The organism is Kitasatospora sp. MAA19, assembly GCF_029894125.1.
Lineage (GTDB): Bacteria > Actinomycetota > Actinomycetes > Streptomycetales > Streptomycetaceae > Kitasatospora.
In genome coordinates, this window is sequence record NZ_JARXYZ010000005.1 from 113,017 (window position 1) to 168,410 (window position 55,394).

The 55,394-nt window shown below is 72.3% G+C and carries 54 protein-coding genes, 3 tRNA genes and 4 pseudogenes (2 of these 61 only partly in view); 27 read left to right on the forward strand and 34 right to left on the reverse strand.

Annotated elements, in window-relative coordinates; genetic code table 11:
* The 3 genes from P3T27_RS10725 to P3T27_RS10735 form a co-directional block, all read left to right on the forward strand.
* Positions 1–132, forward strand: partial view of a hypothetical protein gene (locus P3T27_RS10725; protein ID WP_280676879.1) — the final stretch only. The gene continues 162 nt to the left of window position 1, outside the view; the window shows 132 of its 294 coding nt (coding positions 163–294); its start codon lies off the left edge, out of view; its stop codon occupies positions 130–132.
* A gap of 501 nt (positions 133–633) precedes the next feature.
* Positions 634–1,113, forward strand: coding sequence for a hypothetical protein (locus P3T27_RS10730; protein WP_280676881.1), 480 nt, complete (start codon positions 634–636; stop codon positions 1,111–1,113).
* A 66-nt stretch (positions 1,114–1,179) separates the two neighbouring features.
* Entirely contained in the window at positions 1,180–1,554 is a 375-nt protein-coding gene (locus tag P3T27_RS10735; protein WP_280676883.1) for a hypothetical protein, read from the forward strand.
* Between the two features lie 90 nt (positions 1,555–1,644).
* Here the strand turns inward: P3T27_RS10735 and P3T27_RS10740 are convergent.
* Positions 1,645–1,824, reverse strand: a pseudogene (locus P3T27_RS10740) (NADP-dependent oxidoreductase); the annotation flags it as partial.
* A 103-nt stretch (positions 1,825–1,927) separates the two neighbouring features.
* Between P3T27_RS10740 and P3T27_RS10745 the strand changes: the two are divergent.
* Both P3T27_RS10745 and P3T27_RS10750 read left to right on the forward strand, forming a co-directional pair.
* Positions 1,928–2,392, forward strand: a complete 465-nt coding sequence (locus P3T27_RS10745) for a MarR family transcriptional regulator (RefSeq protein WP_280676885.1) — start codon at positions 1,928–1,930, stop codon at positions 2,390–2,392.
* Positions 2,393–2,512: 120 nt separating this feature from the next.
* Complete coding sequence (locus P3T27_RS10750; RefSeq protein WP_280676887.1) at positions 2,513–4,087, forward strand: LCP family protein; 1,575 nt, start codon at positions 2,513–2,515, stop codon at positions 4,085–4,087.
* 72 nt (positions 4,088–4,159) lie between these two features.
* Here the strand turns inward: P3T27_RS10750 and P3T27_RS10755 are convergent, their stop codons facing one another.
* From P3T27_RS10755 to P3T27_RS10790, 8 genes are all read right to left on the reverse strand, one after another.
* Positions 4,160–5,092 carry a pyridoxal-phosphate dependent enzyme gene (locus P3T27_RS10755; protein WP_280676889.1) on the reverse strand — a complete coding sequence of 311 codons (933 nt, stop codon included), beginning with the start codon at positions 5,090–5,092 and terminating at the stop codon, positions 4,160–4,162.
* 173 nt (positions 5,093–5,265) lie between these two features.
* Complete coding sequence (locus P3T27_RS10760; protein WP_280676891.1) at positions 5,266–5,913, reverse strand: response regulator transcription factor; 648 nt, start codon at positions 5,911–5,913, stop codon at positions 5,266–5,268.
* A gap of 4 nt (positions 5,914–5,917) precedes the next feature.
* Positions 5,918–7,201, reverse strand: a complete 1,284-nt coding sequence (locus P3T27_RS10765) for a sensor histidine kinase (protein ID WP_280677222.1) — start codon at positions 7,199–7,201, stop codon at positions 5,918–5,920.
* A complete protein-coding gene (locus P3T27_RS10770; protein WP_280676893.1) occupies positions 7,198–7,971 on the reverse strand; it encodes an ABC transporter permease in 774 nt (257 codons plus the stop codon). The genes P3T27_RS10765 and P3T27_RS10770 overlap by 4 nt, the downstream gene beginning before the upstream one ends.
* A 48-nt stretch (positions 7,972–8,019) precedes the next feature.
* Positions 8,020–8,922: an ABC transporter ATP-binding protein gene (locus tag P3T27_RS10775; RefSeq protein WP_280676895.1), complete on the reverse strand. Its 903-nt coding sequence runs from the start codon at positions 8,920–8,922 to the stop codon at positions 8,020–8,022.
* Between the two features lie 232 nt (positions 8,923–9,154).
* Positions 9,155–9,799 (reverse strand): GPP34 family phosphoprotein, encoded by a 645-nt coding sequence (locus P3T27_RS10780; protein WP_280676897.1) that lies wholly within the window; start codon positions 9,797–9,799, stop codon positions 9,155–9,157.
* Between the two features lie 38 nt (positions 9,800–9,837).
* A complete protein-coding gene (locus P3T27_RS10785; protein ID WP_280676899.1) occupies positions 9,838–10,065 on the reverse strand; it encodes a hypothetical protein in 228 nt (75 codons plus the stop codon).
* Between the two features lie 10 nt (positions 10,066–10,075).
* Positions 10,076–11,029 (reverse strand): SPFH domain-containing protein, encoded by a 954-nt coding sequence (locus P3T27_RS10790; protein WP_280676900.1) that lies wholly within the window; start codon positions 11,027–11,029, stop codon positions 10,076–10,078.
* 360 nt (positions 11,030–11,389) lie between these two features.
* Here P3T27_RS10790 and P3T27_RS10795 point away from each other — a divergent pair, with 360 nt between their 5' ends.
* Positions 11,390–11,899 (forward strand): AidA/PixA family protein, encoded by a 510-nt coding sequence (locus tag P3T27_RS10795; protein ID WP_280676901.1) that lies wholly within the window; start codon positions 11,390–11,392, stop codon positions 11,897–11,899.
* Positions 11,900–11,973: 74 nt separating this feature from the next.
* Positions 11,974–12,510, forward strand: coding sequence for an AidA/PixA family protein (locus tag P3T27_RS10800; RefSeq protein ID WP_280676902.1), 537 nt, complete (start codon positions 11,974–11,976; stop codon positions 12,508–12,510).
* 229 nt (positions 12,511–12,739) lie between these two features.
* On the opposite strand, the gene P3T27_RS10805 is transcribed toward P3T27_RS10800, so the two are convergent.
* Positions 12,740–12,813, reverse strand: a tRNA-Ile gene (locus P3T27_RS10805).
* 189 nt (positions 12,814–13,002) lie between these two features.
* Between P3T27_RS10805 and P3T27_RS10810 the strand changes: the two genes are divergently transcribed.
* Entirely contained in the window at positions 13,003–13,857 is an 855-nt protein-coding gene (locus P3T27_RS10810) for a hypothetical protein (protein ID WP_280676904.1), read from the forward strand.
* A gap of 118 nt (positions 13,858–13,975) precedes the next feature.
* A complete protein-coding gene (locus tag P3T27_RS10815; RefSeq protein ID WP_280676906.1) occupies positions 13,976–14,722 on the forward strand; it encodes a trypsin-like peptidase domain-containing protein in 747 nt (248 codons plus the stop codon).
* A 112-nt stretch (positions 14,723–14,834) separates the two neighbouring features.
* Here the strand turns inward: P3T27_RS10815 and P3T27_RS10820 are convergent.
* A tRNA-Asn gene (locus P3T27_RS10820) sits at positions 14,835–14,907 on the reverse strand.
* Positions 14,908–14,968: 61 nt separating this feature from the next.
* A tRNA-Asn gene (locus P3T27_RS10825) sits at positions 14,969–15,041 on the reverse strand.
* A gap of 233 nt (positions 15,042–15,274) precedes the next feature.
* Here P3T27_RS10825 and P3T27_RS10830 point away from each other — a divergent pair.
* The 5 genes and pseudogenes from P3T27_RS10830 to P3T27_RS10850 all read left to right on the forward strand — a co-directional run.
* On the forward strand, positions 15,275–15,580 hold the full coding sequence (locus P3T27_RS10830) for a hypothetical protein (RefSeq protein ID WP_280676908.1): 306 nt from the start codon (positions 15,275–15,277) through the stop codon (positions 15,578–15,580).
* Positions 15,581–15,687: 107 nt separating this feature from the next.
* Positions 15,688–17,121: an FGGY family carbohydrate kinase gene (locus P3T27_RS10835; protein WP_280676910.1), complete on the forward strand. Its 1,434-nt coding sequence runs from the start codon at positions 15,688–15,690 to the stop codon at positions 17,119–17,121.
* A 97-nt stretch (positions 17,122–17,218) separates the two neighbouring features.
* Positions 17,219–18,622, forward strand: coding sequence for a glutamate decarboxylase (locus P3T27_RS10840; protein WP_280676912.1), 1,404 nt, complete (start codon positions 17,219–17,221; stop codon positions 18,620–18,622).
* Positions 18,623–19,021: 399 nt separating this feature from the next.
* Positions 19,022–20,083, forward strand: coding sequence for an XRE family transcriptional regulator (locus P3T27_RS10845; RefSeq protein WP_280676914.1), 1,062 nt, complete (start codon positions 19,022–19,024; stop codon positions 20,081–20,083).
* A gap of 22 nt (positions 20,084–20,105) precedes the next feature.
* Positions 20,106–20,384: pseudogene (locus P3T27_RS10850) on the forward strand (transposase); the annotation flags it as partial.
* A 72-nt stretch (positions 20,385–20,456) separates the two neighbouring features.
* Here the strand turns inward: P3T27_RS10850 and P3T27_RS10855 are convergent.
* The 5 genes from P3T27_RS10855 to P3T27_RS10875 all read right to left on the reverse strand — a co-directional run bounded on the left by P3T27_RS10855 (position 20,457) and on the right by P3T27_RS10875 (position 27,427).
* A complete protein-coding gene (locus tag P3T27_RS10855; protein WP_280676916.1) occupies positions 20,457–21,704 on the reverse strand; it encodes an RNA polymerase sigma factor in 1,248 nt (415 codons plus the stop codon).
* Positions 21,705–21,883: 179 nt separating this feature from the next.
* The gene (dnaG, locus tag P3T27_RS10860; protein ID WP_280676918.1) at positions 21,884–23,788 is read right to left on the reverse strand and encodes a DNA primase; all 1,905 of its coding nucleotides are present in this window, start codon (positions 23,786–23,788) and stop codon (positions 21,884–21,886) included.
* Between the two features lie 59 nt (positions 23,789–23,847).
* Entirely contained in the window at positions 23,848–25,161 is a 1,314-nt protein-coding gene (locus tag P3T27_RS10865; protein WP_280676920.1) for a deoxyguanosinetriphosphate triphosphohydrolase, read from the reverse strand.
* Between the two features lie 145 nt (positions 25,162–25,306).
* Entirely contained in the window at positions 25,307–26,302 is a 996-nt protein-coding gene (locus tag P3T27_RS10870) for an SGNH/GDSL hydrolase family protein (protein ID WP_280676922.1), read from the reverse strand.
* 180 nt (positions 26,303–26,482) lie between these two features.
* The gene (locus P3T27_RS10875) at positions 26,483–27,427 is read right to left on the reverse strand and encodes a PAC2 family protein (RefSeq protein ID WP_280676924.1); all 945 of its coding nucleotides are present in this window, start codon (positions 27,425–27,427) and stop codon (positions 26,483–26,485) included.
* Positions 27,428–28,074: 647 nt separating this feature from the next.
* On the opposite strand from P3T27_RS10875, the gene P3T27_RS10880 reads away from it, so the two are divergent.
* On the forward strand, positions 28,075–28,803 hold the full coding sequence (locus tag P3T27_RS10880; protein WP_280676927.1) for a GNAT family protein: 729 nt from the start codon (positions 28,075–28,077) through the stop codon (positions 28,801–28,803).
* Here the strand turns inward: P3T27_RS10880 and P3T27_RS10885 are convergent.
* Entirely contained in the window at positions 28,793–29,740 is a 948-nt protein-coding gene (locus P3T27_RS10885; protein ID WP_348534081.1) for an ADP-ribosylglycohydrolase family protein, read from the reverse strand. The two genes, P3T27_RS10880 and P3T27_RS10885, sit on opposite strands and share 11 nt — an antisense overlap.
* Before the next feature lie 66 nt (positions 29,741–29,806).
* On the opposite strand from P3T27_RS10885, the gene P3T27_RS10890 reads away from it, so the two are divergent.
* Positions 29,807–30,802, forward strand: a complete 996-nt coding sequence (locus tag P3T27_RS10890) for a hypothetical protein (protein ID WP_280676929.1) — start codon at positions 29,807–29,809, stop codon at positions 30,800–30,802.
* Positions 30,803–30,827: 25 nt separating this feature from the next.
* Here P3T27_RS10890 and P3T27_RS10895 read toward each other — a convergent pair whose 3' ends face one another.
* The 6 genes from P3T27_RS10895 to P3T27_RS10920 form a co-directional block, all read right to left on the reverse strand.
* Positions 30,828–31,343, reverse strand: coding sequence for a ribonuclease (locus P3T27_RS10895; protein ID WP_280676931.1), 516 nt, complete (start codon positions 31,341–31,343; stop codon positions 30,828–30,830).
* A gap of 233 nt (positions 31,344–31,576) precedes the next feature.
* Positions 31,577–34,285: a pyruvate, phosphate dikinase gene (gene ppdK / locus P3T27_RS10900; RefSeq protein WP_280676933.1), complete on the reverse strand. Its 2,709-nt coding sequence runs from the start codon at positions 34,283–34,285 to the stop codon at positions 31,577–31,579.
* A gap of 563 nt (positions 34,286–34,848) precedes the next feature.
* Entirely contained in the window at positions 34,849–36,018 is a 1,170-nt protein-coding gene (gene dusB / locus P3T27_RS10905) for a tRNA dihydrouridine synthase DusB (RefSeq protein ID WP_280676935.1), read from the reverse strand.
* Positions 36,019–36,103: 85 nt separating this feature from the next.
* Positions 36,104–36,892, reverse strand: coding sequence for a DUF4097 family beta strand repeat-containing protein (locus P3T27_RS10910; protein WP_280676937.1), 789 nt, complete (start codon positions 36,890–36,892; stop codon positions 36,104–36,106).
* A gap of 2 nt (positions 36,893–36,894) precedes the next feature.
* Positions 36,895–37,539 (reverse strand): response regulator transcription factor, encoded by a 645-nt coding sequence (locus P3T27_RS10915; protein WP_280676939.1) that lies wholly within the window; start codon positions 37,537–37,539, stop codon positions 36,895–36,897.
* A complete protein-coding gene (locus P3T27_RS10920) occupies positions 37,527–38,753 on the reverse strand; it encodes a sensor histidine kinase (RefSeq protein ID WP_280676941.1) in 1,227 nt (408 codons plus the stop codon). The genes P3T27_RS10915 and P3T27_RS10920 overlap by 13 nt, the downstream gene beginning before the upstream one ends.
* A 135-nt stretch (positions 38,754–38,888) precedes the next feature.
* Between P3T27_RS10920 and P3T27_RS10925 the strand changes: the two genes are divergently transcribed.
* Together P3T27_RS10925 and P3T27_RS10930 are read left to right on the forward strand one after the other, a co-directional pair.
* The gene (locus tag P3T27_RS10925) at positions 38,889–39,482 is read left to right on the forward strand and encodes a hypothetical protein (RefSeq protein WP_280676943.1); all 594 of its coding nucleotides are present in this window, start codon (positions 38,889–38,891) and stop codon (positions 39,480–39,482) included.
* On the forward strand, positions 39,479–39,880 hold the full coding sequence (locus P3T27_RS10930) for a hypothetical protein (protein WP_280676945.1): 402 nt from the start codon (positions 39,479–39,481) through the stop codon (positions 39,878–39,880). Before P3T27_RS10925 ends, P3T27_RS10930 begins: the two co-directional genes overlap by 4 nt.
* 9 nt (positions 39,881–39,889) lie before the next feature.
* Here the strand turns inward: P3T27_RS10930 and P3T27_RS10935 are convergent, their stop codons facing one another.
* Positions 39,890–40,753 (reverse strand): helix-turn-helix transcriptional regulator, encoded by an 864-nt coding sequence (locus tag P3T27_RS10935; protein WP_280676947.1) that lies wholly within the window; start codon positions 40,751–40,753, stop codon positions 39,890–39,892.
* Between the two features lie 219 nt (positions 40,754–40,972).
* Here P3T27_RS10935 and P3T27_RS10940 point away from each other — a divergent pair, with 219 nt between their 5' ends.
* On the forward strand, positions 40,973–42,331 hold the full coding sequence (locus P3T27_RS10940; protein WP_280677226.1) for an MFS transporter: 1,359 nt from the start codon (positions 40,973–40,975) through the stop codon (positions 42,329–42,331).
* A gap of 211 nt (positions 42,332–42,542) precedes the next feature.
* Here the strand turns inward: P3T27_RS10940 and P3T27_RS10945 are convergent, their stop codons facing one another.
* From P3T27_RS10945 to P3T27_RS10980, 8 genes and pseudogenes are all read right to left on the reverse strand, one after another.
* Entirely contained in the window at positions 42,543–42,986 is a 444-nt protein-coding gene (locus P3T27_RS10945) for an alpha/beta hydrolase (protein ID WP_280676949.1), read from the reverse strand.
* Between the two features lie 185 nt (positions 42,987–43,171).
* Positions 43,172–44,101, reverse strand: coding sequence for a phosphatidylinositol-specific phospholipase C (locus P3T27_RS10950; RefSeq protein ID WP_280676951.1), 930 nt, complete (start codon positions 44,099–44,101; stop codon positions 43,172–43,174).
* Between the two features lie 37 nt (positions 44,102–44,138).
* On the reverse strand, positions 44,139–44,606 hold the full coding sequence (locus P3T27_RS10955; RefSeq protein ID WP_280676953.1) for a transposase family protein: 468 nt from the start codon (positions 44,604–44,606) through the stop codon (positions 44,139–44,141).
* Positions 44,607–44,767: 161 nt separating this feature from the next.
* Positions 44,768–45,619: a class I SAM-dependent methyltransferase gene (locus tag P3T27_RS10960; RefSeq protein ID WP_280676955.1), complete on the reverse strand. Its 852-nt coding sequence runs from the start codon at positions 45,617–45,619 to the stop codon at positions 44,768–44,770.
* 220 nt (positions 45,620–45,839) lie between these two features.
* A complete protein-coding gene (locus tag P3T27_RS10965) occupies positions 45,840–46,442 on the reverse strand; it encodes an aminoglycoside adenylyltransferase (RefSeq protein ID WP_280677228.1) in 603 nt (200 codons plus the stop codon).
* Positions 46,443–46,576: 134 nt separating this feature from the next.
* A pseudogene (locus tag P3T27_RS10970) lies at positions 46,577–46,660 on the reverse strand (NUDIX hydrolase); the annotation flags it as partial.
* A 56-nt stretch (positions 46,661–46,716) separates the two neighbouring features.
* On the reverse strand, positions 46,717–46,926 hold the full coding sequence (locus P3T27_RS10975) for a DUF397 domain-containing protein (RefSeq protein ID WP_280676957.1): 210 nt from the start codon (positions 46,924–46,926) through the stop codon (positions 46,717–46,719).
* On the reverse strand, positions 46,889–47,725 hold the full coding sequence (locus tag P3T27_RS10980) for a helix-turn-helix transcriptional regulator (protein ID WP_280676959.1): 837 nt from the start codon (positions 47,723–47,725) through the stop codon (positions 46,889–46,891). Before P3T27_RS10980 ends, P3T27_RS10975 begins: the two co-directional genes overlap by 38 nt.
* A gap of 140 nt (positions 47,726–47,865) precedes the next feature.
* Here P3T27_RS10980 and P3T27_RS10985 point away from each other — a divergent pair, with 140 nt between their 5' ends.
* From P3T27_RS10985 to P3T27_RS11005, 5 genes and pseudogenes are all read left to right on the forward strand, one after another.
* The gene (locus P3T27_RS10985; protein ID WP_280676961.1) at positions 47,866–48,243 is read left to right on the forward strand and encodes a hypothetical protein; all 378 of its coding nucleotides are present in this window, start codon (positions 47,866–47,868) and stop codon (positions 48,241–48,243) included.
* Complete coding sequence (locus tag P3T27_RS10990) at positions 48,240–48,362, forward strand: hypothetical protein (RefSeq protein WP_280676964.1); 123 nt, start codon at positions 48,240–48,242, stop codon at positions 48,360–48,362. The genes P3T27_RS10985 and P3T27_RS10990 overlap by 4 nt, the downstream gene beginning before the upstream one ends.
* A 107-nt stretch (positions 48,363–48,469) precedes the next feature.
* A complete protein-coding gene (locus P3T27_RS10995) occupies positions 48,470–49,171 on the forward strand; it encodes a hypothetical protein (protein WP_280676966.1) in 702 nt (233 codons plus the stop codon).
* Positions 49,172–49,240: 69 nt separating this feature from the next.
* Positions 49,241–49,810, forward strand: a pseudogene (locus P3T27_RS11000) (NADAR family protein).
* Positions 49,811–49,982: 172 nt separating this feature from the next.
* Complete coding sequence (locus P3T27_RS11005) at positions 49,983–51,056, forward strand: hypothetical protein (protein ID WP_280676968.1); 1,074 nt, start codon at positions 49,983–49,985, stop codon at positions 51,054–51,056.
* A 104-nt stretch (positions 51,057–51,160) separates the two neighbouring features.
* Here the strand turns inward: P3T27_RS11005 and P3T27_RS11010 are convergent, their stop codons facing one another.
* On the reverse strand, positions 51,161–52,543 hold the full coding sequence (locus P3T27_RS11010) for a glycine--tRNA ligase (RefSeq protein ID WP_030061233.1): 1,383 nt from the start codon (positions 52,541–52,543) through the stop codon (positions 51,161–51,163).
* Positions 52,544–52,737: 194 nt separating this feature from the next.
* Here P3T27_RS11010 and P3T27_RS11015 point away from each other — a divergent pair, with 194 nt between their 5' ends.
* The 3 genes in view from P3T27_RS11015 to P3T27_RS11025 are tightly spaced (at most 17 nt apart) and all read left to right on the forward strand, a layout consistent with a single transcriptional unit that may run on beyond the window.
* Complete coding sequence (locus tag P3T27_RS11015; protein WP_280677230.1) at positions 52,738–53,709, forward strand: metal ABC transporter substrate-binding protein; 972 nt, start codon at positions 52,738–52,740, stop codon at positions 53,707–53,709.
* 17 nt (positions 53,710–53,726) lie between these two features.
* Positions 53,727–54,491 carry a metal ABC transporter ATP-binding protein gene (locus tag P3T27_RS11020; protein ID WP_280676972.1) on the forward strand — a complete coding sequence of 255 codons (765 nt, stop codon included), beginning with the start codon at positions 53,727–53,729 and terminating at the stop codon, positions 54,489–54,491.
* A protein-coding gene (locus P3T27_RS11025) for a metal ABC transporter permease (RefSeq protein ID WP_280676974.1) crosses the window boundary here: on the forward strand, positions 54,488–55,394 show its 5' portion. It continues 62 nt past the right edge of the window; only the first 907 of its 969 coding nucleotides appear in the window; the start codon lies at positions 54,488–54,490; the stop codon falls past the right edge of the window. Before P3T27_RS11020 ends, P3T27_RS11025 begins: the two co-directional genes overlap by 4 nt.

Genomic DNA, 55,394 nt, shown 5'->3' on the forward strand with positions numbered 1-55,394 from the left:
GCCCACTGGGATACCCCCGCTGGCCGAGGCCTGAACAGCCAGGTCGGTGAGATCGTGAGCAGTCTTCGACACGACCACGGTAAGACCCTGGCCGACCTTCGGGCCGCCCTGGACGAGCTCAACGCCTTGTAGCCGTCAGTACGGAGCCCGGTCACTCCCGTCATGGATAGGATGCCCAGGTGCACCGCCCCGCGAGGCCGCCTTGCGGGAGCAGGACGGCTGCCCCCTGGGTCCTGACCCAGGGGGCAGAACCGTTTCCGGGCCATCGAGGCTCAGTGAATGAATTGAGTCGACTAGGCTCAGCTTCGGCAACGTACTAACGACCCGCTGCCATGCGTGGCCACAGGAGCGCCATGCTGAGGCCCCCGTCCTGCGGGGGCCTTCTTTCCCTCAGGCGATAGCAGTCGCGGCACTTCTGTTCATGCCCACCTAGATCTCCCCAGGTCAGCGGCGCTTTCGAGGTGTTGTCAAGTAACCAATATTGGGCCGCCTGCAACTGGTGCGAATGCTTGTCATGAGTTTGACATTTGGTCCCGGCTGCCAGGCCGTTCCACTCCTGATCACGTCCCGCCGCAGGATGACGGCAAGCCAACGTATAGAAACGGTGGTGAGGGTGGCGGTACGGTGCCGATCATGTTGACGCACAGGCCCATACGCGCCGTCGGCCTCGTGGCCGTCGGGCTGGCGTTGGTGACGACTGCTGCATGCAGCAGTAGCGAAAGGCCGGGCGCCGGGCCGGTGCCTACAGAGAGCTTCACACCCAAGGCACTGGCACCAGAGGTGCCGGCAGCCAGGATGGTGAACTCGTCGGCGGGCGCCAAGGGATTCGCCAGTGCGGTCGACGCGTACAAGCCGCAGGGCTGTACGGACCCGGCCTCGTGCGGCGGCCAGGCGTTGAGCCTTGGGCGCATGGTCGGACAGATCAACTTCAGCCTGAAGGCCGAGTACCTGGGTGACCCGTACTATCAACCGTTGATCACAGAGTCCGACCAGCTCTCGGACATACTGGGCCGGGACTTCAGGCCGGTGGCTCCAGAGACGATGCAAACGCAGGTCTGGCCTGCGCTGGAGAAGTTCAAGGCCGATCTGACTTCGCGCGGCCTGATTCAGTAGAAGCTCAACGTACCAAGAGTCCTGATCTCGATCCGTTGAAGCGGCCAGCCGCTCTAGGCTCGCCCCATGCCTGAAACACCCGAAGACTCCGCTCTCGCCGCGATCGCAGAGCAGGAGCGCATGTACCGCGCACTCCGGGAATCGCTGGACAGCGACTCCGGCGAATCGCTGACCCATGGTGACGTCTCCGGTCTACTTCAAATCGGCGGGGCAGTAGTACCCATGGCAACAGCAGCCAGCGTCATCGCGAAGGCCAAGATCGAAGCCAAGACCGAGCGGCAGCGGATCGCAGCGGAGACACAGCGGGCCGAGACGCACGAGAGGGAGGAGACACGGCGCGCGGAGACGCGCGAGACGGCCGAGGTGGTCCGCGAGGCCATCCGGGCACAGGTGGCACCGCCAGCAGTCCAGCAAGGGCCGACGCAGCCGCCTACAACCTGACGAGACGCCGAGGGGCCACAGTCAGCAGCGACGCCATCTCGGCAGCACACTAGCCCTGACCTGCGGGCATGGCGTTTGCTAACTGCACTACATCCGGCCCCGCATGTACGGGTCCACCGAGAGGTAGGCGTTGCGGACCAGGATCTCGCCCGGGCCCGGGGTCCGGACCGGGGCCTCGACCAGGGCGAAGTCGGTCGGCACCGGCCAGCCCTGGGGACGGGCGGCGAGGTGCCATTCACGGGCGGTCGCGGGCGCGGCCTGCTCTGCCATGGGGACGCTCCTTAGTGGTTCTGGTACATGAAAGGTTGAGCTACTGAAGTAACGATGGACATGAAAGGTTCATGTTGTCAACTTTTCAGGTAGACTGTGACGTATGGACACCCAGTCGACCCTGGCCGCCACGCCGCAGTCCGACGAGATCACCCTTGAGGTCGTCGACCTGATGGCCAACCTGGTCGCGCTGTTCCACCGCGAGTACGAAGAGGCCGCCGCCGCCCGCTCGCTCACCGGCGCCCAGGCCAAGGTGCTCGCCCTGCTGCGGCGCGGACCGATGCCGATGCGCCAGATCGCCCAGACGCTCAGCTGCGAGCCGTCCAACATCACCGGGATCGTCGACCGGCTCGAAGCCCGCGGCTTCGTGACCCGGGAGGCCGACCGGCAGGACCGCCGGGTGAAGCTGGTCGCCGCCACCGAGACCGGCTCCGCCGCCTCCGCGGAGCTGCGCGAGTCGCTCAACTTCGCCCGCGAGCCGCTGGCCGCCCTCGGCCACGAGGAGCGGACGGTCCTGCGCGACCTGCTCCGCCGCATGCTCACCGGAGCCGCAACCCCCGGGGCGTGAGCAGCATCACAGCCCCGGAGCGAAATCCGCACCGCTGCCGGAGGTAACCGAACCGTCCGTCGAAACGTCTAACGTTCGAACATCGAACACGAGAGACGGAAAGACGGGGGGACACGGAGGATGGGCAGCAGCACGCGCAGACGCCGCTACCTGCGGACCGCCATCGGCCTGGCCGCCGTCCTGGTGCTGTCCGTCGTGGGCGCCGGGGCCTGGTTCTACCACCGGCTGGACAACAACATCACCACCTTCGACGCGGGCGGCGTCGCCACCGAGCGTCCGCCGGCGCCCGTCCCGACCACCCCCGGCGCCTCGGTGCCGGTCAACATCCTGGTGCTCGGCTCGGACACCCGCGACGACGGCAACAACGCGATCGGCGGCGGCGAGGAGGGCGTCGGCCACTCCGACACCGCGATGCTGGTGCACGTCTACGCCGACCACAAGCACGCCGTCGGCGTCTCCATACCCCGGGACACCCTGGTCACCATCCCGTCCTGCAAGCTGCCGAACGGCACCTGGACCTCGCCCCGGACCAGCCAGATGTTCAATTCGGCCTTCACCGTCGGTGACTTCCCCAAGGGCAACCCGGCCTGCACGCAGAACACCGTCGAGACGCTCACCGGCCTGCGGATCGACCACACCGTCGTGGTCGACTTCAAGGGCGCCGCCGCGATGACCGAGGCCATCAACGGCGTGGACGTCTGCGTCCCCAACGACGTCGACTCGCACGGCATACACCTCAAGAAGGGCATGCAGAAGCTCTCCGGACAGCCCGCCGTGGACTACCTGAGAGCCCGGTACGGCTTCGGCGACAACTCCGACATCGGGCGGATGAAGCGCCAGCAGGCCTTCGTCTCCTCGATGATCAAGAAGGTGCAGGGCCAGGGCTTCTCCCTGCCCACCCTGCTCCCGCTGGCCGACGCGGCCACCCGCTCGCTCACCGTGGACGAGGGGCTCGGCACCGCGATGAAGCTGGTCGACTTCACCCGCTCGCTGCAGGACATCAAGCTGTCCGACATCACCTTCGTGACCGCGCCCTGGCGCTTCGCCGGGGAGCGCGTCCAGCTGGTGCAGCCCGACGCCAACACGCTGTGGCGGCTGCTGCGCGAGGACCGCACGCTGGACGGGCAGAGCACCGCCGGCACCGGCACCCCGGCCCCCTCCCCCACCGTGCCCGGCCCCGGCGGCGCGGCCGGCACCGCGGGGCCGCTCGCGCCCGAGCAGGCTGCCGCACCGGTGCTCGTGGTCAACGGCGTCGGTACCTCCGGCCTGTCGAACTCCGGCGCGGAGGTGCTGCGGGCCCGGGGCTTCCAGAACGTCGCGCTCGGCAAGCCCATCGGCGGCCGGCTGCAGACCGAGATCAGCTACGACCCGACCCTGAAGGCCGCCGCCGACCAGGTGGCCGCGCTCTTCCCGGGGGCGCGCGCGGTCGAGGAGCCGGGCTCCGAGGCGATCACCGTGACGCTGGGCCGCGACTTCCGGCCGAGCCCCGCCACCAAGCTGGACGCGGTCGAGAGCGGTCCGGGCGTGTCGCCCTCCCCCGCCGCGCCGGGCGACCCGGGCGGCAGCCCGAGCGGTGCCCCCGGCACGGCCCCGAGCGGTACCCCGAGCGGCGTGCCCAGCGGGGTGCCCACCGGCATAGCCGAGAACTCCCGCGGCGCCGACACCGACCCGTGCGCCGACCTGACCTTCGGGTGAGCCCGGCCGGCGCGCCCCGCCGGGCCGCCGCGTCTCCTGGCCGGGCGGCCGCTCCGCTCGGTCTGCCCGGCCCTACTCCGGGTCGGGCAGGCCGGTGACGACGGCGGTGAGGCGGGTGCCGCGGGGGAAGGCGCCGGCCGCGGCCAGGTCGGTCAGCGCGGCGAGCAGCTTGGCCACGTAGCGGCGTTCCAGCGGGATGCCGTGGCGGCGTTCGAACCGCTCGGCGAAGACGGCCAGTTCGGCCGGGACCTTGCCGTAGCCGCCGCCGTGGTGCGCGTGGTCGATCCGCCAGTTGCCGAACTCCCGGCCGTAGGCGGCCCGGTGGAGCCGGGTGACCTCGCCCTCCAGGTAGCTCTCGCCGCCGCGCAGCACGGCCACGCCGAGTGCCCGCGCGCCCGGCGGCAGGCCGGCCGCGATGCCCGCCAGGGTGCCGCCGGTGCCGACCGGGCAGCAGAGCACGTCGTGCCCGCCCAGGTCGGGCAGTTCGGCCGGGATCGCCGCCGCGCCGGTCACGGCCAGCGCGTTGGAGCCGCCCTCCGGGAGCACCAGGCAGGGGCCCCACCGCCGGTGCGGGCCGACCGCCGTGCCGGCGTCGGCGTCGGCGTCGATACCGTCCTCGGCGCGGCCGGTGGCCTCCCGGTACTCGGTGCGGGTCAGGAACTCCAGCCGCATCCCGGCCCGTTCGGCCGCCCGCAGCGACCAGTTGCGCGGCCGGTCGGCCAGTTCCTCGCCGCGGACCAGCCCGACGCTCTCCAGGCCGAGCGCCCCGGCCGCCGCCGCGACCGCCCGCAGGTGGGTGGAGTACGCCCCGCCGAAGGTCAGCAGCCGGGTGTGGCCCTGCGCGACGGCGGCCGACAGGTTGGGCCCGAGCTTGCGCCACTTGTTGCCCGGGACGCTCGGGTGCAGCAGGTCGTCGCGTTTGAGCCGCAGTTCCACCCCGGCCCGCGCGAAGGTCTCGTCGGTGCAGTCCACCAGCGGGGTCGGCAGCAGGGCGGGTTCGAGCATCCGGCCAGCTTAGACCGACCGGCACATGGTGGGTGGATGAAGGAGCGGCGTCCGGGCCGAGTCTGGGCGGTGCCGACGAGGGAGTAGCAGCGGAGCTGCGGCGACTGAGGAGAAGCCGTCCAGGCGACAGCCTGGGCGTCGCGACGCCGCCCACCATGTGCCGGTCGGTCTTACTACCGGCCGGTCGGGGTGAGCAGGCCCAGGTTGTAGGCGGCGGCGACGGCGGAGGCGCGGTCCTTGACGTCGAGCTTGGCGTAGACGTGGATCAGATGGGTCTTCACGGTGGCCTCGCTGATGAACAGCCGGACGGCGGCCTCCCGGTTGGTGACGCCGGAGGCGACCAGTTCCAGCACCTCCAGCTCGCGCGGGCTGAGCGGTTCCCGGGCGGGCGCGCGGACCTGGCCGAGCAGCTTGGCGGCGACGGTCGGCGCGATCACCGAGGCGCCGCGGGCGGCCTCCCGGACGGCGTGGAACAGCTCCTCCCGGGCGGCGTCCTTCAGCAGGTAGCCGGTGGCGCCGGCCCGGACGGCGGGTAGCACGTCGGCGTCGGTGTCGTAGGTGGTGAGCACCAGGACCCGCCCGGGCAGGCCGCGTTCAGCCATCTCGCGGATCGCGGTGACGCCGTCCATCCGCGGCATCCGCAGGTCCATCAGCACCACGTCCGGGCACAGCGCGGCGACCAGGACCAGCGCCTCGGCGCCGTCCCCGGCCTCGCCGACCACCTCGAAGCCGGGGGCGGCGGTGAACATCCCGCGCAGCCCGTCCCGGACCACCGGATGGTCGTCCACCAACAGCAGTCTGATCGTCGTTCCGTCGCTCACGGCTCTACTCCTCCACGCTGATCGCCGGCAGGGTCGCGGACACCGTCGTGCCGGCGCCCGGTTCGGTCTCCAGGTCGAGCCGCCCGGCCAGGCGCTGTACCCGGCGGCGCATCACGTCCAGACCGTAGCCGCCACCGGTGGCCCGGGAGGCGGGCTCGGCGGCCGGGTCGAAGCCGACGCCGTCGTCCCGGACGTCCAGGGTGACCAGGCCCGCCATGTACGAGAGGGTGACGCCGACCCGGGAGGCCTGGGCGTACTTGGCGGCGTTGGCCAGCGACTCCTGGGCGATCCGCAGCAGGGTCACCTCGACCTCGGGGTGCAGCGGGCGGGCCTCGCCGGTGACGGTCAGCCCGGCGGCGGCGCCGTTGCGCTCGCGCCACTGCTCGACCAGCTCCGCCAGCGCCTCCGGCAGGGCGGCCCGCTCCAGCTCGATCGGGCGCAGCGCGTGGACGGCCCGGCGGGCCTGGGTCAGGCTCTCCCGGGCGAGGGCCGCCGCGTTCGTCTGGTGGCGGTCGGCGGCCGCGGCGTCCTGGGCGCGGCTCTGCTCGGCGGCCTGGAGCTGGGTGACGATCCCGGCCAGGCCCTGGGCGACGGTGTCGTGGATCTCCCGGGCGAGCCGGCGGCGCTCGTCCGCGGCCCCGGCCTCCCGGGCCTGGACGAGGAGTTGGGCATGCAGGCCGGCGTTCTCGGCGAGCATCTCGGTGAGCAGCCGGTTGGCCTCGGCGAGTTCGGCGTTGGCGGCCTTGCGGCGGGCGCTCAGCCGGTCGGCGACCTCGCGGAGCGCGAACATCAACCCGACCACCATCAGGTTGAAGGCGACGACGGTCAGCAGTCCGCCCAACTTCGCCAGGCTGTCGGGCAGGACCCCACCGACCTGGGAGAGCGAGGTGGGGACGGTGGCCGCGGCCGCGCCCGCCATCCGGCCCCGGCCCCGCAGGTACTGGGCGGCGTGCAGGTAGCCGGCGAAGGCGAAGAAGCCGAAGAGCGGATTGTCCAGCACCAGCACGGTGGTCAGCGCCAGCAGGACGGCGAAGTGGGCGCCGGGGTACCGGGCGCGGCCGTCCGGGCCCGGCCTGCGGTCCAGGACCGAGCGCAGGAGCAGCCACAGCAGCGTGGCGGCCGCCACCGGGAGGGTGGCGGCCGCGGAGTGCGCGGTCGGGACGGGGACCAGCAGGGCCAGGGCGGTGGCGATCAGCAGGGCGACGTAGCAGAGCGGCCCGATCAGCTGGTCCAGCCGGTCCAGCCAGTCGCCGAGCGCGTCCTCGTCGGCCGGTGGCCGCTTGATCATTCCCACCGGAACAGCCTGGCAGCCGCGGCCCCCGCGAGCACCGCGTACGCCGCGAGTGTGAGCAGGCCCACGGCGTGCGGGAAGTGCCCGGCCCAGGCGTCCTGCAGGGTCTGCACGGCGGCCCCGCTGGGAGTGAAGTCGCCGATCCGGTTGAGCAGGGCCGGCATGAACTCGCGCGGCAGCCAGATCCCGGAGAAGAACATCATCGGAAAGAAGGCCAGCGCGCCGACCGCGTTGCCGGCCTTGGCGGACGGGACGACCGCGGCGAGCAGCAGGCCGATCGACAGCAGCGCGGCGGCGGCCAGCAGGAAGGCCAGCAGGAACCCCAGCGGCTGGCGCGGCAGCGCCACCCCGAGCAGCGGCCCGGCCACCACCACCAGCAGCACCGAGACGACGGCGACGGCCAGGTACAGCGGGAGCAGCGCGCCGAACAGCAGCGCCGGGCGGACCGGGCTGGCGGACATCCGGCGCAGCACGCCGCGTTCGCGGTAGGCGGCGAGCAGCGAGGGCAGGCCGTTGAGGCCGAGCAGCAGCAGGGTGAAGACGGCCAGGATCGGCGCGTACAGCTGGATGGTGCTCATGCCGTGCATACCGGGCGAGGTCTTGCGCAGGGCCGGGACGGAGCCGAGGACGAGGAACAGCACGACGGGGAAGGCGAGGCCGAAGAAGGCGGTCAGCGGCTCGCGGAGGAACAGGCGGGCCTCGGCGACGGCCAGGCGGCGGACGGCGTGGGCGGTGTGGTGGGCCGCGTGCTGGGCGGTGTGGTTCACGGTGGTGGTCCCCTCGGGCGTGGTGACGGCGGGCGTGGTGACGGCGGGTCAGGAGTCGTGGCGGGTCAGGGCGAGGTAGGCGTCGTCCAGGCTGTGCTCGCGGATCCGCAGCCCGGTGACGACGATCCCCTCGCGGGCGAGCAGGCCGGTGACCTCGTCGGCGAAGTCCCCGACCCCGGAGACCTCGACCCGGCCGTCCCGCTCCTCCACCCCGGTGACCCCCGGCAGGGCCGCCAGCCGGGCGGTGTCCAGCGGCGCGGTGGGGCGGAAGCCGAGTGTGCCGCCGGTGCCGGAGCGGGCGATCAGCTCCGCGGGGGTACCGGTGGCGACGATCCGGCCGCCGTCGAGCACGGCGGCCCGGTCGCAGAGCGCCTCGACCTCGTCCATGAAGTGCGAGACCAGCACCACCGTCACGCCGTCGTCGCGGATCCGCCGGATCAGCTCCCAGGTGTCGCGGCGGCCCTGCGGGTCGAGCGCGGTGGTCAGCTCGTCCAGGAAGGCCACCTCGGGGTTGCCGATCAGGGCGAGGGCGATGAACAGCCGCTGGCGCTGGCCGCCGGAGAGCTTGTCGAAGGGCGTCCGGCGCTGGTCGGCGAGCCCCCACTCGTCCAGCAGCTCCCGCCAGTCCCGGGGGTTCGGGTAGAGCGCGGCGTACAGCTCCAGCGCCTCGCCGACCCGCAGCGCGCCCTGCAGCTGGGCCTGCTGGAGCTGGATGCCGATCCGGGGCCGCAGCCGGTGGGCGTCCTTCACCGGGTCCAGGCCGAGGACGCGGACGGTCCCCGTGTCGGCCCGGCGCAGGCCCTCGCAGCACTCCACGGCGGTGGTCTTGCCCGCACCGTTCGGCCCCAGCAGGCCGAACACCTCGCCGCGCTCCACGCCGAAGGAGACGCCCTCCAGCACCTGGCGCCGCCCGTAGGCCTTGCTCAGCCCCGCCACCTCGATCACGGCCATCGCGCCGCTCCCTCCCGTTCGTCCCCGCTGGTTCCCGGCCGCGTTTCCCGGCCTGCAACGAGCTTCCCGCGCGGGGCCACCGCCGCGGATCGACCGGACGGTCAGAGCCGCTGGTGGACGCGGTGGAGGGGGGATCAACCGATCGGTGGATGGGGGCGGCGGCCTGGCACGTGGAAAGCCCGGCCGCCGTGTCGGCGACCGGGCTCGGGTACGGGCTCGGGGTGCGGGTGGGTCAGGCGGCCGTGCCGTCGGCGCGGCTGGTGTTGATGGCCCGGCGCAGGGCGCGCGGGACGGGGCCGGCGGCGGGCGCCAACTTGTCGATCCGGGCGCGGAACTCGCGGCTCTGGCGCCAGGTCAGAGCGGATCCCAGCCGGGCGGCGTCGACCAGCGCGACCAGTGCGGCGTCCGCCGGGTCGACCCGGCTGAGCGGCGACTTCAGCGCCGAACCGACCGACGCTGCCAGCGACTTGCGCAGCCGGGGCTCCCGCAGGATGACCCGGGCGCAGGGGAACAGCCCGAGTACGCGGCGCTGCTCGATCCGGATCCGGCCGGCCGCGGCCAGCCCGTCCCGGACCACCCGGGAGGCACGGGACACCGGGCCCTGGCGGCGGCCGACCCAGCTCTGCCAGCTGCGCCGCCGCCCCTGCCGGATCAGCTCCAGCATCGCGGTGGAGAGCGGGTCGAGGCCGTCGGCCTGCGCGCCGTCGACGGCGACCGGGTGTCGGCCGTCGTCGCGGATCAGCCCGCGCCGCAGGAGTTCGGCGAGCGCGGCGGCCCGCAGCACCAGGTCGAGCCTGTCGGTGGCGGTGAGCCGCTCGCGCTCGGGGTTGTAGGCGAGCAGGTACAGCTTCTCCGGCAGGGCGGTGGGCAGGTCCATGGTGGACTCCAAGCAGATGGACGGTGGGGTGGGCCCGGTCATCCGGCGTCTGAATCGCCGGTCTCCGGGCTCTCCTTGGGCGGTCGGCCGCGCCGGGGAAGCCGGGCCGCGCCGCCGGGCATCCGGCCCTCGTCGCTGAGGGCGCGGCGGAGCAGGAACTCGATCTGCGCGTTGGCGCTGCGCAGTTCGTCCGCGGCCCACCGGGCCAGCGCGTCGTGGACCGCCGGGTCCAGCCGCAGCAGGATCTTCTTCCGCTCCGTCGCCAACGCCCGCGCCTTACTGGTAGAGGGAGCCCGTGTTCACGACGGGCTGGGTGCCGCGGTCGCCGCAGAGCACCACCAGGAGGTTGCTCACCATGGCCGCCTTGCGCTCCTCGTCCAGTTCGACGACGTCGCGCTCGGCGAGCCGGTCCAGCGCCTCCTCGACCATACCGACGGCGCCCTCGACGATCAGTCGGCGAGCCGCGACCACCGCGCCGGCCTGCTGGCGCTGGAGCATCACCTGGGCGACCTCGGGCGCGTAGGCGAGCCTGGTGATCCTGGACTCGACGACCCGCACGCCGGCCGAGACGACCCGGGCGGAGATCTCGGCGGAGAGCATCCGGCTGATCTCCTCCGCACCGTCGCGCAGCGACAACTGGCCCTCGCGGTGGGCGTCGTACGGGTAGCTGCTGGCGATGTGCCGGACGGCGGTCTCGGTCTGGATGGCGACGAAGTCGGTGTAGTCGTCCACCTCGAACACGGCCTTGGCGGTGTCCTCGACCTGCCAGACCACCACGGCGGCCATCTCGATCGGGTTGCCGTCCGCGTCGTTGACCTTGTTGGTCTCGGTCTCGTGGTTGCGGATCCGGGTGGAGATCCGGCGGCGGCTGGTGAACGGGTTCAGCCAGGCCAGGCCCTCGGCGCGGATGGTGCCGCGGTAGCGGCCGAGCAACTGGACCACCCGGGCCTCGCCGGGCGAGACCACGGTCAGCCCGCACATCAACAGCAGCGAGCCCAGCACGAGCACGGGCCCGGCGACCAGCAGGGAGATCCCCAACCCTTGGGACCCACCGGCCAGTTGGAGGCCGCCGACGATGTTCGCCGCGATCCCCGCGAGCAGGCCCAGCAGCGCCCCTCCGAGCACCGGCAGCCCCGCGGCACCGGCGATGGCCCGCTCGGTGATCTTGGGGACCGGAAGGTCGAGGACGGGTCCGTCTTCGACGTCGACGGCAGAACGCGGTGTGGCCATGAGACCAGCTCCTCCAGCGAGTGTGTCCGCTCTAGCTGTCAAAGTGATATCACTTTTTTCGCCCGGCCCGCCAGGGGTCGCACACAAGGAGCCCGCCCTGCGGCGGCCGCCACCCTGCGGCCTGACCACCTCGACCGTCTGCACAACCCTCCCGAACGCCTCCCACAGCACGTCGGGGACAAGGCGCACGACAAGACTCATCACATCGCACCCAGACAACGCGGCCACCATAAGAAACAAGGTCGACACCACGACCCCACGAGCCCGGTCGGTAGCGTCAATTTTCGACGGCTCGAACAACGATCCGTCAGCAGGCCGACAACAGCCTACTACGTACACTCACAACCAGGAATGGTGCAGATGTCAGGCCCGGAAATCATCAACGCCCTCATCGCGTTCAACGCGGATGACATCCTCACGGATTACCCGCCGCAGGGCACCACGCCGGAAAACCCGAAGACGGTCTCGGCCGACGACAAGTACATCTACATGATGGTCAAGCAGGCCAACATCATCGGCAGCTCCGGAGCCAATCTGAACCTCCAGGCCGAGGTCGGTGACGTGATTCGCTGGCGTGAGACGAGTTTCTCGTTCGACGCCAACTACAGCGTCCTGCTCTACAAGTACGTGGGCACCGACGACAACCTGATCAGCCCTCCCCACCACCTGACGCCCGACTCCAACCTGCCGTACCTGACGGGCCAGGCGGGCGATCCGGCCTTCAAGTCCCAGACGGTGACAGGCCACTACTGGACCGCCGACGTCCTCAAGAAGGGCCGCGAGAACTACCACTTCTCGTTCGAGATCATCAACCGGGAGGGCCGGGCCCTGGGCTACTACTCCTGGGATCCGGCGCTCACCATCAAGTAGCGGTCCACCCCTGCTGCCTGGCCGGCGCCCGTCGGCCAGGCAGCAGCACGAACCCGACCAGTCTGGAGCACAAGGTGTCGACCACGAGCGAAGCCTCCACCCGGCCGAAAATCATCGACGTCCTCGCCGCGTTCGATGTCGCTGCCATTGTCGAGAAGTATCCGAATCCATCCCATGACAGAGACGACCCGACCGAGGTCGATTCGGACCACGTCCACCCGGTCAACCTCAGCGGGGACGCCTTCAGCGAGTTCGGTGAACTCTCCCTGGACGCCGCACCGGGCGACTTCGTGCGGTGGCGCGCAACCGCACTGCCATTCGACGAAGATTACAGCGTTCTGATCTACCGCTGCGTCGACGAATCCGGGGCGACATCAGAATTCGACCGCCTCCTCGGCCTCGCACTCCTGCCCCGTCTGAAGGACGGCTCGCACCAGGAAGCGGAATTCGACACGGAAATCGTGAAGGACCAGGTCTCGGCCATGCGGCTCGCGAAGACCGGCAACCCCTTCGTCCGGCTCTCCTTCGAAATCGTCAAGGGCGACGATGTGATCGGCTACTTCCGCTGGAACCTGGGGCTCGTCATTCCGATCGGCTCCGCACGGGCTTGATGCCCCAGCCCTCTCGGCACACGGACCAGTGACCGCCCCTGGTCCGCTGAGCCGGGCCCAGCCACACCGCTCGATCCGACCGAACGTCAGCGTGACGTTGCCGCGGCGTTCCCCATGCGGGTGAACCTCGGCGTGTAATCGCCGCCGAGGGGCTGTCGCCCGCATACAGTTCTCGCAGGCGCCCCGCACATCTCCGCAGGCCAGCAGCCTGCACGGTGGTGACCGGGAGTGGGGCGGGTGGGACTCGAACCCACGACCAAGGGATTATGAGTCCCCTGCTCTAACCGGCTGAGCTACCGCCCCGGTTCGCCGCGCGCGCCGGTCGTCGGCCACGGCAGCAGCAGACGGCCCCGAAAGGCCGTCCCGGGCAGCATAGCCGGTCGATCACCCGTGATGCGCGCCGGGGGCGCGCACGGGTGCGCACAGGTGTGCGCCTCTCCGCTTTACGCAGTCCGGGTGGCGCCCGAGCACCCGGGCGGGCAGCCTGGACGGATGACGATGCGTGGGACGGGAGCGGTGGCCGGGGCCCTCGCGGTACTGCTGGCCGTGGCGGGCTGCACCACCTCGGCCCGGCCCGGCGGGGGCGCACCGACGGTCACCTCGGCTCCGGCCACGCCCTCGGGGCCCGGCAACAGCCACGGCTGGAACCGGCAGCGGCTGAAGGGGGCCGTCGCCAAGCACACCGGGATCACCCGCACCGCCCGACCCACCGTGCTCAACGGTCTGGTCGGCGCCGTCTTCACCCGCAACGCGGACGGCGACCACTTCTGCACCGCCAGCGTCGTCGACAGCGCCGGGCTCAACCTGATCGTCACCGCCGCGCACTGCGTCTGGGACCCCCGACTCGGCCAGCGCAGCGACCTCGTCTTCATCCCCGGCTACCGCAACGGCGACACCCCCAGCGGCGTCTGGCCGCTGCTGGCCGTCACCGTCGACGACGGCTGGAAGGACCACGCCGACCCGGACGTGGACGTCGCCTTCGCGATCGTCCAGGCCCAGAACGGACAGCAGGTGCAACAGGTGCTCGGCGCCAACAAGCTGGGCGTCGGCCGGGGCTACCAGGTGCCCGTGCGGGTCACCGGCTACCCCGGCAGCAGCGACGTCCCGATCACCTGCTCCAACACCACCACCGAGCAGAGCTCCACCCAGCTGCGGATCGACTGCCCCGACTACACCGGCGGCACCAGCGGCAGCCCGTGGGTGACCGACTTCGACCCGAGCACCCGCACCGGCACCGTGGTCGGCGTGATCGGTGGCTACCAGGAGGGCGGCAACAGCCCGGACACCTCGTACAGCAGCTACTTCGGCGACCGCGTGCAGGCGCTCTACGACCGGGCCACCGGGTGACGGGGACAGGCGAGTCCTGACGACAGTGGCGCCGCCGGGCGCGGCCTGGTAGATCTTCCTCACGAACGGCGGAACGCACGAGCCCGGTGCCCGCCCCGAGGAACGAGACGGAGCCACGATGGCCCCCCGCCCGGTACGGCCCGCGCGCGCGGCACGGACGGTCGCGCTGACGGCCCTGCTGCTCACCGCCGGCACCGCGTGCGGCGGCCAGGACCAGGCGCCCACCGCCGAGGTCGCACAGCAGAGCGCCGCCCGCGACCGGATCGGCACCCTCTCGGTCCGAACGGCCCAGGGCCCCCGGGCCTGCACCGCGAGCGTCGTCCACAGCCCCGGGCGCAACCTGCTGGTCACCGCCGCGCACTGCGTACAGAGCAGCCGGATCGGCCTGCTGGACGGCCTGGTGTTCACCCCCGGCTACCGCAACGGCTTCTCCCCGTACGGCAGTTGGCCGGTGCGGCAGATCACCGTCGACCCGCGCTGGGCGTCCGACGACGACCCCGAGTACGACGTGGCCTTCGTCACCGTCGGCCCGGTCGACGGCAAGCAGGTCGAGGACAGCGTCGGCGGCAACCCGGTCGCCACCGGCCAGGGCTTCGGGCTGGCCGTCTCGGTGACCGGCTACCCGAACGAGCGCGACGAGCCGATCACCTGCGCGGCCAGGACCCGCTCGCAGAGCCCGACCCAGGAGCGCTTCGACTGCGGCGGCTACACCGACGGCACCAGCGGCAGCCCGTGGGTGACCGACAACGGCGCGGTCGTCGGCGTGATCGGCGGCTACCAGGAGGGCGGGGAGACCCCCGGCACGTCCTACAGCGTCACCTTCGACCAGCGGGTCGCCACGCTCTACCAGCAGGCGACCACCTGAGCCGCCCGTCCGGGAGACGTGACGGACGCGACAGCGGGCACGGCAACACGAAGGCCCCCCGGTCATCCGAGGGGCCTTCGCTCTGAGCAGTCACCGGGCGGACCCGATGCAGCTCCCGCATTTGGACTCGAACCAAAAACCTGCCGGTTAACAGCCGGCTGCTCTGCCAATTGAGCTATGCGGGATCGCGGTACCCAACTTCCGTACCACGGAAGGGAGGAGGACTCTTGCAAGTCCTCTCCCGAGCTCCCCCAATTGGACTCGAACCAATAACCTGCCGATTAACAGTCGGCTGCTCTGCCAATTGAGCTATGGGGGATCGGCTTCCGCTTCGGCCCCCGGTCTCCCGGGCTCCTCGGCGCTCGCTGCGGGACATACATTAGCGCACTCGGGGGGGTGGTCCGCCAATCGCTTTCGCCGGGCCGCCGCCGGGGCGCCCGCCCGGCGTGCCCGGCGAGCGCCCGGCACGGCGCCCGGGGATGCTGGGGGCACGGACGGTTCGCCGACCCGACGGACGGGTAGGGCATTGCGGCAGAAGGCCGCCAGGAGAGGGTGGATCCGATCATGTGGAAGCTGTCGATGGCCGCGGGGTTCGCGGCCGGGTACGTCCTGGGCTCCCGGGCCGGGCGCCGGCGCTACGACCAGATCGCGAAGGTCACCCGGCAGATCGCCCAGAACCCCACGGTGCAGGGTGCGGCGGACCGGGCCAGGCACCAGGCCGGCGCGGTCGCCGGGAAGGCCGCCGACGCCGTCGCGGACAAGGTCGGGGGCCGGTTGCCGAACGCCGTCACCGAGCGGGTGCCGTACTTCAACCGCTCCCGCGCCGAGGACGACGGCTGGGGTACCTTCCGTCCGTGACGGAGCGGTGACGCCAGGGTGTACCGGGGCCCTGGGCAGCGTTCCGAACAGGCAACACCTCACCCGGCCCGGACGCGTCCCGGGCCGGGCTGAGGCATGATCTCGACATGGCCATCGTCGCGGGGATAGACAGCTCGACCAACCGCACCCGGATCGTCGCGTGCGACACCGACACCGGCGCCGTCCTGCGCTCCGGAAAGGCGCCGCACCCCGTCCCCGAGGACCCGGACACCCGCCCCGGTGAGGCCGACCCGCAGATCTGGCTGCACTCGCTCGGCGACGCCGCGGCCGGCGGCCTGCTGGAGGGCGTCCGCGCCATCGGCGTCAGCGCGCAGCAGCACGGCATGATCGGCCTGGACGCGGGCGGGGTGCTGGTCCGGCCGGCGATCCTCTGGAACGACCCGCGCTCCGGCGGCGCCGCCGCCAAACTGCTGGACGAGCTCGGCGGCCCGGCCGCCTGGACCGCCGCGATCGGCGCCGTCCCCGCCCCGACCTACACCATCGCCAAGCTGCGCTGGCTGGCCGAGTTCGAACCGGCCAACGCCCGCCGGGTGGCCGAGGTGCTGCTGCCGCACGACTGGCTGATCTGGCAGCTACTCGGCCACCCCAAGCGCCGCACCACCGACCGGGGCGACGCCTCCGGCACCGGCTACTGGTCCCCGATCACCGGCGAGTACCGGCAGGACCTGGTCGAGCTGGCACTCGGCCACCACCTGAGGCTGCCCGAGGTGCTCGGCCCCGCCGAACCCGCCGGGCACACCCCCGAGGGCCTGCTGATCTCGGCCGGCACCGGCGACAACATGGCCGCCGCGCTCGGCCTCGGACTGCGCCCCGGCGACGCGGTGGTCTCGCTCGGCAGCGCCGGAACGATCTTCGCGGTGCACGAGCGGGCCGTGGTGGACGCCACCGGGCTGGTCTCCTCCTTCGCCGACGCCGGCGGCCGCCACCTGCCGATGGTCGCCACCCTCAACGCCGCCCAGGTGCTCCGCTCCACCGCGGCGATGCTCGGCCAGGACCTGGACGGCCTGAGCGACCTCGCCCTGCACTCCTCCCCCGGCGCGTACGGGCTGGTGCTCCTCCCCTACCTCGACGGCGAGCGGACGCCGGCCCTGCCGCACGCGGCCGGCACCCTGACCGGTCTGCGGGCCGAGTCGATGACTCCGCAGCACCTGGCCCGGGCCGCCGTCGAGGGCATGCTGTGCAACATCGCGGACGCCCTCGACGTGCTGCGCGTCCAGGGCGTCGCGGTGCGGCGGGTGTTCCTGCTCGGCGCGGCCGGGCGGCTGCCCGCCGTCCGGCACATCGCCCCGCCGCTGTTCGGCGTCCCGGTCGTGGTGCCGCCGCCGGGCGCCCACGCCGCCCGCGGGGCCGCCCGGCAGGCCGCCTGGGCGCTGGCCGGCACCCCGGAACCGCCGGAGTGGGAGCTGCCGGACGCCGAGACCGTCGAGCCCGAGGGGGAACAGGACCTGGCGATCGGTTCGGCGGTGCGCCGGCAGTACCGCGCCGCCCGCGAGCAGATCCACCCGGAGACGGCGGCCTGACGCACGGCCCGAACCGCCCGGTGCAGATGCGTCACCCGGCGGCCGATGGCAGCGTTGGACGGGACACGGCCACCGGAGTGAAGGGCGGCAGGATCCCATGGCGCTGCACAAGGGGGCCGGCGACGACCGCCGGCTGAGCATCAGTCCGTTCATGGGCGCCGCCGACCCGCTGGGCACGATGAAGCTGGCGCCGCCGCTGCACCGGCTCGGCGCGGGGCCCGTCGCGGCCGACACCGCGTACCAGCTGATCCACGACGAGCTGATGCTCGACGGCAACGCCAGGCTCAACCTGGCGACCTTCGTCACCACCTCGATGGAGGCGCAGGCCACCCGGCTGATGACCGAGTGCCTGGACAAGAACATGATCGACAAGGACGAGTACCCGCAGACCGCCGAGCTGGAACGGCGCTGCGTGGCGATCCTCGCCGACCTCTGGCACGCACCCGACCCGGACAGCGCGGTCGGCTGCTCCACCACCGGCTCCAGCGAGGCCTGCATGCTGGCCGGCCTGGCGCTCAAGCGCCGCTGGATGCGCCGCAACGCCGACCGCTACTCAGCCGGGGCCCGGCCCAACCTGGTGATGGGCGGCAACGTGCAGGTGTGCTGGGAGAAGTTCTGCAACTTCTGGGAGGTCGAGGCCCGCACCGCGCCGATGGAGGGCGAGCGCTTCCACCTCGACGCCGAGCAGGCGGTCGCGCTGTGCGACGAGAACACCATCGGCGTGGTCGGCGTGCTCGGCTCCACCTTCGACGGCTCCTACGAGCCGATCGCGGAGATCTGCGCGGCCCTGGACGGGTTCCAGCAGCGCACCGGCCTCGATATCCCGGTGCACGTGGACGGCGCCTCCGGCGGCATGGTGGCCCCCTTCCTCGACCCCGAGCTGGTCTGGGACTTCCGTCTCCCCCGGGTGGCCTCGATCAACAGCTCCGGGCACAAGTACGGCCTGGTCTACCCCGGCGTCGGCTGGGCCCTGTGGCGCGACCAGGAGGCGCTGCCGGAGGAACTGGTCTTCCGGGTCAACTACCTCGGCGGCGAGATGCCGACCTTCGCGCTCAACTTCTCCCGCCCCGGAGCCGAGGTGGTGGCGCAGTACTACGTCTTCCTGCGGCTCGGCCGGGACGGCTTCCGGGCCGTCCAGGGCGCCTGCCGCGAGGTCGCCACCTACCTGTCCGGGGCGATCGGGCGGTTGGGCGGCTTCCGGCTGCTGACCCGCGGCGACCAGCTGCCGGTCTTCGCCTTCACCACCACCGACGACGTGCCGTTCGACGTGTTCGACGTCTCGCGGCGGCTGCGCGAGCGCGGCTGGCAGGTGCCCGCCTACACCTTCCCCCCGAACCGGACGGACCTGTCGGTGCTCCGGGTGGTCTGCCGCAACGGCTTCTCCCAGGACCTCGCCGACCTGCTGCTGACCGACCTCACCCGGATCATGCCGGAGCTGCGGCGTCAGCCCGGCCCGCTCAAGGAGCTCGGGATTCCGGCCCGGTCGGGCTTTCACCACTGACGGCCACCGGGACGTGATCACGGTGGGGAGAGCGCGGCGAAGCGCCCTCCCCACCGTGCGTCCCGGACGAACCGGGGCAGCCTCCCCCCGCGAGGCTGCCCCGGCCGGTGGGGGAATCGGGACGTGGATGCCGGACTTCGGGCCGGTGACCGGTCCGGGTCCGAACGACGCCGCCGGGTGGCGAACCACACCGACCAGAGAACTGTGCACGACGAACGCGTGCGGGTTAAAGCGTTCCCGGGGGTTGTGAGACACTTCCGTCCGTCTCAGCGCCATGACCTGGGGTTTGGGACGCCAGGCCGATGAGTTTGGAGAAGCGGAGACACCCGAACGGCCCAGGCCGGAGCCCGTTCCGCTTTCCCCGTTCCCCGTGTCCGTCTCGCATCGTTGGAAGGCCCCATGGGTTCCGCCTGGAAGAACCTGCCCGAAGAGCTGTCCGAACCCGCCAGACGCCTGGCCGAGGAACTCCGGACCATCAAGGACGCCGCCGGGCTCTCGCTGTCCGAGCTGGCCACCCGGACGCACTACAGCCGGGCCTCCTGGGAGCGCTGGCTCAACGGCAAGCGGGTCATCACCGAGCAGGCGCTGGAGGCGCTGACGGGGGCGGTGGACTGCGACCGGGCCGCCCTGCGGGCGCTGTGGGAGCAGGCCGTGGCGACGCCCGGGGAGGACGGCGAGCCCGTCCCGGAGGAGGCTCCCGAGGAGGACGCGGCGGTCGAGGAGCCCCCGGCGGAAGGGCCCTCCGCACAGGCGCCCGCGGCCGGCCAACCGGACCAGCCGGACCTGTTGGACGGGACCGACCGGCCCGGCGACGCCGGGAGGCCGCCGGTGGCGTGGTGGCGGCACCCGGCGACGCTGCCGGTCGGCGCCGCCGTGCTGGTGACCCTGCTGGTGCTCGTCGGCCTGCGGATCACCCGGCACCAGGAGCAGCCGGAGGCCGTCGCCGAGCCCGTCCCGACCGCCTCGCCGACCGCCACCGAGGCCAAGCCCGTCCCGGCCACCCCCACCTGCCAGGCCGTCGGCTGCGCGCACAAGGACCCCAAGGCCACCGGCTGCGGCAAGGACGCCCGGACCCTGCAGACCGACGTCATCGGCAAGGTGGTCGTCTACCTCCGGTACAGCCAGACCTGCCAGGCGGCCTGGGCGGCGATCACCGAGGGCCAGCCGAAGGACTACGCGACCATCACCGACGGCTCCGGCGAGAGCGAGATGGCGCTCATCCACTGGGGCTACGACAACTACTCGTCGATGCTGGACGCGGCGGACCCCGCCACCACCTTCCAGGTCTGCGGGTACCAGCCGGCCGGGCACGTCTGCACCCCGACCGTCTCCGACCTGGCCACCGTGGTGGCCTCCACCCCGATCCCGATCGGCCCCGCCTCACCGCCCCCGGGCACCGGCACGGGCTCGGCGGCCAGCGCGCAGCCGTCCAGCGCACAACCGTCGCCGAGCCGGTCCTAGCAAGGACCAGCGGACACAACTGCACTCGTGGAGCTTTCACCAGCTCGGCCGGTTCATCGCCTACAAAGCGAAGCGGGCCGGGGTGCCGCTGGTGTACGTCGACCCGGCGTACACCAGCCAGGAATGCTCCCAGTGCCGCCACATCGACCGGAAGAACCGGGTCGACCAGGCAACGTTCGCATGCCGGTCCTGCGGGACCGTCCTACACGCGGACGACAACGCGTCCCACAACATCGCCCGCAAGGGCGAGACCGTGTGGACCGCGGGGCGTGAGTCACGCGTCCCGGCCACCACAACCTAGGTGGCTCAGACGTGGGAGGCCACACGACAGCCAGCCGCGCCCTACCCACAAACCCGGTCGTTCACGGCCGGGTCAAGTTGACTCGAGGTACCCGCGCAGCTGCGCCGCGAAGGCGTGGTCGCGGAGCTTGATCAGCGTCTTCGACTCGATCTGGCGGATCCGCTCCCGGGTCACGCCGAACACCGTGCCGATCTCCTCCAGCGTGCGCGGGCGGCCGTCGTCCAGCCCGTAGCGGAGCTGGACGACCTGGCGCTCCCGCTCGCCCAGGGTGGCCAGGACCGCGTCCAGGTGCTGGCGCAGCAGCAGGAAGGTGGCGGACTCCGCGGGTGAGGCGGCGTCGGCGTCCTCGATCAGGTCGCCGAGCGCGACGTCGTCCTCCTCGCCGACCGGGGTGTGCAGCGAGATCGGCTCCTGGGCCAGCCGGAGCAGTTCGCGCACCCGCTCCTCGGTCAGTTCCAGGGCGGCGGCGATCTCGGCTGAGGTCGGTTCCAGGCCGCGTTGCTGCAGCAGGACGCGCTGCACCCGGACCACCCGGTTGATCAGCTCGACCACGTGCACCGGCACCCGGATCGTTCGGGCCTGGTCGGCCAGCGCCCGGCTCATCGCCTGCCGGATCCACCAGGTGGCGTACGTGGAGAACTTGTAGCCGCGGGCGTAGTCGAACTTCTCCACCGCCCGGATCAGGCCCAGGTTGCCCTCCTGGATCAGGTCCAGCAGGGTCAGCCCACGGCCCACGTAGCGCTTGGCGACGGACACCACCAGGCGCAGGTTCGCCTCGATCAGCCGGCGCTTGGCGATCCGGCCCAGCACCACCAGGGTGTCCAGTTCGCGGGCCAGGTGGTCGGGCGGCGGCGGGTCGCCGTTCAGCCGGTCCTCGGCGAACAGGCCGGCCTCGACCCGGCGGGCCAGCTCCACCTCCTCGACGGCGGTGAGCAGCCGGACCCGGCCGATCTCGCGCAGGTACTGGCGGAGCAGGTCCGCCGCCGGTCCGGCGACGCCCTCGGCCTGCGGGCGGGACTCCTCCCCGTCCCCACCGTCGGAGGACTCGCCGTCGGAGGACTCGCCACCGGGAGACTCACCGTCGGACTCCGGGGCCTCGCCGTCGAGCCCGGGCGCCTCGGCGTCGAGGTCCGGCTCCGGGCTCTCGGGGTGCCCCTCCGGCAGGCCCTGGGCGGGGACCCGGGCGCCGTCCGGGGGTGCGGCCCCGGCCCGGCCGTGGTCGGTCTCCTGCTCCCCGGTCGGGCCGCCGGGGTTCGGTCGGGTACTGGTGGTGGTCGGTGCGGCGGTCGCACCGGACGTCGCGGCAAGGCCTTGGTCCACGGGCATCCCTCGGGGCGGGCGCGACTCTGGCGGACCCGCGCTGGACGGAGGTGGGACACCCTCCAGTGTGCGGTACGCCACGCTCCGTGGCCGAGACTCGTGCGCGGACTTTCTCCGCTGTTCCTGCCGGGCCGCCCGGGTCTACCAGGCCCCGCCCGTTCCCGCCGGCCCGCCCGCACCTACAGCGCCGCGGCGCCCCGGCTGCGGAGCTGCTGGCCGTACTGCTGGAGCTGCCACAGCTCGGTCTGCACCGCGTGCAACTGCTCGGCGTCGGCCCGGTGGCCGAGCCGCTGCAGGTAGCCGCGCACCTCGGCGATCCGCCGGTCCACCGCCAGCAGGCGCAGCTTGACCAGGAACTCCCCCGCGTAGATCGCGTCCACCTTCCGGCGCGAGCGCACCGGCTCGACGGTCAGCTCGGTCACCAGCGAACGCACCTGGTCGTCCGGGGCCGCCTCGCGCACCGCGTTGGTGAAGTCCGGCAGCGTCGCCCCGTACGCGGCGCCGCCGGCCTTGGCGATGGCCTGCCGGACGGCGGTGTAGGGCAGGGTGGGGAACTCGTCGTCGCCGTAGTGGTCGAAGGCCGGGCTGACCAGGTCCGGGTGCTGGAGCGCCAGTTTGAGCAACTCCCGCTCGACGAACTGGGCCGGGTCGCGCGGGTTGAGCCGGAAGGCGGGCTGGGCCGGTCGGGCCGGCGCGGGCTCGGGGCGGCGGCCGCGGTCGGCACCCCTGGGGTTCTGCTGGCGCTCGCGGTCCCAGCGGGCCAGCTGGGAGACCCGGCGGACGACGAAGGGCTCGTCCAGGATGCCGAGCATGCCGGCCAGGCGGACGGCGTACTCGTGCTGGATCGAGCGGTCCTTGATCTTGGCGACGATCGGGGCCGCCTCCTCCAGCGCCGCCGACCGCCCCTCCGGGGTGTCCACCCGGTGCCGGGCCACCGCCGAGGTCAGCGCGAACTCGAACAGCGGGACGGGGTTGTCGATCAGCTGCTTGACCGCCTCGTCGCCCTGGGCCAGGCGCAGCTCGCACGGGTCCATGCCGCCCGGGCTGACCGCGATGGAGGTCTTGGCGGCGAACTTCTGGTCGTCCTCGAAGGCCCGCAGGGCGGCCTTCTGGCCGGCCGCGTCGCCGTCGAAGGTGAAGACCGTCTCGCCGCGGTACTGCGAGGTGTCCATCAGCAGCCTGCGGATGATCTTGATGTGGTCCTCGGCGAAGGCCGTGCCGCAGGTGGCCACCGCCGAGGTGACCCCGGCCAGGTGGCAGGCCATCACATCGGTGTAGCCCTCGACCACCACCGCGCGGCCCGACTTGGCGATCTCCTTCTTCGCCAGGTCGATGCCGTACAGCACGTGCGACTTCTTGTAGATCGGCGTCTCGGGCGTGTTCAGGTACTTCGGGCCGTTGTCGTCCTCGCGCAGGCGGCGGGCCCCGAAGCCGACCACCTCGCCCGCGATGTCCCGGATCGGCCAGACCAGCCGGCCCCGGAAGCGGTCGATCAGACCGCCGCGCTGGCCCTGCGAGGCCAGGCCGCCGAGCAGGATCTCCTTGTCGGAGAAGCCCTTGCCGCGCAGGTAGCGGACCAGGTGCTCCCAGCCGACCGGCGCGTAGCCGACGCCGAAGGTCCGGGCGGCCTCCTCGTCGAAGCCGCGCTCGGCCAGGAAGCGGCGGCCGATCTCGGCCTCCGGCCCGGCCAGCTGCTCCTGGTAGTAGGCGGCGGCGACCTTGTGCGCCTCGACCAGGCGGGTCCGCTCGCCCTGCTGGTGGCGGGGGTTGTAGCCGCCCTCCTCGTAGCGCAGGGTGATGCCGGCCTGGGCGGCCATCCGCTCGACGGCCTCGGCGAAGGTGAAGTGCTCGATCTTCATCAGGAAGGCGATGGTGTCGCCGTTCTCCTGGCAGCCGAAGCAGTGGAAGACGCCCTTGGCGGGGTTCACGTAGAAGGAGGCGGACTTCTCGTCGTGGAAGGGGCAGACGCCCTTGTACTCGCCGCCGCCACCGTTGGTCAGCTGAACGTAGTCGCCGACCACCGCGTCGATCGGCAGTGCGCTGCGCACCGCCTGTACGTCTTCGTCCCTGATCCGCCCGGCCACCCCGGAAGTCTACTGGGGTGGCCGGGGTTTCCGGCCGGCCGCGTAGCGGACCGGCCGGGTCAGGACCAGGCGGCGCCGACGAGCCGGGCGTGCAGGGCGAGTGCGGAGGCGTCGGTGAGGGTGGCGATCTGGTCGATGACCGCCCGCAGGGCGGCGCGGTCGTCCTCGGCCTCACGGTAGAGCGCGGCGAACACCGGGTCCAGGCCCTCGGGGGCGCGCTGGGCGAGCACGTACGCCAGCTCGGCGATCACGATCCGCTGGCGGGCCCGCAGCTGGGCCTGCTCGTCGCGCTGCATCACGAAGCGGACGGCGACCGCCTTGAGCACCGCGCACTCCAGCCGGACACCGCGCGGCACCACCAGCTCGGCCGTGTACCGGGTGAGTCGGCCGGGGCCGTAGCGGGCCCGGGTGGCCTGCTCGGCGGCCAGGCAGAAGCGGCCGATCAGCTGGCTGGTGAGGTCCTTCAGCCCGGCCCGGGCGCGGGCCGTGCCGTCGTACGCGCGGGGCCACCAGTCCTGGCCGAGCAGCCGGTCGAGGGCGGCGGCCAGCTCCTCCGGCCCGGCGTCCGGGGCGTAGCGCTCGGCGACCTTGAAGAGCTCGGCCCGTTCGCTCGGCGCGCGCAGCGCGGCCGGGTCGATGTGGCCGGCCTGGAGGCCGTCCTCGACGTCGTGGGTGGAGTAGGCGACGTCGTCGGACCAGTCCATGACGGTGGCCTCGAAGCACTTGCGCCCGGCCGGGGAGCCGGCCCGCAGCCAGCGGAACACCGGCAGGTCGTCGGCGTAGACGCCGTACTTGGACGAGGCCGGGTCGACCGGGTGCGCGCCGCGGGTCCACGGGTACTTGGTGGCGGCGTCGAGGGCGGCACGGGTCAGGTTGAGGCCGACGCTGCGGCCGGGCCAGGGCGCCATCCGGGCGGCGGGCTGCTCGCCCGGCGGGGCGAAGCGCTTGGGTTCGAGCCGGGTGAGGATGCGCAGCGACTGCGCGTTGCCCTCGAAGCCGCCGCAGGCCTCGGCGGCCTGGTCGAGCGCCTCCTCGCCGGTGTGGCCGAACGGCGGGTGGCCGATGTCGTGGGCCAGACAGCCGGCCTCCACGAGGTCCGGGTCGCAGCCCAGGGCCGCTCCCAACTCCCGCCCGACCTGAGCGCATTCGAGGGAGTGGGTGAGCCGGGTGCGGGGGAAGTCGGTGCGCATCGGGGCGACCACCTGGGTGATGCCGGCCAGCCGCCGCAGCGCCGCCGAGTGCAGCACCCGGGCGCGGTCGCGCTGGAAGGCCGTACGGCCCGGGCGCTTGTCCGGTTCGGGGACCCAGCGGGCCTCGGCGGTGCGGTCGTACGGGAACGGGGCGGCGGCGAGGCGGTTCGCGGTGTCATCCATATGCTCCTCACCGTACGCCGCGCCCCCGACACCCGGGGTGAGCCGCGCGCGAAGGGGCGCGGGCCGGGGCGTGAATCCTGCGGTACGCGCTGGTGCCCGCCCCGGCCTGCCGTCTTCGCCCTCAGCCTCGCCCTCAGCCTCAGCCTCAGCCGCGGACGGCCTTCAGGACGGCGGCGGCCACCGCCTCCTGCCCCTTGGCGTTGGGGTGGATCGCCGCCAGGCCCGGGGCCGGGAACGGCGGCTCGACCCAGCGGGTGGCCTCGCCCGCGCACATGTCGTGCCCGGCCGAGGGGGAGGCCGCGTCCACGAACACCGCGCCGGCTCCCTCCGCGCGCTTCTTCAGCATGCCGTTGAGCTGCTGCTCCTTCTCCGAGAGGAAGCCCAGGTCTCCCCCGGCGACCGTCTTGCCCAGCACCGGCCGGCAGGCCTCCGGGTCGGACGGCAGCAGCGTCGGGTACCCGATCACGTACACCCGGGCCTGCGGGGAGCGGTGCTTGATGTCCTGCAGGATCCGGCCGAGCTGCTCACCGGCCGCGTCGACCTTGCGCTGCACCTGGTCGGTGCCGCCGGAGGCGTAGTGCTCGCGGCAGGGCGAGGCCGCGCGCGAGGCGCCGACCATGCCCTTCACCGCGTCCACCAGGTTCTCCTTGGCGCACTCCTTGACGACCTCCATGAAGCCCGCGTCGTTGCCGCCGATGCCGACCGTCACCAGCCGGGTGGCCGGGGTCAGCGCGTCCAGCTGGGGCGGGTTGGTGCCGTGGTCGGTCTCCTGGGCGCCGGTGAGGTCCCCGGTGCGGGCGCCGCTGCAGCTGACGTCCTGGAACTTGTCGGCCGCCAGTCCGAGCCCCTTCGCCACCAGGGACGGGTAGTTGACCCCCGAGCGGGCGCAGCCCGTCGGCTCGCCCACCTGCGGGGCGATCTTCAAGCCGGCGGTGTACGAGTCGCCGAGGGCCACGTACGGGCCGGTGGGCGGCGGGGTGGGCTTCGGGCTCTTGGCGGGCAGCGCGCCCGCGAAGCCCGAACCGCCGTCCGCCCCTCCCGCGCCGGTGCACCCGGCGAGCAGCAGTGCGGCCAGCCCGGCCGTCAGGGCGGCGGTCGGGCGCATGGTCCTGGACATGGTCGCGCGCGTGGTCGTGCGCATGGCATCCCCCCGGGGATAGGCGTCGCGGACAGCTCCGTACGGCGGCGCGTCCCCCGACGCCGCAAGAACCAACGAACGGCGCCACCGAATGACTCCCGCGACTCCCGACCGCTGACGACGGACCGGGCGGACCCGGCCCCGCCGGGCCTGCTCCGGGCCTGCTCCGGGCCTGCTCCGGGCCTACTCCGCGCCGCGCTCGTGCTCGGCCAGGAACTGCTCGAAGCGCCGCCCCAGCTCGTCCGCCGACGGCAGGTCCACCGGCTCGGCCAGCAGGCTCTCCCGGCCCTCCGCGCCCGCCACCGCGTCGTACTGGCCCTCCATGCCGCGGATGGCCGAGCGCAACTCGCCGTCCCCGTGCGCCAGCTGCTCCTCGATGTCGGCGTACACCTCGCCGACCCGCTCGCGCAGCCGGTTGCCGGGCAGCACCAGGCCGGTGGCGGACTGCACCGCCTCCAGGATCAGCACGGCGGCGGCCGGGTAGGCCGAGCGCGCCACGTAGTGCGGGACGTGCACGGCGAAGCCCAGCACGTCGTGCCCGGCCTCGGCCAGGCGGTACTCCAGCAGCGCCTGGGCACTGCCCGGGACCTGCGCCTGCTCGAACCACTGCGGGTAGCCGGCCGCCAGGTCCAGCCGGTTGCCGTGCGGGGTCAGACCGACCGGGCGGGTGTGCGGCACGCCCATCGGGATGCCGTGGAAGTCCACCGACAGCCGGACCTCGAAGCGCTCCACCAGCTCGCGGACGGCGCCGGCGAAGCGCTCCCACTCGACGTCCGGCTCGGGGCCGGTGAGCAGCAGGAACGGCGCGCCCGCGGAGTCGCGGACGAGCTGGAGCAGGATCTCCGGCGGCTCGTAGGACGTCCACTGGTCGCGGTCGAAGACCATCGCGGGGCGGCGCGCCCGGTAGTCGACCAGGCGGTCGTGGTCGAAGCGGGCCACCACCTGCGGCGAGCCCGTCTCCAGGAGGTGGGCCACCACCTGGCCGCCGGCCTCGCCGGCGTCCATGAAGCCCTCGAAGTGCTGGAGCAGCACGAGGCCCGCACCGGTGTCGCGCAGCTCCACGTTGGCCGCCGCCACCGCGGCCACGCCCTGCTGATCCAGCTCGTACAGCGCCTGGAAGTCACGCACCGCGCACCCAACCCCGTTCTCTACTCGTCACGACGTACCGGCTTCTCGTCCTCTCCAGCGTGCCGGGCACCGCCGGAATTCCCGACCGCCCCGGAAGGCGCGCCCGGCGGCCTCCGCCGACCGCTCCGGATCATGATCGCACCCGGGGGGAAAGCCCCTGGTCACGGGTGTTCAACGGCCCGGCCGGGGAGGTGCGGTGGAGGCCCGCACCGCCATTCGCGTGCCGCGAAGTGACGCACCGCCTTCTGGCGGGTATCGTCCTCTCGCTGCCTCGCATCGTCGCGTCGTCGTCACGTCGTCCGTAACGCCGTCGACCACGTCCCGGACCGGTGTTCGGCCAGCCACCCACGACGCATCTTGCCTTCACCTGGCCGCCTGCTTCCCTTCGCGCTCTCGTTTCCTCCTCGGCCATTTCGCGGACGCACACTGTCCCCTCGCTCATCCCGCCGGACCGGTCCGAGGATCCGTGTCCGTTCCGGCACCGCGCCGCCCGCTCCGGGCCGCCGCCCCCGCCCCGCCCGACCGGTCCTCCGGCGTGCACGGGTACCCGGCGGGCGGACTCCGGATCGGGGCGAACAGTCAAGCGCAGCCCGAGCCGCACCCCGGCACGGGAGGCACCCTCCGACCGATGAAGGACCGAAGGTTCCGTGCCCGTACCTGTCATCCTCACCGGCCGCACCGTGCGGCTGGAGCCCCTCGCCGCGCACCATGCCGAGGCCATCGCCAAGGCCGGCGCCGAGGACCGTACGACCTACGCCTTCACGCCCGTCCCGCACGGCCTGGAGGCGGCCCGCGACTACATCGCGCGGGCCCTCTCCGACCAGGCCGCGGGACGGTCGCTGCCGTTCGCGACGGTGAACCTCGCCGACGGCCGGGTGGTCGGCTCCACCCGGTTCCTGGAACTCGACTACTGGCAGGGCCCGGTGGTCTGGCCGCCGGTGCCCGGGGTGCCGGTCGGCGACCCGGCCACGGCCGTCCCGGACGCCGCCGAGATCGGCAACAGCTGGCTCTCGCCGCGCGCCCAGGGCACCGGCATCAACACCGAGGCCAAGCTGCTGATGCTGCGCCACGCCTTCGAGGAGTGGGGGGTGCAGCGGATCTCGCTGCGCGCCGACGCCCGCAACCAGCGCTCGTGCACCGCCATCGAGCGGCTCGGCGCCACCTCCGAGGGCGTCCGCCGGGCCCACTCGCGCGGGCTCGACGGCGTGGTGCGCTCCACCGCGTTCTACTCGATCCTCGACTCCGAGTGGCCCGCGGTGCGCGACATCATCGAGCTGCGGATCGCCGCCGCCACCTCGCCCAGCGCCCCGGATCCGGCGATCAACCAGGAGTGCCTTAGACACGGCGGCGGTCCCGGGCACCTGATCACGGCCTGAACGGCACCCGTTCGCCGGTGGCGGCGGTCGCCAGGATCCAGGCGAGCAGCGCCGTGCCGTGCTGCTCGCCCGGCAGGGCCATCCAGCGGTTGCGGCTCGCCTCGACGATCGCCGAGACCGGGCGCCGGCCGCCGCGCGCCGAGGTGACAGCCACCTCCCAGACGGCGTGGCCGCTGCGGGAGTGGCAGATCCGGACGGTGCCCTCCCGGGTGTGGACGGACCACCGGTGGTCCAGCGCCGCCGGATCCGAGCCGGTCCGGATCCGCTGCCACTGCTCCTCCGTCCACACCACGTCCGGAACCGGGTGCGGGCGCGGGACCAGCATGTCGGCGCGGCCCCGGCCGCCGGTGACCGACCCGGGCTCCGGGAACGCCCAGGCCGGCAGCGGCTCGCGGGCCGCCAGCCAGGCCGCCGGGATGCCCTGGGTCCCGGTGTACGCGGCGACCACTCCCCCGGTGATCGCCGCGACGGTGTCCATGTCCCCGCCGGCCGCGACCGCCTCCCGGACGGCGGCCGGGTAGTCGGCCAGCCGGCGGGCGGCGCACCACAGGGCGTACGGGACGGTGTCGGCGGCGGACGTCCGGCTGCCGTTGCCGAGCACCCGGGCGGCCGCCGCCGGATCCGGCTCGGCGAGCAGGGCGGCCGCCTCGGCCAGACCGTCGTGGACGGCACCGCTCGGGGTGTAGTGCCGGACCTTGGTCAGGAAGCCGCTCGGCGTCATGGCCTCGGTCCGCGCCCGCACCGCGAACGCGGCGGCCACCGCGACCGCGATGGCGCCGTCCACCGCCTGCGGGTGGGTGTGCGTGATCGCCGCCGTCTCGGCGGCCAGCCGGACGACGACGGAGAGGCCGTCGAGCGCGTCGAGCGCGGGGCTGGTGGGTGGAGTCGTCATATGGCCCCCAGCAGAACGGTTCGACCGACACCCCGTCAACATCATTCCCGCGAGCGCCCCCGACGGGCGATGTTTCGCATACCCCCGATCCAGGCGGGCAGCACCCAGGGCATGACCCGCGCGAACCCTCCCGACCCCGTCGTGCTGCTCGGCGCCGACCAGCAGCACATCGTCACCCGGGCGCAGCTGCGCCGGCTCGGGGTGCCGTCCGGCACCATCGCCCACCGGCTGCGCCCCGGCGGGCCCTGGCAGCAGGTGCTGCCCCGGGTGATCTGCCTGCAGACCGGGCGGCTGACCGCCCATCAGCGGCTGCGCGCCGCACTGGCGTACGCGAGCCCGAAGGGGCGGGCGCCGCAGGCCGGCGAGGTACTGCTGACCGGGGACGCGGTGCTGGCCGACGCCGGACTGCCGAGCGCCGGGCACCCGGCGGACCTCGGCCGGGTCGATGTGCCGATCCCCGGTCAACGCCGGGTCGGCAACCGCGCGTTCGTCCGGGTCCACCGGGCGGCCGGGCCGCTGCCGGGCGGCTTCGAGCGGGACGACGGGCTGTGGAGCACCACCGTCGCCCGGGCCCTGGCCGACCTCGCGCCGGGCGAGACCGGGCAGCGCCGGTTCCGGGCACTGTGCGCGGAGGCCGTCCAGCGGCGGCACTGCGAACTCGGCGAACTGCTGGACCACTTGCTGGCCCGGCCGGGCGCGCTCGGGCTGCCGCAGGTGGCCCGGGTGGTGGAGGACCTCACCGCCGGGGTGCGGTCGGTGGTCGAGGGCGAGGCCCGCGAACTCCTGGCGCACGCGGGCCTGCCCGAGCCGCTGTGGAACCCGGTGCTCTTCCGGGACGGCCGCTTCCTCGCCGTCCCGGACGCCTACTGGCCGCACGCCTGCGTGGCGTTGGAGATCGACTCCCGCGCCTGGCACCCGCGCCCCGCCGACCACGAACGCGGCCGGGCCCGCGCCAACCGGCTGACCGCCGCCGGCCTCCCCGTGGTCCGCACCACCCCGATCCAGCTCCGGCGCGACCCCACCCCGGTCCTCCACGAGCTGACCGCCCTCCTCACCACCGGCCCGCACGGCCCCCACCTCCGCATCACCTGGCGCCGGGCCCGTTGAGGACCCGGCGGGCGGGCGGCGGCGGTCAGCAGCGCGGGTCGATCTCCTGGAAGGTGGCGTAGTGGTCGGCCGACCAGTACTGCTCGCCGGAGTTGCCGGTGACGACGCGGCGGGTGCCGCGGTCGTTGGAGCCGGGGGTGACGACGGTGAACTCGTGGTAGTAGCCGCCGGACTTCTTCGGCAGGCGGCTCTCGCGGTTCTCGAAGACGATGCCGTCACGGTTGTACGGGTAGGGGCCGCCCTTGGCGATCAGGCCGAGGGTGTCCTGGGCCTGGCTGGGGAGCTTGGTGCGGCAGACGTCGGCGAGCGCCGGGTCGGCGGGCACCCAGGTGCCGCTCGGGGCGGGGGTGCCGCCGGCCGGCGGGGACGGCTTGGGCGCCGAGGGCTTGGCGGCCGAGGCGCCCGCCGTGGTGGCGGTGGAGCTCGCGGCGGCCTTGGGGTGGCTGCTGCCGCCCTTGCCGGCGAGCAGGTACCCGATCCCGGCGACGAGGGCCAGGATCAGGACGGCCACGACGACGAGCGGGCTTTTGCGTCTGGTCATGCGCCCCAGCTTGGCAGGCCCGCACGCTCCGTCCGTCCAGCTGCACACGTGGCCACCGCCACACCCGGCCGGGCGCAGACGTACGGCCGGGCGGGGACGGACGCCATTGTCCGTCCCCGCCCGGCCGTGTCACGTACGCCGGTTCTCCTGCGCCGAGCTCCGGTGTACGCCCTCCCGACGGGAGGGAAGCGGTCAGTCCGGCCCGCGGCCGAGGAGGGGATGCCTACCCTCTCTCAGCGCGAGTCGCTGCCCGCCGTCTCGATGGCGGCGCGGCCTGCCTCCAGGCGCGCCACCGGGATCCGGAAGGGGGAGCAGGAGACGTAGTCCAGCCCCACCTCGTGGAAGAAGTGGACCGAGTCCGGGTCGCCGCCGTGCTCGCCGCAGACGCCGAGCTTGAGGTCGGGGCGGGTGGCCCGGCCGGCCTCGACGGCGTGCTTGACGAGCGCGCCGACACCGTCGCGGTCGATGGTCTCGAACGGGGAGACCCCGAAGATGCCCTTCTCCAGGTAGGCGGTGAAGAACGAGGCCTCCACGTCGTCCCGGGAGAAGCCCCAGACGGTCTGGGTGAGGTCGTTGGTGCCGAAGGAGAAGAACTCGGCGGCCTCGGCGATCTGGCCGGCGGTGACCGCGGCGCGCGGCAGCTCGATCATGGTGCCGAGCTTGATGTCCAGCTGCACGCCGGTGGACTGGGCGACCTCGGCGAGCACGCGCTCGCACTCGTCGCGGACCAGCTCCAGCTCCTGGACGGTGCCGACCAGCGGGATCATCACCTCGGGGCGCGGGTCGCCGCCGGCCAGCCTGCGCTCGGCGGCCGCCTCGGCGATGGCGCGGACCTGCATGCCGAACAGGCCGGGGATGACCAGGCCGAGGCGGACGCCGCGCAGGCCGAGCATCGGGTTCTGCTCGTGCAGCTTGTGCACCGCCTGGAGCAGGCGCAGGTCGTTCTCGTTCGGGTCCTTGCGGGCCTCGGCGAGGGCGACGCGCACCGACAGCTCGGTGATGTCCGGCAGGAACTCGTGCAGCGGCGGGTCGAGCAGGCGGACGGTGACGGGCAGGCCGTCCATGGCCTGGAAGAGCTCCAGGAAGTCGCCCTTCTGCAGCGGCAGCAGGGTGGAGAGGGCGAGCTCGCGGTCCTTGTCGTTGTCCGCCAGGATCAGGTGCTCGACCTCCTTGCGCCGCTCCTCGCCGAGGAACATGTGCTCGGTGCGGCACAGGCCGATGCCCTGGGCGCCGTAGCGGCGGGCGCGCCCGCCGTCCTCGGCGTTGTCGGCGTTGGCGCGCACGGCGAGCCGGCGGCGGCCGTCGGCGTGCGACATCAGCCGGTGGACGGCCTGGACGAGCCCGCCCTGGACGTCGGCGCCGGCGTGCAGGGTGCCTTCGAAGTACTCGACGACGGGGGACGGCAGGACGGGTACCTCACCGAGGTAGACCTTGCCGGTGGCGCCGTCGATGGAGACGACGTCCCCCTCCTCCAGCACCAGGCCGTCGGCGGTGGTCATCCGGCGGCGCTTGGTGTCGACCTCCAGCTCCTCGGCGCCGCAGACGCAGGTCTTGCCCATGCCGCGGGCGACGACGGCGGCGTGCGAGGTCTTGCCGCCGCGCGAGGTGAGGATGCCCTCGGCGGCGATCATGCCGTCCAGGTCGTCCGGGTTGGTCTCGCGGCGGACCAGGATGACCTTCTCGCCCGAGCGGGACCACTTGACGGCGGTGTAGGAGTCGAAAACGATCTTGCCGATGGCCGCGCCGGGCGAGGCGGCGAGACCCCAGGCGATCTGCTTGGACTCGGTGTTCGGCGCGAAGCGCGGGAACATCAGCTGCGAGAGCTGGCCGCCGGTGACCCGCATGAGGGCCTCGTCCAGGTCGATCAGGCCCTGGTCGACCAGCTGGACGGCGATCCGGAAGGCCGCGGCGGCGGTGCGCTTGCCGACGCGGGTCTGCAGCATCCAGAGCTTGCCGCGCTCGATGGTGAACTCGATGTCGCAGAGGTCGCGGTAGTGGTTCTCGAGCGTGTGCATGATCGCCATCAGCTCGTCGTACGACTTCTTGTCGAGCTTCTCCAGCTCGGCCAGCGGCAGGGTGTTGCGGATGCCCGCGACGACGTCCTCGCCCTGGGCGTTGGACAGGTAGTCGCCGTACACGCCCTGCGCGCCGGTGGAGGGGTCACGGGTGAAGGCGACGCCGGTGCCGGAGTCCTCGCCGAGGTTGCCGAAGACCATGCTGCAGACGTTGACCGCGGTGCCGAGGTCGTTCGGGATGCGCTCCTGCCGGCGGTACAGGCGGGCGCGGTCGCCGTTCCAGGAGTGGAAGACGGCGTGGATGGCGAGGTCCATCTGCTCGCGCGGGTCCTGCGGGAAGGCCCGGCCGGTCTCCCGCTCGACGATGCCCTTGAACACCTCGACGAGTTCCCGGAGGTCGGAAGCGTCCAGGTCCAGGTCGTTGACGGTGCCCTTGGCGTGCTTGGCCTCGTCCAGGGCCTCCTCGAACAGCTCGCCGTCGACGCCCAGCACGGTCTTGCCGAACATCTGGACCAGGCGGCGGTAGGAGTCCCAGGCGAAGCGCTCGTTCCCGGACTGGGCGACGAGGCCGACCACCGAGGCGTCGGAGAGCCCGATGTTGAGGACGGTGTCCATCATGCCGGGCATGGAGAACTTCGCGCCCGAGCGCACGGACACCAGCAGCGGGTTGTCGGCCTGGCCGAGCTTCTTGCCCATCTCCTGCTCGAGCGCGTCGAGGTGGGCGCCGATCTCCTGGTGGAGCGAGGCCGGCTCGCAGCCGGTCTCCAGGAAGACCTTGCAGGCCTCGGTGGTGATGGTGAACCCCGGAGGGACGGGGAGGCCAAGGTTGGTCATCTCGGCCAGGTTCGCGCCCTTGCCGCCGAGAAGGTCCTTGAGGTCCTTGTTTCCTTCAGTGAAGGAGTAAACAAACTTCTGCTGGGACGGCACGGGTCGGTCTCCTCGTACGCGGTTGCCCTGACGCCGGAGAACATACCCATTTCGAAGGTTCTTCTCTGCCCCGAATAGGCCGTACGAGGCCGGTACTCGGGGGTAACCCGCTAGATCGAATGCACATAAAGGCGTTCACCTCTGTTGGTGAAATCGTCCGGATGACGCTAGCCCGCGTTCAAGTCTTGAAGCAATGGAACCCGAAGATCGCATGATTCGGACGGACGGTAGCGGTCTCGGGTCGCCCGCGTTGCCCCGGCTTGATTTCCTGCACTCGGATCGGCCGATCCCCGGCCGGCCGGCTTCGGGAAGCGTTTCACAGCCGACCTGTCCACTTCGTCCACTGACCCACCGTCAGTCGCCACCGCATGTGGCAAGCGTCACCAGCGCATCCCACCGGTCGAACGTAGTCCGCCTCCGTCAATCGTCGCACTCCGTCCAGGAATGTGCCCGTTCCGTGACATCGGACCGCCAGAAAGGAGCCCTCCTGTCCAGATTGGACAAGAGGGCTGGGACCGAATGGCAGTGGGTCCGAGCGGGACCATTTCGCCACTATGGACAGGTCATCCGCCAGAGGTGTCCGATTCGGCGTCGGCGCCCGGCCGGGCGCAGTCGTACGGATCGTCCAACCAGCCCTCCGGCAGCACCACCCGGTTGTTGCCGGCGGTGCGCCCGCGCGGGCCGTCCGCGCCGGCCGGCCAGGCCTGGGACTGCTCCACCAGGGCGAGGGTTTCGGCCAGTTCGACCAGCGAGGAGGAGTTGGCGAGCTTCACCCGCAGCTCCGAGCCGACCGAGAAGCCCTTGGTGTACCAGGCGACGTGCTTGCGGAAGTCGATCACGCCGCGCGCCTCGTCGCCCAGCCACTCGCCGAGCAGCTGCGCGTGCCGCACCATCGCCCGCGCCACGTAGCCGAAGTCCGGGCGGGCGTAGTCGACCTCGCCCTCGAAGATCGAGACCAGGTCCTTGAACAGCCACGGCCGGCCCAGGCAGCCGCGACCCACCACGACCCCGTCGCAGCCGGTCTCCCGCATCATCCGCACCGCATCGTCCGCCGACCAGATGTCCCCGTTGCCCAGCACCGGGACGTGCGCCGGCACGGACTCGCGCAGCCGGGCGATCGCCGACCAGTCGGCCGTCCCGCCGTAGTGCTGGGCGGCGGTGCGCCCGTGCAGGGCGATCGCGGCCACGCCCTCCTCGGCGCCGATCCGGCCGGCGTCCAGGAAGGTGAGGTGGTCGTCGTCGATGCCCTTGCGCATCTTCATGGTGACCGGCAGGTCGCCCGCGTTGGCCACGGCCTCGCGCAGGATCTCGCGCAGCAGGTTGCGCTTGTACGGCAGCGCCGAGCCGCCGCCCTTGCGGGTCACCTTGGGGACGGGGCAGCCGAAGTTGAGGTCGATGTGGTCGGCCAGGCCCTCGTCCGCGATCATCCGGGCGGCCTTGCCGACGGTCACCGGGTCCACGCCGTACAGCTGGATCGAGCGCGGCTTCTCGCTCGGGTCGAACTTGATCAGCTGCATGGTCTTGGCGTTGCGCTCGACCAGCGCCCGGGTGGTGATCATCTCCGAGACGTACAAACCCTTGCCGCCGCTCTGCTCGCGGCAGAGCGTGCGGAACGGCGCGTTGGTGATGCCGGCCATCGGCGCCAGCACGACGGGCGGCCACACCTGGATCGGGCCGATGTCCAGCGGCGCGAACTCGGCGTCGGGCGCGGTGGGTGCGGGCGTGACTGTCATGCGCGGCTGACCTCGGGGCAGGGGGATCGGGACTCTCCATTGTCCCCCACCCGGGTGAGCGCCGGTTCCTGTACCTGATCGGTTCCTACGCCGGGCCGATCCGGATCGAGCCGGAGCCGACCGAGGCGTGGATGCGGTTCGGGCTGGAGGCGTCCGCCAGGTTGGCGTCGATCGAGCGGCTGCCGCTGCCCGACTCGCCGGTGAAGGCGTAGTGGGTGTCCTTCGGCAGGCTCATCCGCACCGAGCCGGACGTGGTCCTGGTGTCCACCGAGTGCGGGGCCTTCGCGAAGTCCAGCTCCACCGAGCCCGAGCCGACCTCGGCGTTCACCCGCTCCGCGCTCAGGTCGATGCCCTGCACCATCCCGGAGGTGGCGTGCGCGTCGACCTCCCCGGAGGTGCCGATCAGCCGCAACTCGCCCGAGGTGAGGTCCATCCGGACGTCGCCGCTCAGGCCGTCCACCTCGACGAACCCGGAGCTCACGGCTCCCGAGACCTCGGTCGCGGCCGGCACCTCCAGCTCGATCTGGGCGCCGCAGCCGAAGTCGGCGAACGGCAGGATCTGCCGGCACCGCATGCCGACGGTCAGCACGTCGCCGTCGACGGTGGTCGACACCACCGGCTTGCGCACCATCCAGTCCAGGTTCTGCCGGACCACCACATGGCCCTCCCGGCCCGCCCTGACCCGTACCGAGGCGCTGCCGGTGTCCAGCTTGACCTTGTGGATCGAGACGTCGTACGGCTTGACCGAGGTCGTCCGCTGCTGCACCACCATCGCCCAGGTCTGCAGCCCGCCGCCGATCATGACGAGCACGATCGAGAGCGTCCCGGTGACCCGCCAGGCCTTCCGCTGCCACACCGCTGTGGGCTCGCCCATCGCTACCCGACCTCCAGGAACCGCAGCACCGCCAGCACCCGGCGGTGACTGTCCTCGGCCGGCGGAAGGTCGAGCTTGGTGAGGATCGAGTTGATGTGCTTGGCCACCGCGCTGTCGCTGACCACCAGCGCGGCCGCGATCGCGGCGTTGGAGCGGCCCTCCGCCATCAGGCCGAGCACGTCCCGCTCGCGCGGGGTCAGCTTCTCCAGCGGGTCCCGGTGGCGGCGCACCAGCAGCTGGGCCACCACCTCCGGGTCCAGCGCGGTGCCGCCCTCGGCGACCCGCTGCAGCGCGTCCACGAAGTCGTCCACGTTGGCCACCCGCTGCTTGAGCAGGTAGCCGACACCGCTGGTGTTGGTCGCCAGCAGGTCGGCGGCGTAGCGCTCCTCCACGAACTGGGAGAGCAGCAGGACGGCGACCTCCGGCCACTGCTGCCGGATCACCATCGCGGCCTTCACGCCCTCGTCGTGGAAGCCCGGAGGCATCCGGACGTCGGCGACCACCACGTTCGGGCGGTGCTCCTCGACGGCGGCCAGCAGTTCGGTGGCGTCCCCGACGGCGGCCGCGACCTCGAAGCCCACCGCCTCCAGGACCTTGACCAGGCCGACCCTCAGCAGGACCGAGTCCTCGGCGATCACAGCACGCACGGCAACTCCACGGTGATGGTGGTGGGCCCCCCGAGGGGGCTGAGAACGGACAGCGTGCCGTCGACCGAGGCGGCGCGCTTGCGCAGACCGGTGAGCCCGGTGCCGCGCGAGGGGTCCGCGCCGCCCACGCCGTCGTCGCTGATGACCAGGCGCAGCCGGCCGCCGGCCGTCCGCACCGAGAGGTCGACCCGCTTCGCGCGGGCGTGCTTGGCCACGTTGGTCAGGGCCTCGGAGACGGTGAAGTAGGCGACCGCCTCGACGGTCGGGGCGACCGTCTCGGTCAGGTCGACGTCCAGGCGCACCGGCAGCGGGGCGCGGGCGGCGATCCCGGACAGCGCCGCGTCCAGGCCGCGGTCCTCCAGGACGGCCGGGTGCAGGCCGCGGACCAGGTCGCGCAGCTCGTCGATGGCCGCCTGCGCCTCCTCGTGCGCCTCCACGATCACCTGCATGACCTCGGGCGGGACGTCCTTGAGGGTGCGCCGGGCCAGGCCGAGGTTCATCGCCAGGGAGGTGAGGCGCTGCTGGGCGCCGTCGTGCAGGTCGCGCTCGATCCGGCGGCGCTCGGCGTCCACCGCGTCGACCAGTCCGGCCCGGCTCTCGGCGATCTCCTCGACCCGCCGCTCCAGCGCCTCCGCCCGGTTGGGGCCGAGCAGCAGCGTCGCCGTCCGCACCTCCAGCCAGGCCGTCAGCGCCGCCAGCCAGGGCATCAGGGCCAGCAGCAGCACCCCGGCGACCGTGATCGCGACGTTCAGCCCGGCCAGCTCCGAGCGCAGCGGGCTGCCGAAGGGCATCAGCCAGACCCAGCCGTACACACTGGCCATCACCAGGCCGGCGCCCCAGGCGTACAGCACCACCAGCGCGCCCGCCGCCAGCAGCGGGCCGGCCAGCAGGTGGTAGACGGTCTGGCGCCAGGTCAGGCCCAGCAACAGCCGGCCCGGCAGCCAGGCCCAGGGCTCGCCGGGCCTCGGCGGCCGCACCTCCACCCCGTGCAGGGCGCGCAGCCGGCCGCGCTGCGCGGCGGTGAGCGGGCGGGTGCAGCACAGGACCAGGACGATCCCCGGGAAGAGCAGCTTGGACTCGATGACGGCCAGCCAGACCGGCAGGGCCATCGGGATGCCGGCGGCTATGAAACGGGTGTCCCGCCAGGCCTCGGGCGACCACGGGGGGCGCCGAAGGCTCCTGACGAGCGCTCGGCGCAACGTGGTGGAGGGCATGACCGACAGCGTAGGGCGCGATGATCAACGGCCACCATGAAGGGGGGCTCACAGTGGGGGTGTATCTAGGTACACCCCTGATTCGGAGTGGAGCACCACCGACAGCGGCCCGTGATCGGCGGAAAGCTTGACGGCATGACGAGCACCGCATCGCACTCCGCCATCCCGCCGCACCGGCGGCCCGTCCCCGGGAGCCACGGGGGTGTTCCCGGGGACGTGCTCCGCCAGGCGGCGGGGCCGGAGGGGACGCTGACGGTCGGGGCCGGTCCCTGGTCGGTCCGCAGCCTGGTCGCCCGTCGCGGCCGGGACGCGCTGGAGGTGTACCAGGACGGCGAGTTGGCCGATGTCCTGGTCGCCGCCCGGCTCACCCCGCAGCTGCTGCGCGGCGCTCGGCGCAGTCCGGCCGGCGGGCGGGCGTACCACGTGCTCGCCTGGGGCCGGCTGGCCGCCGACGGCAGCGCGCCCACGGTGGCGTTCACCGTCGGGCGGCTGGCCCGGCCGTTCCGGGCCGCACTGTCGTTGCGTTCCGTGCTGTCGTTCCGGTCTTCGCAGTCGGCAGTCGCCGCCGAGGCGGTCACGGTCGCCGGGCGGTTCTGGCTCGCCTGGGCGGAAGGGCCGTACACCGGGGTGCTGGTCCGGCACCCCGGCGGGGACGCCACCGAGCGGCAGCCGCTGGAGCGGGTGCGGCGCCGGGAGCGGGTCGTGGCCGGAGCCGGCGGGGCGGCATGAGCACCGCCGTTGTCGCCGGGCGCCCGGCCGCCCTCCTCCTGCCCGCACTGCCCGCCCTGCCCGCCCGCTTCGAGCGGGTGCCGGCGGTGGCCGCCGTCGCGCTGCTGCCCTGGCTCGTGGTCCTCGCCGTCGGCCACGAGACCCCGTGGGTCGTGCTCGACCTGCTGGAGTTCGCCGCGCTGCTCTCGCTCGACGCGCTGCTGCGCCGGCGCAGCGCCGCCGCCTCCTGGGCCGGCGGGGCGGTGGCCCTGCTGCTCGCCGGGGACGCGCTGGCCGACATCGCCTGCGCCGGCCCGGGCCACGCGGTGCTCGCCGCGCTGGTGATGGCGCTCTGCGTCGAGCTGCCGCTCGCGGCGGTGTGCCTGCAGCTCGGCCGCACCGCCCCCGTCCGCCGCTAGGAGCAGCCGTTACCGGCTGCTGGGCAGGCAGTTCATCAGCTCGCGGGTCCGCTCGTCGAGCGGGGTGTACGTGATCATCCGCGTCCCGAGCCGGGGCCCGAGCCAGAAGTTGGTGTACTCGCAGTGCAGCAGCCCCACGCCCGGCACCTGGAAGCGCTTGATCCCGTTGCCCGGGCGCATCACGTCGTGCCGCTGCCAGACCTCCGCGAAGTCCGGTGAGGCCTTGAGCAGCCGGGCCAGCAGCGCCTTCCAGGCGGGCTCCGCGCCGTGGTCGGCCATCGAGGCGCGGAACCGGGCCACCATGCCGAGGCGTTCGGTCCGGTAGTCGATCAGCACCTCGCGGAAGCGTGAGGGGGTGAACGCCAGCCACATCAAGTTGCGGTCCTCCGGCGGCAGTTCGTTGAGATCACCGACGATCGCGGTGTACTGGGCGTTGTACGCGAGCACGTCGTAGCGGGAGTTGACCGCCGCGGCCGGGTACGGCGCCATCCGATCCAGCACCAGTCGCACGCTCGGGGTGACCGAGGGGCACTCCTTCACCGGCGCCGGATCCTCCGCGCCGGCCAGGGTGAACAGGTGCGCGCGCTCGCTCGGGTCCAGCAGCAGGGCACGGGAGACCGCGTCCAGCACCTGGGTGGACACCTGGATGTCCCGCCCCTGCTCCAACCACGTGTACCAGGTCACCCCGACGGCGGCGAGCTGCGCGACCTCCTCGCGGCGCAGCCCCGGCGTGCGGCGGCGGCCGGTCAACGGCAGGCCCACCTGGTCGGGAGCGATCCGTTCGCGGCGGCTGCGCAGGAAGGCCGCCAGGTCGTGCCGGCGGGCGTCGTCGGGGGTGGTGCGGGCTTGCGCGGCCGGGGTGGTGAGGCTCATGGTTCCTAGGATGCGTCAGGCGGCATCCCGTTGCCAGGTACTTCTTATACCTGGATAACCACACTCTGGTACCAGGGTACGGAGCAGCGGATCGTATGACCCGTGACCCAACAACTCGCCGTCGCCCCCAACCCGGTTCGCGCCGCCGTCACCCCCGACGCCGCGGCCACCGCCGCGCGCACCCCCTCCCTCAGCACCCCCTCCCTCAGCACCGCCGGGCTGGTCACCGTCCTGCTCGGGGCCTTCCTGCCGATGCTCGACTTCTTCATCGTCAACGTCGCCCTGCCCACCATCGACCACGACCTGGCCGCCGGGCCCGCCGTTCTCGAACTCGTCGCCGCCGGCTACGGCATCGCCTTCGCCGTCCTGCTCGTCCTCGGCGGGCGCCTCGGCGACATCTTCGGCCGCCGCCGGCTCTTCGTCGTCGGCGCCGCCCTCTTCGCCCTCACCTCGCTCGCCTGCGGCCTCGCCCCCGGCGCCTGGACCCTGGTCGCCGCCCGCGCCGCCCAGGGCGCCTCGGCCGCGCTGCTGATCCCGCAGGTCCTCGGCACCATCACCGCCGCCACCGACGGCGCCCGGCGCGGCCGCGCCCTCAGCATCTACGGCGCCGTCGGCGGCATCTCCGTCGTGATCGGGCAGGTGCTCGGGGGCATGCTCGTCGCCGCCGACCTGTTCGGCACCGGCTGGCGCTCCGTCTTCCTGCTGAACGTGCCGTTCGCACTGCTCGCCCTGGTCCTCGCCGTCCGCTACGTCCCGGAGAGCCGGGCCTCCCAGGCCGCCCGGGTCGACGTGCCCGGCACCGTCCTGCTCACCGCGGCGCTGCTCGCCCTGCTCGTCCCGCTGATGGAGGGCCGCGCCGCCGGCTGGCCGCTCTGGTCCTGGGTGCTGCTCGGGCTGTTCCCGGTCTTCGCCGTCGCCTTCGCCGTGGTCGAACGCCGGGCGGAGCAGCGCGGCGCCACCCCGCTGGTGCCGCCGTCCCTGCTGCGCATCCCCGAGATGCGGCGCGGCCTCGGCATCGCCCTGCCCTACTTCAGCGGCTTCGGCGGCTTCATGTTCGTCATCGCCGTCGCCCTCCAGCAGGGGCTCCACCTCGGACCGGTCGCGGCCGGCTGGGCGCTCGTCCCGATGGCCGTCGGCTACTTCACGGCCTCGCTCTCCGGGCCCCGCCTGATCGGCCGCTACGGCAGCCGGGTGCTGAGCGCCGGCGCCGTCGTCCAGGCCGCCGGCCTGGCCACCCTCGCCGTCACCGTGCTCGCCGACTGGGCGCACTTCTCCCCGCTGCGGATGGCCCCCGGCGTCGCCCTCGCCGGTATCGGGCAGGGCCTGATCGGCACCCCGCTGTTCCGGGTCGTGCTCTCCAAGGTGCCCGCCGCCCGGGCCGGCGTCGGCAGCGGCGTCCTGGCCACCGGCCAGCAGTCCAGCCTCGCGCTCGGCGTCGCCACCCTCGGCACCCTCTACCTGTCCCTCTCCCCCAGCCTCGGCATGGACCGCGCCCTCGCCCTGTGCCTGGGGCTGCAACTCCTCGGGTCCTTCACCATCCTGTACCTGACCACCCGTCTCCCCCGGTCCATCGGCTGAGGCCGGCGCAGGGTCACGGTTGTCGCAACGGCCTCGTGCCACCCGGGTCGACCGGGGTGGCACGAGGCCGGTCGGCGGTCGACGGTCGGCCGTCTCCGGCCGCGTCCTGAAGGCGATCGCCCCGGGTGCTGCGGCTGGACGAGGGCCAGCGCGAGTACCTGCTCGACGACCGGGTGATCAACACCCCTCCACGAACGTCCGCGGAGCCGCGTCAGATTTCGAGCGAGCCGACGAAGCGGTCCAGTCGCGAGACGACCTGCCGCAGCACCCCGGTCGACCCCACCGCATCATCCGCCAGCTCAAGGGAGTGATCCGCCGAGGGCACCTCCAGGACCTCGTGCCCCACCGACCCGGCGGCCTGTCGATCCCACAGCTTGTCGGCGCTCCCACCGACCAGGAGCGTCGGCGCTTCGGATCGGCGCAACGAACGGACCACTTGGTCGAGGGTCAGGACAGGGGTAAGCCAGGCCGCCGCCATCCTCTGATCGGCTGCGATGCCACAGGCGAGCGAACCCAAGGACTTGCCGACAAGGAGACGACAGGCCCCCTCCTCGGCGGCGACGGCCTGGCCGACCTGCCGCTCGACCCATGCGATCCGGTCGTCCACGGTGAGCCCGCGGAAGTCGCCCGGAACCTGCCACCACAACTCCTGCACCGTCCATCCGTGTTGGAGGAGCACGGCACGGGCGAAGTGGAGCAGCGGCCTCGCGGGCGAGTACCCGACCCCGGGAACGACGAGTGCGACGCGGTCGCGGTCGCCGTCGAAGCGAGTGGGGCCGGCGAAGGGCGAGGAATCAGACATGATGGCAGGCTACCCACCGGCGGGAGTCGGCGGCCCGGTCAGCGGCCGATGAAGTTCTTGTCGATGAGCAGTTGCAGGACGTCGGTGTGGAAGTCGGGGAAGTCCATCGGGACGATGCCGAAGTGGGCGGGCTGCTGGCGGCGGGCGTTCAGGTAGTCGTGGACGGGCGGCATGATGGCGGCCGCGTTGACCTTGGGCCAGCCGCCGTTGGCATAGCTGGTGAAGTTCACGAACATCCGTGGGGAGCCCTGGTCGAGGAAGGCGCGGTCGAACCAGTCGACGACGGCCTGGGACTTGGCGGCGAGACTGATGCCCTGGAAGGTGTCCTGGGTGGCGAACCAGGTGTTGGTGGCGCTGGACCACTGGATGACGGACCAGGGGTTGCCGAAGTCGGCGGCGAGGACGATCCGGCCACGGGCCTGGCCGAGCGTGGGCCACGAGGGGTTCGTCCAGAACAGGCCCCGGTAGCCGAGATCGTCGAGGTAGTGGTTGATCCGGCGCTGGAACTCGGTGTCGTCGAGCCGGTTCCCGCCCGCGTACTCGTTCCTGACCCGCATGACCAGGCCCTCGCCCGGGTTGGCGGCGAGGAAGGCGCGGCACTGGTCGAGGACGTCCTGGAGGCGGACGTACTGGTAGTTGTCGCTGTGGTAGATGCCGAGTTCGTCGGCGGTCCCGGCGAGTCCGTTGCAGCGGATGTCCAGGAAGCGGATGCCGCGCTGGAGTTGCTCGGGCACGCCCCAGTTCTGGGTGTGGGACCACTCGGTGCCGTGCAGCGGGTCGGTGCAGCAGGAGTCGTGGGTGCCGGGGATTGTCAGGGCGGTCAGCGGTGTGGCGTCGTCCAGGGCGCTCATCCAGGAGGACGGGCCGACGGTAGCGGCGGCGGCCGAGGGGCTGAACGCGGCGGCGGCCAGGAGAGCGCCACCGGCACCGGCTCCCCAGCGCAGGACGTCACGACGGGTGGGGCTCATGAGTGCTCCTCACATCGGCCTCGGGGGCGGGGACATGTCATGCCCCCTCCCGGATCTGCTCGATGGGGCGGGCTCCGAAACCCCGGGGCGCCGCGCGAGAAGTCGGACCGGCCGACTTCTCGCGCGGCGGGTCAGGCAGCGATGCCCCTTCCGTGGAGATGGGCGTCGACCGCAGCCGCTCGGTCCGTCGCCCGAACCTGCGGGTGAGACCGGGTACTTGCTCGGCGAAGGTCATGCGCTCGCAGGATTCCTCCTCGCAGACGAACCTCCGCACCCGCAATGACACCACGACGAACTTGCCCGCCGTCGGCAGATCACGAGGAAATCGCAGGTAGGAGCCGCGCATTCGCCCCGACCAGCACCCGCACCCCGGACAGGCCGCCCACCCTGCGGTCGTACGGGCCTCGACCCGGACGACCGTGTCGATCACCTCGACCGATTCCACCAACACGCCCTCGACCGAGGAAAACAGCAGCTCGTTCAAGTGCGGCAGCACTTCGTTCACGGCTAAGGAATGTCGACCAAACCACCGTCCAGCCAGGCGACTTTCGGGCGGACTTCAGTGGTCGTAGGCGGTCAGTGCGCGCATGACTGGCCGGCCGCGCACGGACCTGGCTCCACTCATCAGGCCCCTTGGAATCGATCATCCAGGGAACCGGGGGCGCTCTACCGGCGGACCGCCGAGATCAGTCCGCCGGGCCGCTCCTCTCGCTGCGGCGGGGTACTGATCGGGCGGCCGTAGGCGGCAGCGCGCTCGCGCAGGGTGTGGCTGTCGGCCTCCCAGCCGTGCCCGGCCAGCCACCCCACCGGGTCGTCGGGCATCTCCGAGACCCACATGGACGCCGCCGATCCCGGCGCGGCGTCCGCGCCGAAGCGCTCGATCACGCCGCGCGAGCCCAATGTCAGCCCCATCCGACTGCCTGCCGCCGACTGCGTGCTGATCCGGGCCAGCAGTAGCTCCACCGCATCCTCGGGCAGATAGATCAGTAGTCCTTCGGCGATCCATGCGGTCGGCACGGTCGGGTCGTGCCCTGCGGCGGCCAGCGCGCCCGGCCAGTCCTCACGCAGATCCACCGCGACGGTGATCCGCTCGCAGCGTGCGACGGCCCGTTCCTGGCGCAGCACCGAAGCCTTGAAGTCCAGTGGCGCGGCGGTGTCGACCTCGAACAGCCGGGTGCCCTCGGGCCAGTCCAGCCGGAAGGCCCGGCTGTCCATGCCGGCGCCGAGCAGCACGACCTGCCGGACCCCGGACGCGGAGGCCTGCTGCAACAGGTCGTCGAGGAACTTCGTCCTGATGACGATGGAGAACGACACGGCCAGCCGGCGGCGTCGCGCGGTCTCGTCATCGGGCAGCGGCGACGAGGAGGGCCACAGGCCGCCGGCGGTGGCGAAGGCCTGTGCCAGTGGGTCGCGGAACAGCGCGTTCTCCCGCTCGGTCTCCAGCGCCCGCACCCTGGCCACCCCCACCGCCGTGGCCCACACTCCCGACGGCTGCACCCGCTCCTGCTCATCAGTCACCGCGCCAGCCTAGGTGATCGATATCCAAGGGGCCTGATGAGGGGAGCCGGCTTCATGCGCGGCCAGCCAGTCATGTGCGCACTGACCGCCTACGCCGACCGGTCCCCGTGCACTGACCTGGTCCGACGGGACCTACACCTTCAGCGTCACCACCGGCGGGCCAACACCGCTCTCGGACGACGAACTCATCCGCATCGCAGAGGGCCTCAAGTAGCCGCCGCTACAACGCGTCCGGCGAGGCCGGCCGGTGGGCTGGTCGAGGCAGAGCGACTGCCGATCCACGGACCTCACCCGGACCGCCGGCCCGCGCGCGGAGGGCTGTCTCCAATCGGGCGATGTCCTCGGCGTCCTTGGTCCGCCGGGGCCGGGAGGGGTCCCAGATCGGCATCATCCGTTTGATCTCGATCTGGGCCTGCGGACTCACGACCGCGCACCGCAGGCCACCGATACGACCCGGAGCGGCATCGAGCATCCCTTCGGGCCAAGGTGTACCGGCCCAGGGGCCCCCGGCGACCACCACACGGCCGGCCGTATCCCGGTCCAGGAGCGTGAAGCTGCTCCCCAGCCCGCCCTTGACGACATCGAGCTGCAGATCGGGCGGTGGCCCTGAGACCGGTTGATAGCCGTGCAGCAGCAGGCCTTCAGACAGCTTCCCGGCATCCTTCGCCCAGGCGAACCAGTCGATGTCCTCGTGGTCCCGGGTGACCTCTCCGAGGAAGAAGTCCATGGCCCATCCACCCCGAAGCCACACCTCGGCCCCACGGGCTCCGGCAACCTCCACAGCCTCAGCGATCAGGCGGAGTTGTTGATCAGCACGCCCCATGTCCACAGCCAGGCAGGCTACGCGGCAACCGCTCTGCCCGGCGCGTCATTCATCCCCCAGAACGGGCGAACGGTGCCCTATGCGGCACTAGCGGACGACGGGTGTGCGGCCGCTGCTCCAACCGGTGAGGCGCCGTCGACCACGACCACCGAGGCGGACGGCACCAGGCTGTTGGGCTTCGGCGCGGCGGGGTCGTCCTCGTAGTCACGCCTGGCCATGCGGGACGCCTCCGGCGGGAACGGCGGCCTTGGGCGCGGGGCCCAAGGCCGCGAGATCAGATGCTGGTGCCGAACTCGCCCGCGCGGACGGCGGTCACGAAGGACTGCCAGGCGGCGGGGGTGAAGGCGAGGGCCGGGCCCTCAGGGTCCTTGGAGTCGCGCACACGGCCAGAGTGGGCGTCGTCGACCTCCACGCACGAGGCTCCGCTGCCGCCGCTGTAACTGCTCTTACGCCACCGGGCGGACGGCTGGTCGAGCTTGGGCATTTTCGTGCTCCTCAGCCGCCGACAGGATCAGGGCAAGGGACGCCTCCGGCGACAACGCGGCGGCCCGTACCAGATCGTAGGACCGGTGACATCTGGCCACCAACCGAGAATCGTCCAGGAGTTGACCTGCGTGAGGCCCCTCGCTATACGCGAGCGGCGGCGCATCGGCGAAGGTCATCAGGCATAGCAAGCCTTCAAGTAGCGCGTGCGCCCCAGCCTCGTACGTGACCACTTGGATGATCACACGACGGCGGATCATCAGATCAGCAAGGTGCCGCAGCTGAGCTGCAGAAATACTGCGAGTGCCAACGACGCGCCGCAAAACAGCTTCGTCCAGGATGTACCACAGCTCTGGCCCCGTTGAGCCGGTGACGGCATGGGCACGCTCCAACCGCGCCGCAACCAGCTGCGCCAACTCTTCATCTGTGCGAGTCGGTTCAGCCCCCAGGAAGATGGCATGGGCGTACTCCGGGGTCTGCAACACTCCGGGCACAATGAGGGCGGCGAACTCACTGATGGTCAGTGCCTGGCTCTCGTATTCCTTTGCATGCTTGAAGTAGTCAGGAAATCGCGAGAAGTCCAACAGCGCGTGCAGCCGCTCCAACACGCCACCTGTAGAGAGCGCCTCGTCGATCCGCTTGGACAGGTCGAGCTGCGGCACCCTCACCGCCGTCTCCAACTGTCCGATGTACCCGCCTGACACGAACACCAGCGCCCCGAGCTTCTCCTGCGACATGCGCGGGACGACCGCCTCACGCAGTCGGCGCAGCTCTGAGGCGTAGTACTCACGTGGGGTCATTCCTCCGAGGAGGACTTCCGGCCTGGGCATCGGGCTCTCCCAATCCTTACACGCAACAAGCTGTAACCAGTTGGCTTCACAGCGTAGCTCCGCACCAGCAATCTGGAGACCCAAACGTAAAACTCACCAGGAGCAGCGCCATGGCTTCCATGCTCAGAAGAATCACCGCCGAGGACCGCCGCGAGGCCGCCGACGCCCTCGACGACCTCAAGGCGACCCTCGCCTATGCCGGCACCCAACTCCCCTCCCCCGGGATCGACTGGCAGTGCGCCTCCGTCACCGGCATCGTCCTCATCGACCTCGGCGCCGCTCCGACCTCCGTCGTCGTCCAGATCGTCGACGTCCTGCGCGCCGGTGTCCGCGCCCGTCGCGAGCAGGCCGACCAGCAGCCGTGGTACCCCGCCGTCGGTGCGACCGTCACGCTCCACGCGCCCGGCGGAGCGCCCCTCGCCGCCAAAGTCGTGGGTACGAACGAGAAACTGATCACCGTGCGGCTCGACAGCTGGCTCACCCCGTGAGGCCCGCCACCACCGCCCTCGACGCCCTCGTCTACGACAGTCGCACCGGGCAACTCGCCGACCGGCTTGAGGCACGCGTCGCCCTGACCAGCCCGGCGCTGGAGCACTCCACCTGCTGACGCATCATCAGCATGCGTCCGGGAATCGGGTGATCCCGGGACGGCAGGGCCGACCGGTGGAATGCTGTGGCACAGCTCGACCACCACAAGCACCCGGGGAGCCACCCATGCCACTGTTCGGCAGCCGCAAGAACCTTCCGAGGCCGCTGTGCGACGAGCACGGCCCATGCCAGGCGCTGGCCAGGATCTCGGTCTTCGAGGTCCGGGACCGGCTGCGGCTCCTGATCACCAGGAGCCGCGGCCTGGGGCCCGATCCGATGGCGCGGCAGATCGACGACGAGCTGTCGGTCGTCCTCTGCGTGGACGCCGGCAAGCGGGCCGGCAAGACCGAGGCCCTGTCGATAGCCGAACACGCCGCCGACCAGTGGAGCATCAGCCGGGCCGAGCTGTGGGAGCGGGCCTTCGCGAACCTGGCCACCGAGCAACTCAACCGGCAGGTCTTCGACGCGTCCAACGGCGACACCATCCACACCGTCAACGGGACGGGGGCCTGGCCCGGCGCCGCCCACGCCCTGCGCCTGGAGCACGCCCTGGGCGGGGGCATCGAGCTGCCCCACGGCGCCCTGGTCGCCCTGCCGACGAACAACGCGCTCTGCGCGGTCCCGATCCGTACCAGCCTGTCGCTGAACGCCATCCGCTTCCTGATCGACCTGTCGAAGGAGCTCGCGGCCGGCGACCCGGCCCCGTTGACGCCGTCGCTCTTCTGGTACCGGGACGGCTGGATCGAGAACCTCAACGTCGGCTCGAACGGCATGATGCGGGTGTCGACCCGCTTTCGGGACATGGCGAACGCCCTGCCCGCCGGCTGACCCCACCGGCCACCGAAAACCCGCTGGCTCGACAGCCCCCCTTTGCGTCAGAATGACGATATGAGTGAGATGCATGTGGGGGACCCTGCCGACGTCCGTAGCCGGGAGGAGTTGGCGGCGCTGGTGGCCGCCGGGGTGCGGCCGAAGTGGGTGATGTTCTGGGGGCACACCGAGCGGAAAGGCGGGGGGACCCGGCAGGAGTGCCTGAGCCAGTGGTGGCCCGGGGAGTTCACCGTCGACGGGGTGGCCTACGCGTCCGCCGAGCACTGGATGATGGCGGGGAAGGCCCGGATGTTCGGGGACGAGGCCATCGAGCAGCGGGTGTTGAGGGCCAGGACGCCGGCCGAGGCGAAGAAGCTGGGGCGGCTGGTCATGGGGTTCGACGAGGGCACCTGAACCGCCGGCCGCTTCGAGCTGGTCGTCGAGGGGAACGTCGCGAAGTTCGGGCAGGACAAGGCGCTGCGCGCGTACCTGCTGGGCACCGGCGACCGCGTCCTGGTCGAGGCCAGCCCGGTGGACCGGATCTGGGGCATCGGGCTGGCGGCGGACGACATCCGCGCGGAACGACCCGACGAGTGGCGGGGGTTGAACCTGCTCGGCTTCGCCCTGATGGAGGCGCGGACGCGGCTGGCCGCATGAGGGTGGTCGTCCCGCTGCGGAGCGCGACCGGCGCACTTCTCGCAACGACCGCCGTCTGCGCGCTCCTTGACACCAGTCGCGCACGACTGGACGTGCTCCCTTAACTCCCCCGCCATATGACAACACCAGGATGTCCCGCAGTCAGGGGCGAGATGGACGGGGTGGGGCGATCATGCGCATGGGGCCGACGGCACAACCCGCAGACCGAGACCCGGAGGGCGAGCAACAGGCGTACGAACTCCGGGCGGAGCTGGACGAGTTACTCCGCGCGAGCCGCTACGCGAGCCAGCGGGAGCGGCGGTTGAACGAGGCGATCCGGGCGGCGCCGGGCCGCCAGCGGCCGGACGGGGACCTGCTGCGACAGCTGGCGCAGGCACGCACCCTGCGCGAGGGCCTGGGCGCCCGCTGCCTCCAACTGAGCGACCAGCTGGAGGCGTTGGAGAACCGGCTCAGGCACCGGCAGTCGCCCGAGGAGCCGATGGCCCAGGCACCGCCGCCCCCGGCCCGCCCCGACATCGGCGCCCTCGCCGAGCGGGTGTCGGCCCTGCACCGCGCCGGCGCCTTCACCGAGGCGACGGAGCTGCTGTCCCGGGCGGCCACCGGCCTCGATCCGGCGGACGCCGCGCTGCTGGTCGGCATGCTCTCCCGGCGCGGCCCGACCGGCGCGTCCCTCCAGTTGGCCAGGAGTGCCGCGCGGTGCGCCCCGGACCAGGCGGTGGCGATGCTGGCGCAGTTGCGCGAGCTGGGGCTGGCGGAGGAGGCGGCGGAGCTGTTCCACGCGTTCTGGGGCTATCCGGCGTCGGTGCTGCCCGCCCTGCTGGCGGCGCTGGAGCGGGCCGGGCAGAGCGCGGACGGCGCGACGCTGCTGTGGGAGTGGGGTTCGGCGCCGACGCCGGAGGTGACGGCGCTGGCGACCGGCCTTCAGCGCACGGGTCGGCACGCCGACGTGCGGACGCTGCTGCGCCAGGCGGCCGGCCGGCCGACGGCGGATCTGGCCGCGCTGGCGACGGACCTGCCGGCCGAACTCGCGACCGTCCTGCTGCACGAGCTGGCGGCCCTGCGCCCGCCGGTGGAACTGGTCCGACTGGCGGCCGCGTTGGACACCAGCCCGGAGCTGTACGGGCAGTTGCTCGCCGCGCTGCTCGCCGACGGCGCCCGGCACCGGACGACCCTCGCCGCCCTGCGCAGCGCCGGCCTGCCGACCGAGCCGGCGGCGGCCCCCCGGTCCCGCTGGGGCAGACGGTAGCGCCGGCCGGTGAGCAGCGGGCGGAACCGCCGGGAACACGCAGGAGCCCCCGCCCGCCCCGAACGGACAGGGGCGAACGAGGGCTCCCGCAGAGCGAAGCGGGCTCAGCAGCCGATCAGCCGCGCCGCCAGGTACGCCTTGACCTGGTCGAGCGAGACGCGCTCCTGCGACATGGTGTCGCGGTCGCGGACGGTCACCGCGTTGTCCTCAAGGGTGTCGAAGTCGACGGTGACGCAGAACGGCGTGCCGATCTCGTCCTGGCGGCGGTAGCGCTTGCCGATGGCGCCGGCGTCGTCGAACTCGACGTTCCACGCGGTGCGCAGGTCGGCGGCCAGGCCGCGGGCCTTCGGGGAGAGGTCGGCGTTGCGCGACAGCGGCAGGACGGCGACCTTGACCGGGGCCAGGCGCGGGTCGAGCCGCATGCCGACGCGCTTCTCCATGACGCCCTTGGCGTTGGGCGCCTCGTCCTCGAAGTAGGCGTCGATCAGGAAGGCCAGCATGGCGCGGTTGAGGCCGGCCGCCGGCTCGATGACGTACGGGAAGTACCGCTCGCCGGACTCCTGGTCGAAGTACTTGAGGTCCTGGCCGGACGCCTCGCTGTGCACCCGCAGGTCGTAGTCGGTGCGGTTGGCGACGCCCTCCAGCTCGGAGAACTCGCTGCCGCCGAAGTTGAAGCGGTACTCGATGTCCACCGTGCGCTTGGCGTAGTGGGAGAGCTTCTCCTTCGGGTGCTCGAAGAAGCGCATGTTCTCGGTGCGCAGGCCGAGGCCGACGTACCAGTCCCAGCGCTGCTGGAGCCAGTACTCGTGCCACTGCTCGTCCTCGCCCGGCTTGACGAAGAACTCCATCTCCATCTGCTCGAACTCGCGGGTGCGGAAGATGAAGTTGCCGGGGGTGATCTCGTTGCGGAAGCTCTTGCCGGTCTGGGCGATGCCGAACGGCGGCTTCTTGCGCGACGTGGTCTGGACGGCCTTGAAGTTGGTGAAGATGCCCTGGGCGGTCTCGGGGCGGAGGAAGGCCAGGCCACTGGCCTCCTCGGTGACGCCGAGGTGGGTCTTCAGCATGCCCGAGAAGTCCTTGGGCTCGGTGAACTGGCCCTTGGTGCCGCAGTCGGGGCAGTTGACGTCCTTGAGGCCGTTCGGCGGCGGGAAGCCATGCTTGGCCTCGTACTTCTCCTCCAGGTGGTCGGCCCGGTGGCGCTTGTGGCAGGAGAGGCACTCGGTCAGCGGGTCGTTGAAGGTGGCGACGTGGCCGGAGGCCTCCCACACCTCGCGCGCGAGGATCACCGACGAGTCGAGTCCGACGACGTCCTCACGGGCCTGGACCATCGCGCGCCACCACTGGCGCTTGATGTTCTCCTTGAGTTCGACGCCCAGCGGCCCGTAGTCCCAGGCGGCACGAGTGCCGCCGTAGATCTCGCTGCAGGGGTAGACGAAGCCACGGCGCTTGCTCAGGCTGACGATCGTGTCGATCTTGTCGGCGGCCACAGTGCTCTCTTCAGTACGTACGGCACGGTCAGGGCACGGCTGGTTGCGCGTACCCGAATACCTCAGGTTACCGGCCATACGGGTACGGGGTTCAAATCGGTATCGTCCGGCCGACCCCACCCATCGCCATCTGCCGTTCACCCATCCGAGTGAGTTGACAATCATTTCCACTTGAGATGAGAATGATTGTCATGATGATCGGACGACGTGCCCGCAGCTCCATAGCCCTCGCCGCCACCGGCCTCGCCGCCTCCCTCGCCCTCACCGCCTGCGGAGGCAGCAGCAGCGCCCAGAGCGCCGACGGCAAGCTGAAGGTAGTCGCCTCCTTCTACCCGATGGAATACCTCGCCCAGCAGATCGGCAAGGACCACGTCGCGGTCACCGACCTCACCGCGGCCGGCGTCGAGCCGCACGACCTGGAGCTCACCGCCAAGCAGGTCGCCACCGTCCAGAAGGCCGACGCGGTCCTCTACCTCAAGGGCCTGCAGCCCACCGTCGACCAGGCGGTCGCCCAGTCCTCCAGCAAGCACAAGATCGACGCCACCGCCGCCAGCCCGCTGGTCGACCACCACCTCGACGAGGGCGCCGCCGAGGCCGACGGCCACCAGCACGAGGGCCCGGCCGGCGATCCGCACATCTGGCTCGACCCGACCCGCTACGCGGCCATCGCCAAGAGCGTCGGCGACGAGTTCGCCAAGGCCGACCCGGCCCACGCCGACGACTACCGCAAGAACACCGACGACCTGGTCGGCCGGCTGACCACCCTGGACCAGGAGTTCCGGGACGGCCTGAAGGACGCCAAGTCCAAGACCTTCGTCACCAGCCACGCCGCCTTCGGCTACCTCGCCGACCACTACGGCCTCACCCAGGTCGCCATCAACGGCGTCGACCCCGAGTCCGAGCCCACCCCGGCCCGCCTCGCCGAGGTGCAGAAGGCCGCCAAGGACAACGGCGTCACCACGATCTTCTTCGAGACCCTGGTCAGCCCCAAGCTCGCCGACACCGTCGCCAAGGACCTCGGCCTCAAGACCGCCGTCCTGGACCCGCTGGAGGGCGTCAAGGACCCCTCCAAGGACGACTACCTCTCGGTCATGAAGCAGAACCTGGCCAACCTCCAGACCGCCCTCGGCGCGAGCGCCCCCAGCACCCCTGCCACCACCAGCTGACGGGACGACAGCACACCATGACCCACCCGATACCCCCGGCCGTCCGCCTCCGCGACGCCGTCGCCTCGCGCGGCGGTCGGCCGGTGCTGCGCGGCGTCGACCTCACCGTCCAACCCGGCGAGGTGGTCGCCCTGCTCGGCGCCAACGGCTCCGGCAAGTCCACCACCGTCAAGGCCGTGATCGGCGCCGTCCCGCTGGAGCAGGGCGCGCTGGAACTGTTCGGCGTCCCGTACGCGGGGTTCCGCGCCTGGCACCGGATCGGGTACGTCCCGCAGCGCACCACCGCCGCCTCCGGAGTCCCGGCCACCGTGCGCGAGGTGGTCTCCACCGGACGGCTGCCGCAGCACCGGCTGCTGCCGTTCCGCCGCCGGGACCGCGCGGCGGTGGACCGCGCGCTGGCCGCCGTCGGCATGCTGGAGCGGGCCGGGGACGGCGTCGCCGACCTGTCCGGCGGCCAGCAGCAGCGGGTGCTGATCGCCCGCGCCCTGGTCGGCACCCCCGACCTGCTGATCATGGACGAGCCGATGGCCGGCGTGGACGCCGCCAGCCAGCAGGTGCTCGCGGACACCCTGCGCGCCGAGGTCGCCCGCGGCGCCGCCGTCCTGCTCGTGCTGCACGAACTCGGGCCGCTGGAGCCGCTGATCGACCGCGCCGTGGTGCTGCGGGACGGCTGCGTCGCGCACGACGGACCGCCCGTGCCCAACACCGGCCTGCACGCGCTGCCCGGCCACGACCACGTCCACCCGCACGCCGACCACACCCCGCCGAGGCTGCTCGCATGACCGAGATGCTCTCCTACGACTTCATGCAGCGCGCCCTGCTCGCCGCCGTCCTGGTCGGGATCACCGCCCCGGCCGTCGGCATCTACCTGGTGCAGCGCCGGCAGGCCCTGATGGGCGACGGCATGGGGCACGTCGCGATGACCGGCGTCGGCCTCGGCTTCATCTTCCAGACCAGCCCGGTCTGGATGGCCGTGCTGGTCTGCGTGCTGGGCGCCGTCACCATGGAACTGGTCCGCTCGCGCGGCAACCAGCGCGGCGACATCGCCCTGGCGATGCTCTTCTACGGCGGCATGGCCTGCGGCAAGCTGCTCGTCTCGCTCTCCGCCCAGGCCGGCGCGGGCTCGCTGGAGAGCTACCTGTGGGGCTCCATCCTCACCGTCGCCCCCGCCGACCTGATCACCATCGCGGTGCTCGGCACGGTGGTCGTCGCGGTCACCGTCGGCCTGCGCCGCCAGCTCTTCGCGATCTGCCAGGACGAGGACTTCGCCCGGGTCACCGGGCTGCCGGTGCGCACGCTCAACCTGCTGCTCGCGGTGATGGCCGCGGTCACCGTCACCGTCGCGATGCGGGTGGTCGGGCTGCTGCTGGTCAGCGCCCTGATGGTGGTCCCGGTGGTCGCCGCCCAGCAGCTCACCCGGTCCTTCGCCGCCACCCAGGCGGCCTCGATCGCGCTCGGCGTGGTGGTCTCGCTGGCCGGCGTCACCGGCTCCTACCACCTCAACGTGCCCTCCGGCCCGGCCATCGTGCTGCTCGCCATCGCGGTCTTCGCCGTGTTCAGCCTGCTCGCCGCACCACTCGCCCGACGGCGCCACCGCGCCGCCACCGACCCGGGGCCGAAGGTCTGCGACGTCGAACTGCCGGAGCGGATCCCGGGGCAGGTCCCGAAGCGGAACGCGGAGCAAC

Coding starts and splice junctions, on each gene's coding strand:
- P3T27_RS10810 (WP_280676904.1), top strand. CDS start 13,003: ATGACGATGCGTGGGACGGGAGCGGTGGCCGGGGCCCTCGCGGTACTG.
- P3T27_RS10885 (WP_348534081.1), bottom strand. CDS start 29,740: ATGATGTTGACGGGGTGTCGGTCGAACCGTTCTGCTGGGGGCCATATG.
- P3T27_RS10730 (WP_280676881.1), top strand. CDS start 634: ATGTTGACGCACAGGCCCATACGCGCCGTCGGCCTCGTGGCCGTCGGG.
- P3T27_RS10980 (WP_280676959.1), bottom strand. CDS start 47,725: ATGACCCCACGTGAGTACTACGCCTCAGAGCTGCGCCGACTGCGTGAG.
- P3T27_RS10815 (WP_280676906.1), top strand. CDS start 13,976: ATGGCCCCCCGCCCGGTACGGCCCGCGCGCGCGGCACGGACGGTCGCG.
- P3T27_RS10865 (WP_280676920.1), bottom strand. CDS start 25,161: ATGGATGACACCGCGAACCGCCTCGCCGCCGCCCCGTTCCCGTACGAC.
- P3T27_RS10975 (WP_280676957.1), bottom strand. CDS start 46,926: ATGCCCAAGCTCGACCAGCCGTCCGCCCGGTGGCGTAAGAGCAGTTAC.
- P3T27_RS10965 (WP_280677228.1), bottom strand. CDS start 46,442: ATGGGGCGTGCTGATCAACAACTCCGCCTGATCGCTGAGGCTGTGGAG.
- P3T27_RS10750 (WP_280676887.1), top strand. CDS start 2,513: ATGGGCAGCAGCACGCGCAGACGCCGCTACCTGCGGACCGCCATCGGC.
- P3T27_RS10920 (WP_280676941.1), bottom strand. CDS start 38,753: ATGCCCTCCACCACGTTGCGCCGAGCGCTCGTCAGGAGCCTTCGGCGC.
- P3T27_RS10925 (WP_280676943.1), top strand. CDS start 38,889: ATGACGAGCACCGCATCGCACTCCGCCATCCCGCCGCACCGGCGGCCC.
- P3T27_RS10950 (WP_280676951.1), bottom strand. CDS start 44,101: ATGAGCCCCACCCGTCGTGACGTCCTGCGCTGGGGAGCCGGTGCCGGT.
- P3T27_RS10790 (WP_280676900.1), bottom strand. CDS start 11,029: ATGGCCACACCGCGTTCTGCCGTCGACGTCGAAGACGGACCCGTCCTC.
- P3T27_RS10895 (WP_280676931.1), bottom strand. CDS start 31,343: ATGACCAGACGCAAAAGCCCGCTCGTCGTCGTGGCCGTCCTGATCCTG.
- P3T27_RS10995 (WP_280676966.1), top strand. CDS start 48,470: ATGCCACTGTTCGGCAGCCGCAAGAACCTTCCGAGGCCGCTGTGCGAC.
- P3T27_RS10845 (WP_280676914.1), top strand. CDS start 19,022: ATGGGTTCCGCCTGGAAGAACCTGCCCGAAGAGCTGTCCGAACCCGCC.
- P3T27_RS10765 (WP_280677222.1), bottom strand. CDS start 7,201: ATGATCAAGCGGCCACCGGCCGACGAGGACGCGCTCGGCGACTGGCTG.
- P3T27_RS10935 (WP_280676947.1), bottom strand. CDS start 40,753: ATGAGCCTCACCACCCCGGCCGCGCAAGCCCGCACCACCCCCGACGAC.
- P3T27_RS10930 (WP_280676945.1), top strand. CDS start 39,479: ATGAGCACCGCCGTTGTCGCCGGGCGCCCGGCCGCCCTCCTCCTGCCC.
- P3T27_RS10840 (WP_280676912.1), top strand. CDS start 17,219: ATGGCGCTGCACAAGGGGGCCGGCGACGACCGCCGGCTGAGCATCAGT.
- P3T27_RS10780 (WP_280676897.1), bottom strand. CDS start 9,799: ATGGACCTGCCCACCGCCCTGCCGGAGAAGCTGTACCTGCTCGCCTAC.
- P3T27_RS11020 (WP_280676972.1), top strand. CDS start 53,727: ATGACCCACCCGATACCCCCGGCCGTCCGCCTCCGCGACGCCGTCGCC.
- dusB (WP_280676935.1), bottom strand. CDS start 36,018: ATGACAGTCACGCCCGCACCCACCGCGCCCGACGCCGAGTTCGCGCCG.
- P3T27_RS10870 (WP_280676922.1), bottom strand. CDS start 26,302: ATGCGCACGACCACGCGCGCGACCATGTCCAGGACCATGCGCCCGACC.
- P3T27_RS10745 (WP_280676885.1), top strand. CDS start 1,928: ATGGACACCCAGTCGACCCTGGCCGCCACGCCGCAGTCCGACGAGATC.
- P3T27_RS10890 (WP_280676929.1), top strand. CDS start 29,807: ATGACCCGCGCGAACCCTCCCGACCCCGTCGTGCTGCTCGGCGCCGAC.
- P3T27_RS11005 (WP_280676968.1), top strand. CDS start 49,983: ATGCGCATGGGGCCGACGGCACAACCCGCAGACCGAGACCCGGAGGGC.
- P3T27_RS11015 (WP_280677230.1), top strand. CDS start 52,738: ATGATCGGACGACGTGCCCGCAGCTCCATAGCCCTCGCCGCCACCGGC.
- P3T27_RS10835 (WP_280676910.1), top strand. CDS start 15,688: ATGGCCATCGTCGCGGGGATAGACAGCTCGACCAACCGCACCCGGATC.
- P3T27_RS10985 (WP_280676961.1), top strand. CDS start 47,866: ATGGCTTCCATGCTCAGAAGAATCACCGCCGAGGACCGCCGCGAGGCC.
- P3T27_RS10755 (WP_280676889.1), bottom strand. CDS start 5,092: ATGCTCGAACCCGCCCTGCTGCCGACCCCGCTGGTGGACTGCACCGAC.
- P3T27_RS10775 (WP_280676895.1), bottom strand. CDS start 8,922: ATGGCCGTGATCGAGGTGGCGGGGCTGAGCAAGGCCTACGGGCGGCGC.
- P3T27_RS10735 (WP_280676883.1), top strand. CDS start 1,180: ATGCCTGAAACACCCGAAGACTCCGCTCTCGCCGCGATCGCAGAGCAG.
- P3T27_RS10795 (WP_280676901.1), top strand. CDS start 11,390: ATGTCAGGCCCGGAAATCATCAACGCCCTCATCGCGTTCAACGCGGAT.
- P3T27_RS10910 (WP_280676937.1), bottom strand. CDS start 36,892: ATGGGCGAGCCCACAGCGGTGTGGCAGCGGAAGGCCTGGCGGGTCACC.